Raw genomic sequence first — 57,671 nt, 5'->3', positions numbered from 1 at the left:
CCGCCCGTCCGGCCCCCGCCGCCGCTGTCGGAGCATCCCGCGGCCAGCAGCACGGCGAGCGAAGCGGTGAGGGCCACGGCGCGCAGTGCGGAAGAAGTGGTCGGCATCTCCCCATCGTGCGCCGAGGGCGCGCGCGGTGCCCGTGTGGAGGGCCATGCGAGTGCTTCGCCGCCCTCCGGCCCGCCCGGGGACCCCGCTGTGACCCAGGCCGTCTCTTACGGATCTTGCTGGGCTCGCGGGGCCTGGCACGCACGCTCCAGGCCCCGGCTCCCTGATCCAGCCAGATCCGTAAGAAACGACCTAGAGCGCGCCCTTGCGGGTCAGATGGTTGAAGACGAACCACCCGGGCAGCACCGGCAGCCAGAGCGTCAGCGTCCGGTACAGCAGCACCGCGGGGGTCGCGACCTCCTTGGGGACGCCCGCCGCGATCAGGCCGAGGATCAGCGCGCCCTCGACCGCGCCGACGCCGCCGGGGGTGGGCGCGGCCGAGCCCAGGGCGTTGCCCGCGAGGAAGACGACCGCGAGGCTCGCGTAGCTCAGCGGCTGGGTGCCGTCGCCGAAGGCGCGTACCGAGGCGTCCAGGCACATCACGAACACGCCGGTCAGCATCAGCATGCCGCCGATGCCGGTGAGCAGCTTCACCGGGCGCTGGAGCACATCGAGCATGCGCGGCACCACACCGGCGAACAGCGACCGCAGCCGGGTGACGACGAACTTGCGCAGGAACGGGATCGCGGTCACCACCAGCACCAGCACCGCGACCGTGAGCAGGCCCGCGATCACCGTCCTGGACGGGTTGAGCGACGGGGTCTTCTCGGTCCCGGTCAGATAGCCGAAGGTGAGCAGGAGCAGGATGTGCGCGCCGAGCCCGAAGAGCTGCGACGCGCCCACGCTCGCCACCGCGAGCCCCGGGCGCACTCCCGCGCGCTGGAGGAACCGGGTGTTCAGCGCGACTCCGCCGACCGCCGCCGGGGCGACGATCTTGACGAAGGAGCCGGCGACCTGGGCCGCGACGGTCCTCAGGAACGACACCCGCTCGGGCACGAAGCCCAGCAGGCTCATCGCCGCCGCCACATAGCTGAGCGCGGAGAAGGCGGCGGCGGCGGCCACCCAGCCCCAGTGGGCGTGGCTGAAGTCCGCGACGAAGTCGTTGCCCGCGATCGTCGTGAGCAGGAAGTACGCGGCGATCGCGCCCGCGATCAGACTGAAGAGGGTCTTGGGTCTGATGCGCTCCAGCCGGACCGGCTCCACCGGTGCCTGCGGCCGGATCAGCAGCACCTGATGGCGGATCTGGGAGAGCAGATCCTCCTCGCGCACCTCGTCCATGGCCTCGTCCATGGCGCGCTTGTCGGCCTGCTTCTCGGCGCGCTCCGACTTCCGTCCGGTCCTGCGGCCGTCGGCGGCCGTGTCCGCGCTCTCGCCCCGGGCGGCCTGGGCGGCGGCCTCGGCGCGGGCCCGCTTCGCCGCGGCGGCGGCTTCGAGCAGGGCCTCGCGCTCGCGGTGGGCGCGCTCGCGGGCGAGCTTGCGCAGGGTCGCGCGGGCCGACCGGGTGAGCGCGATCGGCTGGAGCAGTGGCAGACAGTCGGCGACCGTGTCCGGGCCGAGCACCTCGACGGCGGTGGCCACCGCGCGCTCCGCGCCCACCCGCAGTCCCACGGTGGTGAGCAGCTGGGCGATGTCCATGCGGAGCACCACATCGCCCGCGGCGATCTCGCCGCCGCGCAGATCGGTCAGGATGACCTCGCCGTCGCCGCCCACCAGGATCGCGTCGCCGTTGAGCCTGCGGTGCGCGATCCGGCGCGACTGGAGCGCCTTGACCTGCCGCCATGCCCCGTGGACGACCTCGTCGGTGATCTCCTCGTCGTCCATGGCGTCGAGCGAGCGGCCGCCCAGGTGCTCGTAGACCAGCATCACGGCGTCGGGGCCCAGCTCCGAGGTGGCGATCAGCTTGGGGGCGTTGGCCCCGGCGGCGATCGCCGCGTAGGCGAGCAGCGCCTCCTGTTCGAGCGCCTGGCGCAGCGACTGGAGCGAGCGGCGGGTGGTGATGGAGCGCAGCGTCAGCCGCCGCCAGACCCGGTAGAAGAATCCCTGCGCCTGCTGCTCCCGGTCGACGACGGTGACGTCGAGCGGTGGTCCGTCCTCCAGGGTGACCAGATAGCGCCGCCCCCGGTCGCCCTGTTCGGCGGTGCCGCGCTCGCCGCCGTCGGAGGCCTCGGGGGTGCCGAGCACGTCCTCGGCGCGCATCGCGGTGACCGGGTGGAAGCCGACGTGGCGCAGGCCCGCCAGCAGGGTCTGCCCGGTGGGGCGGACGTTGGGCGAGCCGACGGCGTACAGCGTTCCGTACGCGACGGTCCAGCCGAGGAGGACGGTGAGGATGATCGAGAACGGGGTGGTGTAACCCGCGACGAGCATCGCGAAGGCGTCGAGCAGCAGCACCACCCACAGGACCACGCGCCAGCGGGGTCTGCGGGCCATCCCGACGGCGGTCATATAGGCGATGACGGGTGCGAGATAGCCGTGCACGGGATCGGTCAGCTCGCCGTTGTGGTGCTGGGTGAGCGCGTCCTGGATGCTGCCCGGCGCGGCCTTGGCGACCCAGAGGTCGGTGGCGAGGGTGACGCCGTGGGCGAGCACGGCGGCGAGCACGCCGTCGGCGATGCGCAGCCCGTCCCGTTTGATCAGCCGTTCGATGGCGAAGGCGACCGGGACCAGCAGGACGGCGATGGAGGAGACCAGGCCGGCCAGTTTGACCAGCAGATCGGGGGCCTGGCCGGTGCCCTTGCTGATGTCCGACGCGAGGCCGGTGGCGGTGCCCTGGGCGAAGGCGGCGACGCCGAGCACCACGGCGATCGCGAGGATGCCGCCGAGGAGCCGCATCAGGTCGGAGGGGCGGTGGACACGGGCGGCGAGCAGGGGCTCGTCGCCCGAGACCCGGTCCGCGCCCGCCACGTCGGGGACGTCGGGACAGTGCTCAGGCTCGGGGCCGGTGCTCTCCGGGTCCGGGGTCCGCCGCTTCTTCCTCAGGGACGTCCTCCCGTCCCCGGGGCCGTCCTCCGGCCCGTCCGCGGATCCGTTCTCGGGACCGTTCTCGGGATCGTTCCCGGGGACGCCGGGCGGCTCCGGGTACGACTGCGGCTCAGGGGTGCTCGCCGCCCTGCCAGGCTGCACGCCCCGCTCCTTCGCCGTCTCGGTCTCTTCTTGATCTCGTATCACCAGTCACCGCCCGCACGATGGTGGCACGAGCGGGCGGCCGACGGGGGCCGGAGGGGGTGATGGGGGGATCCGAGCGGTGCGAAATACGCCACATCACCTGCTGCGTACCATTCTGCACCCCGGGTGACCGTCCCCGGGAGTCCGGTGCGTTGTCGGTGGCGTACGGCAGGATGGGCCGGGTGGAAGAGCTGCCGGAGTACGCGGAGCGGGTGCTCGAAGTCGCCGAGCTGATCCCGCCGGGCCGGGTGATGACCTACGGCGACATCGCCGAGTGGCTGGGAGAGGGCGGCCCGCGCCAGGTCGGCCGGGTCCTGGCGCTCTACGGCAACGCGGTGCCCTGGTGGCGCGTGGTGCGCGCGGACGGCACCCTGCTGCCCGGCCACGAGCCGAGTGCCCTCGCGGAGTACCGCGCGGAGGGCACACCGCTGCGCGAGGCGCCGCGGAGCGCCGAGGGGCATGTGCCCCGCCTCGACATGCGGCGGGCCCGCTGGGACGGTGAGGGCGCTCACATATGACAGCTTCAGCCCATCGAGTGCCCGGCGGGCGGCGGAAGGACCGTACGGAGTACGCGAGGGGCGCGACCGGAGCGCCGCATCCACCCCCCGCGCTGGCGTAGCGTCGTCGGCACGCGGCACGCGCCGCTCCCTCAGCACCAGCAGACCCACCAGGACCGGCGATCCACGTGAGCTCCTCCTCCACCACCGGACGTCCGCCGTACCAGCGACAGGTACGGCGGCGGACTCCGGGCGCGTACCGGCTGGTGCGCACACCTCCGGGAGCGGCCGCCCCTCCTCAGCTGGACGCGGCCCAGCGCGCCGTGGTTGAGCACGCCTCGGGACCGCTTCTCGTCCTCGCGGGACCCGGCACCGGCAAGACCACCACCCTGGTGGAGACGGTCGCCTCCCGCGTCGCCCGGGGGACCGACCCCACGCGGATCCTGGTGCTCACCTTCAGCCGCAAGGCCGCCGTGGAGCTGCGGGACCGGATGGCGCTGCGGCTCGGCGGCGCGCGCGGCCCGCAGGCGACCACCTTCCACTCGTTCTGTTACGCCCTGGTCCGCGCCCACCAGGACGCCGATCTCTTCGCCGAGCCGCTGCGGCTGCTCTCCGGACCCGAGCAGGACGTCACCGTACGAGAACTCCTCACCGGACAGATCGACCTGGAGGCGCACGGGCTCGCCCGCGAGCAGTGGCCCGACGAGCTGCGGGCGTGCCTCACCACACGGGGGTTCGCCGACGAGGTCCGCGCGGTGCTGGCCCGCAGCAGGGAGCTGGGGCTCGGCCCCGACTCGCTGCGCCGCTTCGCCGTCCGCACCGGGCGGCCGGACTGGAAGGCGGCCGCCGCCTTCCTCGCGGAGTACCTGGACGTTCTGGACATGCAGGGCGTGCTCGACTACGCGGAGCTGGTGCACCGGGCCGTGCTGCTGGCCGAGCGGACCGCGTCGCCGCGGACCTTCCCGTACGACCTGGTCCTGGTGGACGAGTACCAGGACACCGACCCCTCCCAGGTGCGGCTGCTCCAGGCGCTGGCGGGCGGCGGGCGGACCCTGGTCGCCTTCGGCGACCCCGACCAGTCGATCTACGCCTTCCGGGGCGCGGACGTGAACGGCATCCTCGACTTCCCCGACACCTTCCGGCACGCCGACGGCACCCCGTCGGCGGTGGCCGTCCTGACCGCCTCCCGGCGCAGCGGGAAGCAGCTCCTGGCGGCGACCCGGCTGCTCACCCGCCGGATGCCGCTGACCCGGCTGCCCTCCGACAAGGTCCGCGCCCACCGGGAGCTGGCGGCGGTCCGCGACGGCGGCAGGGTCGAGACCTACACCTTCCCCACGGCCTCCGCCGAACTCGACAACATCGCCGACATCGTGCGCCGCGCCCATCTGGAGGACGGCGTCCCCTGGCACGAGATGGCCGTCCTGGTGCGGGCCGGCAGCCGTACGATCCCCTCGATCCGCCGCGCCCTGACCTCCGCGGGCGTCCCCCTGGAGGTCGACGGCGCGGACGTCCCGCTCCGCCACGAGCCCGCGGTGTCCCCCCTGCTGACGGCCCTCCGCGCCGTCGCCTCGGCAGCCGCCGCCGCGCCGGGGCCGGCCGCCGAGCCGTCCTCCGGCACCGACCACCCCGTGCCCGGCAGCGCGGGCGCCACCCCCTGGCTCGACACCGAGACCGCGCTCACCCTGCTCGCCTCGCCCCTCGCCGGCATGGACAGCGCGGACCTCCGCCGGCTCGGCCGGGCCCTGCGCGACGAGGAGCGCGCGGCGGGCAATCGCGTACCGCCCCCCTCCGACCTGCTCATAGCCCGCGCCCTCGCCGAGCCCGCCCGGCTCGTCGCGCACGACCCCTCGTACGCCTTCGGCGCGCAGCGGCTCGGCAGACTGCTGGGCGCGGCCCGGGAACTCCTCGAAAGCGGCGGCACCGCCGAAGAGGCCCTCTGGGAGCTGTGGGACGGCACCGGCTGGCCGGGCAGGCTGGAGCGCGCCGCCCGGCGCGGCGGCGCGGCCGGGCGCAACGCCGACCGCGACCTCGACGCCGTGTGCGCGCTCTTCGACACCGCCGCCCGCGCCGAGGAGCGCACCGGCGGCCGGGGCGCGCTCAACTTCATCGAGGAGATCGAGGCGCAGGACATCGCCGCCGACACCCTCTCCACCCGGGAGACCCGCTCCGGCGCGGTCCGGCTGATGACCGCCCACCGCGCCAAGGGCCTGGAGTGGAGCCTCGTCGTCGTCGCCGGGGTCCAGGAGGGCCTCTGGCCCGATCTGCGCCGCCGGGGCTCCCTCCTGGAGGCCGACCGCATCGGGCGCGACGGCCTCGCCGAGCCGCTCACCCCCGGGGCCCTCCTCGCCGAGGAGCGCCGGCTCTTCTACGTCGCGGCCACCCGTGCCCGCGACCGCCTCGTCGTCACCGCGGTCAAGGCCCCCGCCGACGACGGCGACCAGCCCTCCCGCTTCCTCGCCGAACTGGGCGCGGAGCCCAAGGACGTCACCGGCCGCCCCCGCCGCCCCCTCGCCGTCCCCGCGCTCGTCGCCGAACTGCGCGCCACCACCGTCGACCCCGGGGCCACCCCCGCGCTCCGCGACGCCGCCGCCCGGCGGCTCGCCGCCCTCGCCGCCCTCCGCGACGACGAGGACATGCCCCTCGTGCCTGCCGCGCACCCCGACCGCTGGTGGGGCCTGCACGACCCCACCCGGGCCCCGGAGCCGCTGCGCGACCGCGACCAGCCCGTCGCGCTCTCCGGCAGCGCCCTGGACCAGCTCGCCAACGCCTGCGCCCTCCAGTGGTTCCTGGGCCGCGAGGTCAAGGCGGACGCCCCCGCCACCACCGCCCAGGGCTTCGGAAACGTCATCCACGTCCTCGCCGACGAGGTGGCCTCCGGCCGTACCCCCGCGGATCTGGCCGTCCTCATGGAGCGCCTCGACTCCGTCTGGGACGCCCTCGTCTTCGACGCGCCCTGGAAGTCGCGGCAGGAGAAGGAGCACGCCCGCGCCGCCCTGGAGCGCTTTCTGCGCTGGCACGTCATGGACCGCGGCGGCCGCACCCCCACCGCCACCGAGCACGGCTTCGACGTCACCCTGGAGGCCGGGGAGTACGCGGTACGGATCCGGGGCTCCATGGACCGCGTCGAGACGGACGCCGAGGGACGCGCCTACGTCGTGGACTTCAAGACCGGCAAACAGGCCCCCACCGGCCCCCAGGTCGCCCGCCACCCCCAGCTCGCCGTCTACCAGCTCGCCGTGCGCGAGGGAGCCCTCGACCAGGACCGCGACCCGGACCAGGTCCCGGACCAGGTCCCGGACCCGGACCGCGCCCCGGCCCCCGCCGCGCCGCGGCGTGAGTCCGGCGGCGCGGAACTCGTCCATCTGCGGCAGGGCGCGATCAAGAAGGAGGGCGGCGACGCCCTGCCCAAGGTGCAGACGCAGCCGCCGCTCGACGGGGAGTGGGTCTCGGAGCTGCTCGCCACCGCCGCCGGCCGCGTCCTGGACGAGCACTTCACCCCGTCCACCGGCGCGCACTGCTCGAACTGCGCCTTCCGCGCCTCGTGCAGCGCGCAGCCCGAGGGCCGCCACATCGTCGAATGAGCCCGCCCGGGCACGAGGCCGGACCGGCGCGGAGCCGGAGTGTCGGTGGCCGCCAGTAGCCTCTTTGATGTGACCGCTCGTATCAGCGACCCCGAGCAGCTCAAGGAGCTGCTCGGGATCCCCTTCACCCCGGAGCAGACGGCCTGCATCACCGCGCCGCCCGCCCCGCAGGTCATCGTGGCCGGAGCCGGCTCGGGGAAGACGACGGTCATGGCCGCCCGAGTGGTCTGGCTCGTCGGCACCGGGCAGGTCGCCCCCGAGCAGGTCCTCGGCCTCACCTTCACCAACAAGGCCGCGGGCGAGCTGTCCGAGCGGGTGCGCACCGCGCTCGTCCGCGCGGGCGTCACCGACCCCGATGCGATCGACCCGGACCACCCCCCGGGCGAGCCCCGCATCTCCACGTACCACGCCTTCGCCGGACAGCTCCTCGCCGATCACGGACTGCGCATAGGGCTGGAGCCGACCGCCCGGCTCCTCGCCGACGCCACCCGCTACCAGCTCGCCGCCCGGGTGCTGCGCGGGGCCCCCGGCCCGTATCCGGCGCTGACCCGGTCCTTCTCCACCCTGGTGAGCGATCTCCTGGCGCTCGACGGCGAGCTGTCCGAGCATCTGGTCCCGCCCGAGCGCCTCGGCTCCCACGACGCAGGCCTGCTGCACGCCCTGGACGGCGTCCGTCTCTCCAACGCCGAGCTGCGCGCCGTCCCCGAGACCGCCGCCGCCCGCCGCGAGCTGCTCGACCTCACCCTCCGCTACCGGGAGGCCAAGCGCGCCCGCGAGCTGCTCGACTTCGGCGACCAGATAGCCCTCTCCGCCGAGCTGGCGCTCACCCGGCCCGCCGTCGGGGCGATCCTCCGCGAGGAGTTCAAGGTCGTCCTCCTCGACGAGTACCAGGACACCTCGGTCGCCCAGCGGCTGCTGCTGTCCGGGCTCTTCGGCGACGGCAGCGGCCATGCCGTGACCGCCGTCGGCGACCCCTGCCAGGCCATCTACGGCTGGCGCGGAGCCTCCGTCGCCAACCTCGACGACTTCCCCGAGCACTTCGCCCACGCCGACGGCACCCCCGCCACCCGCTTCTCGCTCAGCGAGAACCGCCGCAGCGGCGGCCGGCTGCTCCACCTCGCCAACGGCCTCGCGGAGCCCCTGCGCGCCCGCCACGCGGGAGTCGAGGCACTGCGCCCCGCCCCGGGGGCCGAGCGCGACGGATCGGTGCGCATCGCCCTGCTGCCCTCGCACGCGGAGGAGATCGCCTGGCTCGCCGACTCCATCGCGCACCTGGTGCGCACCGGCAGGGAGCCCGGCGAGATCGCCGTGCTCTGCCGCACCGCCGGGGACTTCCCCGAGATCCAGGGCGCGCTGGTCGCCCGTGATGTCCCGGTCGAGGTCGTCGGCCTCTCCGGGCTGCTCCAGCTGCCCGAGGTCGCCGACCTCGTCGCGGTCTGCGAGGTCCTCCAGGACCCGGGGGCCAACGCCTCGCTGGTACGCCTGCTGACCGGCCCGCGCTGGCGGATCGGCCCGAGGGACCTCGCCCTGCTGGGCCGCCGCGCCCGGCTGCTGGTCCACCGCGCCCCCGCCGGCGAGGCCGACGCCGACGAGCGGCTCGCCGCCGCCGTGGAGGGCACCGACCCGGCCGAGGTCGTCTCGCTCGCCGACGCCCTGGACACCTTCCTCGAACAGGCCGACGCCGACGACGGCCTGCCGTTCTCCGCCGAGGCCCGGGTCCGCTTCGCCCATCTCGCCAGGGAGCTGCGCGATCTGCGCCGCTCGCTGTCCGACCCGCTGATGGACGTCCTGCACCGGGTGCTCTCCACCACCGGCCTCGACGTCGAGCTGTCGGCCTCCCCGCACGCCCTGGCCGCCCGCCGCCGCGAGACCCTCGGCAATTTCCTCGACACGGCCGCCGGATTCGCCGGCCTGGACGGCGAGGCCTCGCTCCTCGCCTTCCTCGCCTTCCTGCGGACGGCCGCGCAGTACGAGAAGGGCCTGGACAACGCCCTGCCCGGCGGCGAGAACACGGTCAAGGTGCTGACCGCGCACAAGTCCAAGGGCCTGGAGTGGGACGTGGTCGCCGTCCCCGGGCTGATCGCCAGACAGTTCCCGAGCGAGCGCCCGCGCGAGGGCTGGACCTCGAATCCCCAGATCCTGCCGCACTCCCTGCGCGGGGACGCGGCGACCCTCCCGGACATCGAGTCGTGGGACACCAAGGGCATGAAGGCGTTCAAGGACGCCATGAAGACCCACCAGCACACCGAGGAGCTGCGCCTCGGCTATGTCACCTTCACCCGGCCCCGCTCGCTGCTGCTGGGCTCCGGCCACTGGTGGGGCCCGACCCAGAAGGGCAGAAGAGGCCCCTCGTCCTTCCTGAAGGCGCTCCACGACCACTGCGCGGAGGGCTTCGGCGAGATCGAGGCCTGGGCGGACGAACCCGAGGAGGGCGCGGAGAACCCGCATCTGCTGGAGTCGTCCCCCGACCTGGCCTGGCCCCTCCCGCTGGACCCGCTCTCCCTCTCCCGCCGCCGCAGCGCCCGCGACACGGTGCTCGCCCACCTCGCCCGGGTACCGGCCCAGGGCGGCCCCGCGCCGCTCCCGCAGGGCCCGCCGCTCCCGAGGGACCCGGAGGCCGAGGCCGGACAGCTGTTCTGGGACGACCTGGAGGAGCCGGACGAGGCGTACGAGCCGGAAGCGCCCGGGGAAGGCGAGGGGTACGAGCCGCAGGAGCCCGGCCCCGGGGCCTTTGACCTCGTACCGGCCCCCAGGGACGCCGCCGAGGACCCGGCCGGGAGCGACCTCACCCCCGAGGAGGCGCGTGCCATCGCCTCCTGGGACCGCGATCTGCGCGCCCTCACCCGTGAACTCCGCCACACCCGCGCCGCCACCCACGACGTCCCGCTCCCGGCCTCCCTCACCGCCTCCCAGCTGATGCGTCTCGCCGCCGACCCGGACGGGTTCGCGGCGGAGCTGGCCCGGCCGATGCCCAGGCCCCCGGCCCCGGCGGCCCGCCGGGGCACCCGCTTCCACGCCTGGGTGGAGTCCCGCTTCGAGGAGCTGCCGCTGCCCATGCTCGGCCCCGACGAGCTGCCCGGCGGCGACACCTCCGGCCCCGACCGGGCCGAGATCGCCGACGAGCGCGATCTCGATCTGCTGAAGGAGGCCTTCGAGCGCACCCCGTACGCCCGCCGCACCCCCTACCGCGTCGAGACGCCCTTCCAGATCACCCTCGCCGGCCGGGTCGTCCGCGGCCGGATCGACGCCGTCTACCGCACCTCCGTGACCGGCGAGGACGGCACCGAGACGCACCGCTACGAGATCGTCGACTGGAAGACCGGACACGCCCTCGCCGCCGACCCCGTCCAGCTCGCCGTCTACCGGCTGGCCTGGGCCGAGCAGCACGGTCTGCGCCCGGAGGAGGTCGACGCCGCGTTCGTCTTCATACGCGGCGGCGAGGTCGTCCGACCCCGTTCCCTGCCCGGCCGGGCGGGCCTGGAGGACATCCTGCTGGGCGAGACGGCAGACGACGGGGTCACCGGCGCCCGTTAGGCTCAGACACATGAGCGACACCCCGGACAGCGCCGTCCGTACGTACATCCAGCAGCACCGCGCCGCCTTCCTCGACGACCTCGCGGAGTGGCTCCGCATCCCCTCCGTCTCGGCCCGGCCCGAGCACGCGGGGGACGTGGTGCGCAGCGCCGACTGGCTGGTGGCCAAGCTCAAGGAGACCGGCTTCCCGGTCGCCGAGGTGTGGCCGACGGCCGGTGCGCCCGCCGTCTTCGCCGAGTGGCCCGCGGAGGACCCGGAAGCGCCCACCGTGCTGGTCTACGGCCACCACGACGTGCAGCCCGCCGCCCGGGCGGACGGCTGGCACACGGACCCCTTCGAGCCGGTCCTCGCCGACGGCAGGCTCCACGCCCGGGGCGCCGCCGACGACAAGGGCCAGGTGTTCTTCCACACCCTGGGTGTACGGGCGCATCTCGCCGCCACCGGGCGCACCGCTCCCGCCGTCCGTCTGAAGCTGCTGATCGAGGGCGAGGAGGAGTCGGGCTCCCCGCACTTCCGCGCCCTGGTGGAGGCAGGCGCGGACCGGCTGGCGGCCGACGCCGTGATCGTCTCGGACACCGGCATGTGGTCCGAGACCACCCCCACCGTCTGTACCGGGATGCGCGGGCTCGCCGACTGCGAGATCGAGCTGTACGGCCCCGACCAGGACATCCACTCCGGCTCCTTCGGCGGCGCGGTGCCCAACCCGGCCACCGTCGCGGCCCGGCTGGTGGCCGCGCTCCACGACGCCGACGAGCGGGTCACCATCCCCGGTTTCTACGACGGGGTCGCCCCGCTGACCGACGCCGAGCGCGCGCTCTTCGCCGAGCTGCCCTTCGACGAGAAGGCCTGGCTGTCCACGGCGAAGTCGCACGGCACGCTCGGCGAGGAGGGCTACTCCACCCTGGAGCGGATCTGGACCCGCCCCACGGCCGAGGTCAATGGCATCGGCGGCGGCTACCAGGGCCCCGGCGGCAAGACGATCATTCCCTCGTCCGCGACGCTGAAGCTCTCGTTCCGGCTGGTCGCCGGGCAGGACCCGGATCTGATCGAGGTCGCGGTGAGCCAGTGGATCGCCCAGCGCGTTCCGGCGGGCATCCGCTACGACCTCGCCTTCGGGGCCTCCACCCGCCCCTGTCTGACGCCGCTGGACCACCCGGCGCTCCAGTCGGTGGCCCGGGCCATGAGCCGCGCCTTCGACGGGCAGAAGATCCTCTTCACCCGGGAGGGCGGCTCGGGACCGGCCGCCGACCTCCAGGACGTGCTGGGCGCGCCCGTGCTGTTCCTCGGGATCTCCGTACCGTCCGACGGCTGGCACGCGCCCAACGAGAAGGTCGAGGTCGAGCTGCTCCTCAAGGGCGTGGAGACCGCCGCGTACCTCTGGGACGACCTCGCCGCAGCCCTTAGCCGATCCGTCTGATGTCGACCCGATCCACCGGGGGAGTTGGAAGTACGTGAGTACCAACGGCCGTGTCACCGCGAGCCCAGCCACCGGCCTCACCGCACCGCCCGTCAGCCTGACCGTGCCCAGCGGGATCGACCGCGAGGCGCATCACCGGCTGGACGAGGCATGGCTCGCGGCCGCCTGGAGCCACCCCACGACCAGGGTCTTCGTGGTCTGCGGCGGGCAGGCGCTGATCGACGACACCCCTGACGGCCGCACCGAGCTGGTCATGACCCCGGCCTTCGAGGCCCCCGTCACCGAGACCCACCGCTACTTCCTGGGCACCGACGAGAAGGGCGTGCGCTACTTCGCGCTCCAGAAGGACAGCCTGCCGGGCCGGATGGACCAGTCGGCCCGCCCGGCCGGTCTTCGCGAGGCCGGGCTGCTGCTCTCCCCGAGGGACGCGGGGCTGCTGGTCCACGCGGTGGCGCTGGAGAACTGGCAGCGGCTGCACCGCTTCTGCTCGCGCTGCGGCGAGCGCACGGTGATCGCGGCGGCGGGCCATGTGCGCCGCTGCCAGGCGTGCGGGGCCGAGCACTACCCGCGCACCGATCCCGCTGTGATCATGCTGGTCACGGACGAGGAGGACCGCGCCCTGCTGGGCCGGCAGGTGCACTGGCCGGAGGGACGCTTCTCGACGCTCGCGGGCTTCGTGGAGCCGGGCGAGTCCATCGAGCAGTCGGTGCGCCGCGAGGTCTGGGAGGAGGCGGGGGTGACGGTCGGCGACGTCGAGTACATCGCCAGCCAGCCCTGGCCCTTCCCCTCCAGCCTCATGCTCGGCTTCACGGCCCGTGCCACCTCGTCCAGGATCACCGTCGACGGCGAGGAACTCCACGAGGCGCGCTGGTTTTCCCGGGACGATCTGCGCGCCGCCTTCGAGTCCGGGGAGGTCCTGCCCCCGTTCGGCATCTCGATCGCGGCCCGGCTGATCGAGCTCTGGTACGGGGAGCCCCTGCCCAGGCCCGGAAACCCGCTCTGACGGCCCCGCCCGACCGGCCCGCCCCCGACCGGGCGGCGGGCCGGGAACGCGGAGGGGCCCCCGCCGAGGCGGGGGCCCTCTCGGCGGAACGGGGTGGCGTCAGGCGCTCAGCGCCTGCTTGACCTGGGCGAGGCTCGGGTTCGTCATGACCGACTCGCTGCCGGCGGCGGAGACCACGAGGAGCGTCGGGACGGTCTGGTTCCCACCGTTGGCCTTCTCCACGAAGGCCGCGGAGTCCGGGTCCTGCTCGATGTTTATCTCGGTGTACGCGATGCCCTCGCGATCCATCTGGCTCTTCAGCCGACGGCAGTATCCGCACCAGGTGGTGCTGTACATCGTCACAGTGCCCGACATCTTCTTCCGGCTCCTTCGCTGGCCCGCTGAGTGTGCCATCGCCCACACGCGGTGATTCCGCGCACCGCATAGAACATACGTGGACCGTCCGCCATTCCCGCGCCGGGGCGGGCCGGGGCGGCATTGGTACGACCGGATTCGCCCCGCTGTGGACAACCGCCGCACCCGCCCCCCTGGACCTGGCAGCATGGCAGGGTGACAGCAGCAACGCACTCCTCGCTTTTCCCGCAGGTCCCCGAGTCGGCGGACGCGGTGCTCGACGGGCTCGACCCCGAGCAGCGCGAAGTCGCGACCGCCCTGCACGGCCCCGTGTGCGTGCTGGCGGGAGCCGGCACGGGCAAGACCCGCGCGATCACCCATCGCATCGCCTACGGCGTCCGCGCCGGGATACTCCCGCCCGCCAGTGTGCTGGCCGTCACCTTCACCAGCAGGGCGGCGGGCGAGATGCGGGGACGGCTGCGCCAGCTCGGCGCGGGCGGCGTCCAGGCGCGCACCTTCCACGCCGCCGCCCTCCGCCAGCTTCAGTACTTCTGGCCGAAAGCCGTCGGTGGAGAGCTGCCCAGGCTGCTGGAGCGCAAGATCCAGCTGGTCGCCGAGTCCGCGGCCCGCTGCCGGATCCGGCTCGACCGCAATGAACTGCGCGATGTGACAAGCGAGATCGAATGGGCGAAGGTCACCCAGACGGTGCCGGGCGACTATCCGGCGGCGGTCGCCAAGTCCCTCCGTGACGCCCCGCGCGACCCTGCTGAAATCAGCCAGATCTATGCGATGTACGAGCAGCTCAAGCGCGATCGCACGGTGATTGACTTCGAGGACGTCCTGCTGCTCACGGTCGGCATCCTCCAGGACCGGCACGACATCGCCGACCAGATCCGCGGCCAGTATCAGCACTTCGTCGTGGACGAGTACCAGGACGTCAGCCCGCTCCAGCAGCGGCTGCTCGATCTCTGGCTCGGCGACCGCGACAGCCTCTGCGTCGTCGGCGACGCCAGCCAGACGATCTACTCCTTCACCGGGGCCACCCCCGACCATCTGCTGAACTTCCGTACCCGCCATCCCTCCGCGACCATGGTCAAACTGGTCCGCGACTACCGCTCCACCCCCCAGGTGGTCCAGCTCGCCAACGGCCTCCTGAATCAGGCCCGGGGCCGGGCCGCCGAGCACCGGCTCGAACTGATCTCGCAGCGGGAAGCCGGCCCCGACCCCTCCTACGAGGAGTACGCGGACGAGCCCGCCGAGGCCGAGGGCACCGCCCGCCGGATCCGCGATCTGATCGACGCGGGCGTGCCCGCCGGGGAGATCGCCGTGCTCTACCGGATCAACGCCCAGTCGGAGGTCTACGAGCAGGCCCTCGCCGACGCCGGAGTCCCCTATCAGCTGCGCGGGGCGGAGCGCTTCTTCGAGCGCCAGGAGGTCCGGGAGGCGGGTGTCGCGCTGCGCGGGGCCGCGCGCGCCGGATCCAACGACTCCCTGCTCGACGACGCCGAGGATCTGCCCTCGCAGGTTCGCGCGGTGCTCTCCACCAAGGGCTGGACCAGCGAGCCGCCCGCCGGCTCGGGGGCGGTGCGCGACCGCTGGGAGTCCCTGGCCTCGCTGGTCCGTCTCGCGGAGGACTTCGTCCGGGTCAGGCCGGGGGCCACCCTCGCCGATCTGGTCGCCGAGCTGGACGAGCGGGCCGCCGCGCAGCACGCCCCCACCGTCCAGGGCGTCACCCTCGCCTCGCTGCACGCGGCGAAGGGCCTGGAGTGGGACGCGGTCTTCCTGGTCGGGCTCACCGAGGGCATGATGCCGATCACCTATGCCAAGACCGACGAGCAGGTCGAGGAGGAGCGCCGGCTGCTCTATGTGGGGGTCACCCGGGCCCGGTTCCATCTCTGTCTGTCCTGGGCGCTCTCCCGCTCCCCGGGCGGCCGTGCCTCCCGCCGCCCCACGCGCTTCCTGAGCGGGCTCCGCCCCGGCTCGGCCGCTCCCGGGGCCCGGGGCGCGGGGGCCGCGTCCGGCACCGAGCGCGCCGGCCGCCGCAAGCGGCGCGGCCCGGTGCTCTGCCGGGTCTGCGGCACGACGCTCACCGACGCGGGCGAGATGAAGCTGATGCGCTGCGAGGGCTGCCCCTCCGACATGGACGAGGCGCTCTACGAGCGCCTCCGTGACTGGCGCTCCGAGCAGGCGAAGCAGCTGGGCCAGCCCGCGTACTGCGTTTTCACCGACAAGACGCTGATGGCCATCGCCGAGACCGTCCCCGGGGACGAGGGGGAGCTGTCCCGCATCTCCGGCGTCGGAGGGCGGAAGCTGGAGCGTTTCGGGGCCGATGTGCTCGCCATCTGCACAGGTCAGGAGCTGGAGGAGGGCTCGGAGGGGGACGACTCCGAAGACTGAGCCAAACTCGTGGGAAAAATAGTTTGCGCCCGCCCCGACCGTCCCCATAGGTTCTTAACCACGGGAAACAGCGGCTTCTCCGAAGCCCTGTGTTCGTGTTGTACTTATCCGAATAGCAGTGACCGGCCCCGGCCGGTCCCGAGACGCCGAGAGGAGGCGAGCCCAGTGATCACGATCATCCAGACCAGCTCCATCAAGTGCACCCGAGTGACCGATCGCTCGATGGCCGCCTCCGTCTTCTCGCTTGGCTTCTCCGCGTCGCTCAACGGGACCGGTCTGTCCGCTGTCGTCCCGGGTGCCCTGGCAGAGATGTCCCGGCTGCTTCCTCCGAACGGCTTCCCCGTTCGGACGGGCGGCGAGCGACCGACCAAGGCACTGGGAGCAGGCGAAGCAGCGGCGGCAGAGGCCAGGACCTATGCCTTTGCGGCGGCCGGTGCCAAAAACCAGAAGCACAACCAGCACCACACGAAGTGGGCCTTCCGTGGGCTCGAACCCTGGAGCGATCCAGCCTGATCTGATCAGGCCGGCGCCTTCAGGGCCGCGGAACCCCACTCGGGATCCGCGGCCCTTCTGTTTTCCCTGAACCAGGGAGACCGGAGCGAAGGGGCCTCGGGACAGCAGCACCCCGGTACCAGCCCCCCGGCCCCGCCGGGGGACCCGCAACCGGCCGACCGGCCGGACCGACAAGACGAGGAACGACACCACCGTGCAACTCGAAGCGCACGCCCCGTCCGTACCGCATTCCGAGATCGTTCCGCCGCCCGCCCTCACGGAGGACTCCACCTTGACCCCGCTCACCCCGGTCGCCCCGCTCGCTCCACTCACCGCGTTGACCGCGCTCGACGACGCCATCGAGAACCTCGGTGTGCCCGTGCCCTGCCGCTCCAACGACCCGGAGGTCTTCTTCGCCGAGTCGCCCGCGGACGTGGAGTACGCCAAGTCCCTCTGCCGCACCTGCCCGCTGATGGAGGCATGCCTCGCGGGCGCTCAGGAGCGTCGCGAGCCGTGGGGTGTCTGGGGCGGAGAGCTCTTCGTCCAGGGCGTCGTCGTCGCCCGGAAGCGTCCGCGTGGCCGTCCGCGCAAGAACCCGGTCTCGGCATGAACGTCATCGGGACCATCGACCGCCCCTCCACGCACGATCCCAAGAAGCAGGCCCCCATGCCCACTTCCACGAGCGAGCCCTCCGGCTCCGCCACCCCAGTAGTCACCACCATCGGCGCGAACGCCTCGCGTCAGAACAGGACCCGTGAGATGCAACTCATCCCAGAAGCGCTCGCCCGTGCGCATATGCACGAGCGCATGCGGGAAGCCGACGCGGAACGCCGGGCCGTGCGCCTGGTCGCCGCCCGGCGCATGCAGCGCCGCGCGGAGCGTGTCTCCCTGCGCGCCCGTCGTGCGCTCGCCATGGCCGTCATGAACTGACGACGGCCCAGTACTCCCGCGGGGACCGGTCCGAACGGACCGGTCCCCGCGGTGCGTTGTCCCGGTCCCGGGACCGGGGCGGGGTTATCGTCACCGGGTGGACCAGCAGCAGAGCCCCCGCCCGGTGCGACCGGGCGCCGAGAGCACCGTGTGTTCCCACTGCGGCGAGGTCGCGGAAGGGGCCCGGCCCACCTGGACCTGCTCCGTGGAGAACCACACCCGTCACTACTTCTGCGAGGCCTGCGCCCGCGCCAACCTCCGCGCCATCGAGAGCCGCCTCGACTCCGCCTGGTGGTGACCCGCCCCCCAGGCGGCCCCGGCGGCCCGCCCCGATTACGCCGGGGCCTCGACCGCCGTCCCGTCGGGGTCCTCGGCCCCCGCAGCCTTCTCCGCCGGGCCCGGCTCCTCCGTCCCGTGCTCGGGGGCCGTCCCGTGCTCGGGAAGAAACCCGGGCAGCCACGACTCCAGCTCGTCCCGCAGCCGCACCGTGGCGTTCAGCTGGCAGAGCACCCCGATCGTGCTCAGCGTCACCCGGTGTATCAGCAGATAGGACGGAGGCAGATTGAGCTGCTTGCCCAGCTGGTGCGCGGGGGAGCGGATGTCGGCGATACGGGCGGCCTGCGCGCGCATCCAGCCCCGGGTGAAGGTGAACTCCTCGGCCTGGGCCGGCTCGATGATCGGCAGCAGATACTCCAGCACCGCGTCCGGGTCGAGCTCTATCTCCTCCTTGACGAAGCCCTCCTCGCACAGCAGCTCATACACCGTGTCGGCCTGACCCTCCAGCGTCATCCGCAGACAGTCGCCGATGGGCCGCGGCAGACCGCCGGGCAGCCGGTCCACCGTGCCGAAGTCCAGCACCCCGAGCCGCCAGCCCTCGCCGTCCTCCTCGGGAAGCAGCCGGAAGTTCCCCGGGTGCGGGTCCGCGTGCAGCAGCCCCGTGCGAGCGGGGCCCGAGAAGAGGAAGCGGGCCAGCAGCTGCCCCGCCCGGTCCCGCTGCTCCTCGGTGCCCTCGGAGATCACCTCGGCCAGCGGGATCCCGTCGATCCACTCGGTCACCAGCACCTGGTCCGACTGGAACACCACATCCGGCACCAGCACATCGGGGTCGTCCGCGAACTCGGCCGCGTGCTCGGCCTGGGCCCGGGCCTCCAGCGCGTAGTCCAGCTCCTCGGCCACCCGGTCGCGGAGTTCGTTGATCAGGGGCTTGATGTCCATGCCCGGGATCAGCGGCCCCAGCAGTTTGGCGAACCTGCTGAGCTGGGTCAGATCGGAGAGCAGCGCCTCGCCCGCCCCGGGGTACTGCACCTTCACCGCGACCTCGCGGCCGTCCTGCCACACCGCCCGGTGCACCTGCCCGATGGAGGCGGCGGCCGAGGGCTTGTCCTCGAAGGCCAGGAACAGCTCCCGCCACTCCTCGCCCAGCCGCTCGGCCATCACCGTGTGAAGTGTGCGCGTCGGCATCGGGGGCGCGGCGTCCTGAAGCTTGGTCAGGGCCGCGCGGTAGGGGCCCGCGACATCCTCCGGGAGCGCGGACTCGAAGACGGACATGGCCTGCCCGAACTTCATCGCCCCTCCCTTCAGCTCACCGAGGACCCGGAAGAGCTGGTCCGCCGTGCGCTGCTGGAGCTCGCGGGCGACCAGCTCGGCGGACTTGCCGCCGATCCGTTTGCCCAGCCCCCAGGTCGCCCGGCCGGCGAACCCCAATGGCAGTGCGGCCAACTTGGCGGTACGGGTGACCGCTTTCCGGGGAAGATCAGACATATACCCCTCCAAAAACCCAGCAGGCCCTGCCGTGTGCGCCGTACGGCCCGAGTCCGTCGACGGCGATTACCCGGCCATTGTCTCGTGAGGAGGGCCGAAGCCCGAGGTGTCCTGCCCCTCACTTTTCCCCCGCGAGCCGCAGACGCACTCCGGATGCGGTGTGATCCGCTCGGACCGCCAGTCGAGCAGCGGCAGTGAGGTCTCCCAGCGGGCCCCCGTGCTCGTCGGCAGCTCCCCGTCCAGGAAAGACAGCGCATGGGCCGCGGCGGTGCCCGCGACCGCGGTGGCGAGAGCGATGTCACAGGCCGGCACCGGATTCCGCCGCCGCCCCGAACGCCACTGGGCCAGCAGCCTCGGCCACCCCGGGTCCTCCCCGGTACGGTTCAGCTCCAGACAGCCCGCGCATCCGGTGCCGCCGGGCAGCACCAGCGGGCCGATCACGCCCGTCGCCTCGATGACCCCCGCGTAGAGATGAGGCGTCCCCGTGGCTATCCACTCCGCAGCCGCCGCCGGATCGGGAGCATAGGCCGCCAGCCCGTCCCGAGGGCAGACGACGATCAGCGACAGCCCTGCCTCGCCGTCCCGCCCGGCACCGGCCGAGCGCGGCTGCGGTATCGGCGCGGCCCGGCGGACCAGCCGCCGCGCCGCGGCCTCCCGCCGCTCGCCGACCGCCTCCTCCGGCAGCCCGCCGGGCGACACGTCCCAGGGCTCGGCGCTCCCGCCGTCCAGCACCTCGATCCGCCCCACCCCCGCGGCGGACAGCAGCCCCGCGACCGCCGCGCCCACCCTGCCCGCGCCCCGGACGCCGACCCGGACGGCCCGGCGCGCCGCCAGCCGGCGTATCGGCTCGCCCGGCTCGGGATGGATCACCGAGAGCGCGGCGAGATCGGGGCGCAGCCGGTCGAGGCCCGCCGCCCTGGCGCGCAGGGCGTCGACGGCCGGGCCGCCCGCCGTGGCGTCGTCCAGCAGCCCCGCGGCGGAGAACCGCCGCACCAGGGCGTCCAGGTGTCCTTCGGGCAGCCCCATCGCACGGGCCTCCTGGCGCAGCAGCGGCAGCCCCCTCGTCCCGTCGAGCAGTTCGATCAGTGTGCCGGTGGTGGTGTCGATCGGGCCGACCGTCACCGCGTGCGCCGGTGTCACCCCGAACTGAACACTCTGCCGTTCACGCCATGCCCGCCGCAGGGCGGGTTTCAGCATCGGATGCATTTCCGCTTCCCCCGTTTGTGCGTGTACAGAAGAACGCGCTCGGATCTCTCCGCGGATCCTTCGCGGTTCAGTTGCCAGAATGCCCGCCCGCGCCGATGCCCGTGAAAAGTTGTCCACAGGTCCGGGGTATTAGTCGTTCAAATGGTGCAGTCATGAAGTGGATCATGTCTGAACCCTTCCGGAGGCGGGACTTCCCCCATGGTCAGCGGGTAACGTCGGGGCGTGTCAGTCGACCCATCCCCCAGCGTCGCCGGGGAGACCCCGCCCCGTCCGTCCCGCGGATCGCGGACGAGCGCGGTCGAGGTCCGCAGAAGTGCGCGCCGCCGCCGCACGGTCTCCGCCTATCGGGAGGGCGATCGCACCATCGTCCTGATCCCCGCCCGGATGTCCGAGGCGGAGGAGCAGCGCTGGGTCGGTGTCATGCTCGACAAACTCGCGGCGCAGGAGAGCAAACGGACCCTCGGGGACGGCGAACTGGCCGAGCGGGCGGAGCGTCTGTCCGGCCAGTACTTCGACGGCCGGGCGAGGCCGGCGTCCGTCCGCTGGGTGACCAATCAGAACACCCGCTGGGGCTCCTGCACCCCCGCGGAGGGAAGCATCCGCCTCTCCCACCGTCTCCAGGGCATGCCGGAGTACGTCGTGGACTACGTACTCGTCCATGAGCTGGCGCATCTCCTGGTCCCCGGGCACGGACCGCGCTTCTGGCGGCTCCTGGAGGCCTATCCGCGCACCGAGCGGGCCCGTGGATATCTGGAGGGCATCGTGGCGGCCGACCGGCTGCGGCACTCCGCCCCCGACGGCGAGGACGAGGGCGAGGACCGCAGCGGCGACGGGGCGCGGGGGCCGGGAGCGGGCCGCTCGGAGAGCGAGCCGGTCGGAAGCGAACCGGACGGCCCCTGACCGGGGCGGCGCGTCCGCACCGTATCGAATGTGTCCCAGCCGCGACCGGCCCTGCCTCAATGCAGTGGACAACGGTTAGCCTGGCGCAACGCATTCATATTATTGGGACGGGGGACGGTCGTTACGTATGGCCAGGGAATTTCAACGCGGTCACAAGGCCAGGATCAGTGATCTCACAGCAGGAATCGATCTGTACGTGGGCGTCCGGATCACGGCTCCGGGGCTGACCTTCGACATCAGCTGTTTCGGTCTGGACGCCGATGAACAGCTTTCCGACGACCGCTACTTCATCTTCTTCAACCAGCCCAAGTCGCCGGAGGAGTCGATTCAGCTTCTTGGCGCGCAGGCCGGTGACACCGAGTCCTTCCGTGTCACGCTCGACCGCCTTCCCGCGCACATCCACAAGCTCTCCTTCACCGCCACCCTCGACGGCGCCGGTCAGATGTCGCAGATCGGCCCCGGTTACCTCCGTATCGTGGCCGGCGGACAGGAAGTCGCCCGCTACCCCTTCGACGGCTCGGAGTTCACCACCGAGCGCGCGGTGATGCTGGGCGATTTCTATCTGAAGGACGTCTGGCGTTTCGCCGCCATCGGACAGGGCTTCGACGGCGGCCTGGAGGCCCTGCTGAAGAACTTCGGCGGCGAGGTCGCCGACGAGGAACCGCCCGAGCAGCCCGCGCAGGGCGGAGTGCCGGCCTTCGCGCCTCCCTCCGACGCGCCCCCGGCATTCGGAGTCCCGGCGGCCCCGGCCGCTCCGCCGGCCCCCCAGCCACCGCCCGCGCCCGCTTTCGGCACGCCGGCCGCACCGGCCCCCATACCGGTACCGGCACCGGCACCGGCCCCCGCGCCGGCGCACAGCGCGCCCACCGTCATGGCCCCGATGCCCCCGCTCACCGGCACCGTGCCGCCGCCCCCGGCACCGGCACCGCCCCCGGCGCCGTTCCCGGCGCAGGCCGCGCCGCCGAGCGCGCCCGCGCCGTACGGGCAGCACACCCCGCCTCCGTACGCACAGCCCCCGGGGCTCCCGCAGGGTGTCCCCCAAGGGGTGCCGACGGCGGCGGGCCCCGGTCTCGAAGCCGCGCTTCAGCCGTACCGCGAGACGCCCGCGGGCCGTCGCTGGGCCGCGCAGAACGAGCAGCTCATGCGCGTCGAGCTGGATGGGGGCAGCTCGGCCGTCCTCGCCCGCCAGGGCAGCATGGTGATGTATCAGGGCAAGGTCGACTTCAGCCACAAGAGCGCGGGGTTCGCCGGCCGCGTGATCGGCGACGCCACCGGCCAGGAGATGCAGCTGATGCGCTGCTCCGGCCGGGGGCAGGTCTTCCTCGCCGAGAACGCCGCCCATCTGCACCCCATCGAGCTCCAGGGCGACGGCATCTGCGTCTCCGCCGAGAACGTCCTCGCCTTCGACGAGGAACTCCACTACGAGATCCGCCGTATCGAGGGCCACGGCATTCCCGGCGGCGCGCTGTTCACCATGCAGTTCACCGGCACCGGAACCGTCGTCGTCAAGACCCGGGGCACTCCCGTCGTGCTGCCCGTAACCCCGACCACCTTCGCCGACGCCAACGCGGTCGTCGCCTGGTCCGCCGCTTCGCAGGTGATCCTCTCCAGCCAGGTCAGGCTGCGTCGCAACGCCTATCCCGGGCACAGCGGCGAGGCGGTCAACCTCCAGTTCCGGGGCGCCCCCGGCAATTTCATCGTCGTTCAGCCCTACGAGGTCTGAGGGAGCCCGTTACATGAACCAGCAACTCGCGGGCCACGCCCCGACGCCCGTCACGGCCCGGATGGAGAACCACGGCCGCACCATGCTCAAGGTCGCCATGGCCACCGGCCAGGACCTGTTCGCACGCACCGGCTCGATCGTGGCGTACGAGGGCTTCATCCAGTACGAGCCGAATCCGCCCGCCGCCCGGCAGGCCGCCGCCCAGTGGATGACCGGCGAGGGCTCGCCCGTCATGAAGTGCTCCGGCGACGGACTGCTCTATCTCGCCGACTACGGCGCGGATGTGGTCGTCGTCAATCTCGACAACGACTCCATCTCGGTCAACGGCTCCAATCTGCTCGCCTTCGACGCCCATCTCCAGTGGCGCGTCGAGAGGGTCAAGGGCCTGGCCAAGCTCGCCGGCCAGGGCCTGTGGAACGTGGAGATCTCGGGCACCGGCTGGGTCGCGCTGACCTCGCGCGGCACCCCGATCGTCGTGGACTGCGGCAGGGGCGAGGACGAGACCTATGTCGACCCGGACGCCCTGGTCGCCTGGTCCCCGAAGCTCAAGGTCAAGGGCAAGCGCAGTTTCAAGGCGTCCTCCCTGATCGGGCGGGGCAGCGGCGAGGCCTTCCAGATGGCCTTCTCGGGCCAGGGAATCGTCGTCGTACAGCCGAGCGAGGACAGTTCCGACCGGCTGCGGATCCGGGGCTGAGGGAGCGAGAACACACCATGCAGAGTCCACTCTTCAACCACGCCGAGCGGCAGTCCCAGGACCGCTACACGGTGCAGAACCCGCAGCTGCTCAGGGTCTCCCTCACCGGCCACGACGATGTGCTCGCCCGCAAGGGCGCGATGGTCTCCTACCAGGGGCTGATCGACTTCGACGGCGAGTACGAGTCCGCCCACCACCGGGGAGCCCGGCGCAGCACCGGCGAGGGCCTGGATCTGATGCGCTGCTCGGGCCAGGGCACCGTCTACTTCGCCAACCTCGCGCAGTACATCCATGTCGTGGACGTGGACCACGAGGGCATCACGGTCGACAGCGACTACGTCCTGGCCCTGGACTCCACCCTGCACACCGAGGTCATCGCGGTGGACAGCCAGTACGGAATCTCCGGATCCGGCAAGTACCAGCTCAATGTCACCGGCCGGGGCAGGATCGCGCTGATGACCTCGGGACGGCCGCTCATGATGACGGTCACCCCGGAGAAGTACGTCAATGTCGACTCCGACGCGATCGTCGCCTGGTCCACCGCGCTGAGGGTGCAGATGCAGGCCCAGACGCACTCCTCCCACGTCATGCGCCGGCGGGGCAGCACCGGGGAGGGCTGGGAGCTGAACTTCCTCGGCCAGGGCTTCGCGCTGGTCCAGCCCAGCGAGGTCATGCCGCCCCAGGAGGCACGGATCGGCGAGGGGCTGCGCGGCCGGTACGGCAACGACGGGCAGAACCAGGGCAACGCCTGGAGCTGAGAACCGAGAGCATGCGTAAGGGGCGGTCTCCAGGGAGACCGCCCCTTACCGCGCCCATGCTCAGACCGGTCGACCGGCCCTCACAGCAGCGCGCGAGTACGCTCCAGCAGCTGTACGACTGAGACATCGGCCACATTCGCCACCTCGTCGTAGCCGAACCAGCGCAGGTCCAGCGACTCGTCGCTGATCTCCGCCACCGAGCCGGCCGGGGCGAGCGCCGCGTACTGCACATCCAGGTGCCAGTGGCACGGGGCCGGGATCGGATGCCGGTCCAGCCGCACCGGGGTTCCTCCCCGCAGCAGCGTCAGACCCGCCACGCCGGACTCCTCGGCGGCCTCGCGCAGCGCGGCGCGCGCCACCGTGGTGTCGCCGGGCTCGCAGTGGCCGCCCATCTGGAGCCACATCCCGAGCTTCTTGTGCAGGGTCAGCAGAACCTGCTCGCGCGCCGGATCGATCACCAGCGCGCTGGCCGTGAGATGCCCGGCCGTGCAGGCCTTCCACATCCCGTCGGGGTACGCGGAGAGGTGGTCCAGATAGAGCCCGCGCAGCTCCTCCTGGTCCCCGTCCGCGTACTCCTTCAGCGTCCGTACGGCGTCTTCGTGCAGACTCACCGGCCGGAACCGTCCTTGCCGCCCTGGCCGTCCTCGTCGTCCTCCGAACCGGAGCCCGGGTCGGAGTCCCGGTCCTTGGAGGCGGCCTCCCCGAGCATCTTGTCCAGCTCCGAGAAGTCGAGGTGCTCACGGTGGACAAAGCCGTCGGGGTCGTCCAGGTCGGTCGCCGTCGGCAGCATGTCCGGGTGCTCCCAGAGGGCGTCCCGGCCGTCCACCCCGCGGGCGTCCGTGAGCGAGGCCCACAGCCGCGAGGCGTCCCGCAGCCTGCGCGGACGCAGCTGGAGCCCGATCAGCGTCGCGAACGTCTGCTCGGCGGGACCGCCGGAGGCCCGCCGCCTGCGCAGCGTCTCCCGCAGCGCCCCGGCGGAGGTGAGGCGTGTCGAGGCGGCCTCGTGGACCACCGCGTCGACCCAGCCCTCGACCAGCGCGAGAGCCGTCTCCAGCCGCGCCAGGGCCGCCTTCTGCTCAGGGGTGTCCTCGGGCTGGAACATGCCCTGCTGAAGGGCTTCCTGAAGCTGCTCGGGGTGCGAGGGGTCGAACTGGCCGACCACGTCCTCCAGCTTGGTCGTGTCGACCTTGATGCCCCGGGCGTACCCCTCGACCGCGCCGAAGAGATGGGACCGCAGCCACGGCACATGGGCGAAGAGCCGCTGGTGGGCGGCCTCGCGCAGCGCCAGATAGAGGCGGACCTCCTCCTTCGCCACCCCGAGGTCCTTGCCGAGCGCCTCGATGTTCAGCGGAAGGAGGGCGGCCTTGCCGGCCGGGCCGAGCGGCAGACCGATGTCGGTCGAGCCGACCACCTCGCCCGCCAGCACGCCCACGGCCTGGCCGATCTGCTGGCCGAACATCGCGCCGCCCATGGAGCGCATCATGCCGATCAGCGGGCCCGCCATGGCCTGCATCTCCTCGGGCAGCACGCCGCCCATGGCCATGCCGACCCGCTCGGCGACCGGGTCGGCGAGCTGCTGCCACGCGGGCAGGGTCTGCTCGACCCACTCGGCGCGGCTCCAGGCCACGGCCGTGCTCGCGCCGGACGGCAGCGAGGTCACTCCGTCCAGCCAGAGATCGGCCAGCCGCAGGGCCTCCTCGACCGCCGTGCGCTCGGCGGGGCCCACGCTCTCGTCCTTGGTGCCGTCCGCCGTGCCCTGGGAGACCGTCTGGCGGGCGATCTGCTTGGCCATGTCCCAGTTCACCGGGCCGCCCTCGTAGCTCAGCATCTGGCCGAGCTGCTGGAAGGCGGCGCCCAGGTCATTGGGGTTCAGCGACCCGAACATGGCGGCGAAGGGATTGTCCCCGCCGTCTCCGCCGAAGCCGCCGAATCCGAAGGGGTTCCCCGGGGTGGGGCCACCGCCGGCGGGATCTTTCTTCTTGCCTTCGTCGCCGTTCTCCGGCTCCTCCGGCGGAAGGCCGAATCCGAATGGGGTGTCACTCACGGGTTTCCTCGGCTCGTAGGGCCGCCGGCTCCGGGCCGGCGGCGAATGCCCGACAACACTCCCAGCGTAGACACCCGAGCCCGCGGGCGGGCTCGGTGCTCCGTCGGCTCGTGGCCTGGGGCAGGATGGACGCCACCTGGTACGTACGCGTCATTCGCTAACGTACTGAAGACAACCGCTGGAGACGCCTGGTGAGTTCCCCAGATCCGCAGGTTCGCGGAGCGCGAAACCGCTCAACCCCGGCCATCGGCGACGGGCCCCCGAGCAGGGGGCCCGTTGTCGCGGTCACCGGAGCCGCCACCGGCATCGGCGAACTGCTCGCCCGACAGCTGGCCGCGTCCGACGAGGTCAAGCAGGTCATCGCGATCGACGAGCGCCGGGGCGAGGTCTCCGAGGCGCAGTGGCACATTCTCGACGTTCGCGACCCCGCGATCGCCGAGAAGCTGCGCGGCGTGGACGTGGTCGTGCACCTCGCGCTCGATCTCGACCTGGAGGCCGACGCCGCCGCCCGTACCGCGTACAACGTACGCGGTACGCAGACCGTGCTGACGGCCGCCGCGGCGGCCGGTGTGCACAGGGTGGTCCTGTGCACCTCGGCCATGGTCTACGGAGCGCTGCCGGACAATGATGTGCCGCTCTCCGAGGACGCCGAGCTGCGCGCCACCGCCGAGGCCACCGGCGTGGGCGATCTCCTGGAGATCGAGCGTCTGGGCCGGCGGGCCCCGCGCGCCCACCCCGGGCTGAATGTGACCGTGGTGCGGCCCACCGTCCTGGTGGGCGGCACCGACACGGCGCTGACCCGCTACTTCGAGTCACCCCGGCTGCTGGTGGTCGCGGGGTCGCGCCCGACCTGGCAGTTCTGCCATGTCGACGACCTGGTGAGCGCCCTGGAGTACGCGGCCCTGGAGAAGGTCGACGGAGAGTTCGCCGTCGGCTGCGAGGGTTGGCTCGAACAGGACCAGGTCGAGGAGCTCAGCGGCATCCGGCGGATGGAACTGCCCTCGGCCGTGGCGCTCGGCGCGGCCGCCCGGCTCCACCGCATCGGTCTGACCCCGTCCCCGGCCGGGGACCTCGCGTACACCATGCACCCCTGGGTGGTGAGCGTGAGCCGCCTCCACGACGCGGGCTGGCGTCCGCGCTGGACGAACGAGGAGGTCCTCGCCGCCCTGCTCGAAGAGGTGGAGGGCCGCCACACCCTCGCGGGCCGCCGTCTCGGCCGCAAGGACGCCACTGCGGCGGGCGCGGCCGGAGCCACCGTCGCGCTGCTCGGCACGGCCGCACTGGTACGCCGCGCCCGCAAGGCGAGGCGGCGGCTGTAGCGGCCCGGCCGGGCCCGCCGACGGGCCCGGCCCGGCCCGGGGCACCCGCCCGACCAGGGCGGTTTCCCGCTGTCAGTGGCGTACGGCACGATGGGGCACATGGGCAACAGGTACGACCATCCTGGTGAACAGTCGGGGCGGGACCCGGTCCGGCTGATCGCGATCCGTGACACCCCGCTCTCGCTCGACGAGGTCTTCGCCGCGGTCGGCGAGGACTCGGCCGGCGGCACCGCGCTCTTCGTCGGCACCGTCCGCGATCACGACGGCGGCGCGGACGTGGCGGCCCTCGGGTACTCCTGTCATCCGACGGCCGAGGCGGAGATACGCCGGACAGCCGAAGCGGTCGCCGAGAAGTTCCCGGTCCGGGCGCTGGCGGCGGTCCACCGAGTGGGGGATCTGAAGGTCGGGGATCTCGCGGTCGTGGTGGCGGTGGCGTGCGCCCATCGGGGTGACGCCTTCGAGGCCTGCCGCACCCTCATCGACGACCTCAAACGCGAGGCCCCCATCTGGAAACACCAGACCTTCTCGGACGGCACAGAGGAGTGGGTGGGCGCGTAGCGCCCTCATGCGGGGGTGGTGGCCGGGCGACGGGCGGGAGGGTGGGCGCGTAGCGCCCTCACGCGGGGGTGGTGGTGCCCTCTGCTGATCGGGGGACGGGAGGCGGCTGAAACCCTCAGAGTGCTCAAGCGCCCCGATTTGCGTAACCGCCCCCCTGCCACGAGCGTTGAACTGGCGGATGGCTAATCTGCTGATCATTCAGTCGAGTTCACCCATGGGGTAGGGAGGTCGCGATGGCAGCACTTGCCTGGTTGTTGATTCCGCTTTTCGCTGTTGTCGGTGCAGCGATATGGGGAGGCTGGGCCTCTCGGAACCGGACCACCGGAGACGTGGCCGAGCTGGCGGGCTACGCGCGTTTCCGTGACGCGATGGAGAAAGCGGGCTCCGCCGACAGGCCCGCCGAGTAGCGGTGCCGGCCGACTGGCCAGGCCTTTCGCGCCGCCCGCCGTACGCCGCCCCGCAGCGGCCCACGTACGGCCCGGCCCCGACAGTGCATTGACAGCAAGGTCCCGTACTGTCGTTCCATGCCACGCCGCACCGCGACGATGCTCGCCTCCACCTTGATCTTCATCGCGCTGCTCTGTGCCGGGGTGCTCATCCCCGTGCCGTACTCGGAGATGTCTCCCGGACCGACGGTCAACACGCTCGGCAACGCCGGCGGTGAACCGGTTCTGCGGATCTCCGGACGCAAGACCTACCCGACGACCGGTCATCTCAATATGACGACGGTCCGGGTCACGGGCGCGGACTACCGGCTGAACCTGGTGGAGACGATCTACGGTTGGCTGGCTCATGACAATGTCGTGGTGCCGCACGAGACGCTCTACCCGGACGGGAAGACCGAGGAGCAGTCGACGCAGGAGAACGCCGAGGAGTTCACCCAGTCGCAGGAGAGCGCGAAAGTCGCCGCGCTCAAGCAGCTGAAGATCCCGGTGCGGACGCAGACGGTGGTTTCCACGGTCGTCAAGGACACCCCCGCCGAGGACAGGCTCCACGCGGGCGATGTGATCCTGGCCGTGGACGGCGAGCGGGTCAAGGCACCGGCCGATGTCGCCAAGCTGGTCACCCGGCACAAGCCGGGCCAGGACGTCGTCTTCACCATCGTCCCGGCCAAGGAGGCCGCCGCCGCGGAGAAGGCCGGCAAGGAACCGCGGACGAGCGAGAAGGTGACGATCACCACCGCGAAGTCGGAGACCGGCGACCGGGCGATCGTCGGCATCCAGGCCGGGACCGACCACGCGTTCCCGTTCACCATCGATATCAATCTCGCCGATGTGGGCGGCCCGAGCGCCGGTCTGATGTTCGCGCTGGGCCTGGTCGACAAGCTGACCCCGGGCGATCTGACCGGCGGGGAGTTCGTGGCGGGCACCGGGACGATCGACGACGCGGGCGAGGTCGGCCCGATCGGCGGCATCCAGATGAAGCTGGTCGGAGCCCGCGAGGCCGGGGCGAAGTACTTTCTGACGCCGAGCGACAACTGCGCCACGGCGGTCTCGGACATTCCCGACGGACTGACCCTGGTGAAGGTGGAGAACATCGCCGACGCGACGGAATCGCTGAAGAAGATCAAATCCGGGGACACGGCGAAGCTGCCGAGCTGCTCCGCCCGCTGACCCCGTACCGCCCCGTACCGCCCCGCCCCGTACCGCCCCGGCCCGTGCGGGCCGGGGCGGTACGGGTACGGGCGGGCTATCCCTCGAACGTCGCCGAGAGCGCGTCCGCCAGCCCGGGCACCAGGTCGGAGCCGGTCAGAACCTCCTTCGGGGAGTCCTTCTCGCGCAGCCGCAGCGCGGACTCACGAGCGCCGTCGCGGAGCACCGCCACCGTCATCCGGACCTCCTGACGGTCCGGGTGAGCGGCCACCCACTTCCTCAGCGAGGCATCGTCGAGCCCCTTGGGAACGGCGGCCTCCGCCGTCGAGGGCAGCATGTGGCGCTCCACCGTCAGCGCGCAGCCGACGATCGCGTCCGGCCAGGCGATCCGGCCGAGGAACTCGTCGAGCGCGGTGCCCGGCGGGATCTCGTCCTGCTCGATCGGGGTCAGCGGCGAGGCCGCCTCGTCCCCGTCGAGACCGAGCTGGGCCGCGAGGCCCGGCTCCTGGGTGCGCAGCTTCGCGGTGTCGACCAGGGCGAAGAGCCTGGCGGGCTGGTCCCAGCCGAGCCCCGAGGCGTACTCGTCGATCTCCAGTACGGCACGGGTGAGCGGGCTGGCGGCGATGGGACCCGGCGCGGAAGGCGTCTGGCCGGGGCCCCCGGAAGAGGGGGTGGAAGGGGAAACATTGGACATGCCCAATATCCTGCCTCCTTCCGGCCCCGATATGGGAACTAGGTAAAGCCTCGGTAAGTTGCATCAGTGGGGCTCTAGGATCGCGGGGCCCGTACGACAGACCGCGAATATCTACACAACCGCGAACTTCGAGGTGCGCACGTTGGCTTTCCAGATGCCGGACCGCGGCGGAGGCCCCCCGACCGGGCCACGGATCAGAGTGGGCCGGCCGTCTCGGCGTGTCCGCACCCTGCTGATGACTTTGGGCGTGCTGGCGGTCCTGGCCATGGCGTTCGTCATGTTCGCCGGGTTCTGGACCGACTGGCTCTGGTACCGCTCCGTCGATTACTCATCGGTGTTCACCACCACCCTGTGGACCAAGATCGGCCTGTTCGCCGTCTTCGGTCTGCTGATGGCGACGGCCGTCGGGGTGAACATCTGGCTCGCGCACCGGCTGCGCCCGCCGCTCAGCGCCATGTCGCTGGAGCAGCAGAGCCTGGACCGCTACCGGATGGGTATCGCCCCGTTCAAGAAGTGGGTGCTCCTCGCGATCACCGCCCTCGTCGGGCTGATCGCCGGAGCCTCCGCCACCGGACAGTGGCGCACCTGGCTGATGTGGGTCAACGGGGTGGCCTTCGGCCAGAAGGACCCCCAGTTCGGCATGGACGTGTCGTTCTACGCGTTCGACCTGCCCTGGTACCGGTTCCTGCTCGGCTTCGGCTTCGCCACGGCGGTGCTCTCGCTGATCGCCGCCGCGCTCACCCACTATCTGTACGGCGGGCTGCGCATCACCAGCCCCGGCGCGCGCGCCACGGCCGCGGCCACCGGACATCTGTCGGTCCTTCTCGGCCTCTTCGTCTCGCTGAAGGCGGTGGCGTACTGGCTGGACCGGTACGGCCTCGCGGTGAAGTCCAGCGACTTCAAGGCCACCGGCAACTGGACGGGTCTTCGGTACGTCGACGCCAACGCCTATCTCCCGGCGAAGACGATCCTCTTCTGCATCGCCGTCATCTGCGCCGTGCTCTTCTTCGCGACGCTCTGGCGGCGCACCTGGCAGCTGCCGGTGATCGGCTTCGGTCTGATGGTGCTGTCGGCGATCCTCATCGGCGGCCTGTACCCGGCCATCGTGCAGAAGTTCCAGGTCCAGCCGAATGAGCAGGCCAAGGAGAGCCCGTACATCCAGAAGAACATCGATGCCACCCGCAAGGCGTACGGCATCGACGGGGCCAAACCCGAGGACTACGAGGGCAAGGGCGACCCCAACCGGAAGGCTCAGCAGCGGGACGAGGCCACCTCGGCCGCCAGCTACCGGGTGGTCGACTCGAATGTCGTCTCCCCGGCCTTCCAGCAGCTCCAGCAGGAGCGCAAGTACTACCAGTTCCCCGAGACGCTGGACGTCGACCGGTACACCGGCCCCGACGGGAAGCCGCAGGACACCGTCATCGGCCTGCGTGAGCTGGACATCACCGGTATCCCGAAGCGGAACTGGATCAACGATCACTTCACCTACACCCACGGCTACGGCGCGATCGCGGCCAAGGGCACCAGTGCGATCACCGATCCGACCGAGGGCACGGTGGGCTCGCCGGACTTCACCGAGTCCGGAATGCCCACCACCGGTCAGCTGAGCGACGACAACAAGAACAAGAAGTACGAGCAGCGGATCTACTACGGCGAGAAGACCCAGCAGTACTCGATCGTCGGTGGTCCGCAGAAGGAGCTCGACTACGAGGCCAGCACCGGCCCCACGAAGTACACCAGCTACCAGGGCAAGAGCGGCGTCAGCATCTCCAACACGCTGAACCGCGCCGCGTACGCGGTGGCCTTCGGCGAGCCGCAGATCCTGTACTCGGGAGCCGTCGGCGAGGGCTCGCGGATTCTCTACAACCGCACGCCCAAGGAGCGCCTGGAGGCGGTGGCCCCCTGGCTCACCATCGACGGCGACGCCTACCCCGCGGTGGTCGACGGCCGTATCCAGTGGATCGTGGACGCCTACACCACGACCAACGGCTACCCCTACGCCTCGCGGACCACGCTGGGAGACACCACCGCCGACTCGCTGACCACCAACCAGCGCGCGGTCGTCGCCCAGCAGAACCAGGTCAACTACATCCGCAACTCGGTGAAGGCCACCGTCGACGCCTACGACGGCTCGGTGAAGCTCTACCAGTGGGACACCCAGGACCCCGTCCTGAAGACCTGGATGAAGGCGTTCCCCGGCACGGTCAAGGCCAAGAGCGAGATCTCCGACGAGCTCCGCTCCCACCTCCGCTACCCGCAGGACATGTTCAAGGTCCAGCGCGAGCTGCTCACCCGGTACCACGTGACCGAGCCCGAGCAGTTCTACAGCGGCAGTGACGCCTGGCAGGTGCCGGACGACCCGACGAACAAGAAGGACACCAGCGCGGTTCCGCCGTACTACCTGAGCCTGAAGATGCCCGGCGAGAGTGAGCAGAAGTTCTCGCTGACGACCACCTTCACTCCGGCCGGCCGGCCGAATCTGGGTGCCTTCATGGCGGTCGACGCCGACGCCAACAGCAAGGACTACGGAACGATAAGGCTGCTGAGAGTCACCAAGACCGTGCAGGGCCCGTCCCAGGTGCAGTCCGAGCTGAACGGTGTGCCGGAGGTCGCCACCTTCGTGCGCGACCTGAGGGGCACCGACTCGGACATCGAGTACGGAAACCTGCTGACGATCCCCCTGGACGGCGGGTTCCTCTACGTCGAGCCGGTCTACGCCCGGGGTGGCAGCGCCAACTATCCGCTGCTCAAGAAGGTCGCCGTCGCCTACGGCGGTGGCAAGCCGGTCTTCAAGGACAGCCTGACGGAGGCGCTCGACGCGGTCTTCGAGCAGAAGGGCAGCACCGAGCCGCCGGGCGACGGCACCACCACGCCGCCGGCCACCGGGGGCGACTCGCTGGAGAAGGCGATCGCCGACGTTCTGAAGGCCCACACGGACGCCGACGCGGCGCTCTCGAAGGACCCGAAGGACTGGGGCGCGTACGGCAGGGCCCAGGAGGATCTCGACGCGGCCCTGGAGCGGCTGTCGGCGGCCGAGGGCAAGAAGAGCCCGGCGCCGTCAAAGTCGCCCTAGCGGACGCATAGCCCTTTCGGGGGCTGCCGCGGGGGCCGTCGAGGCCCCCGCGGCAACGCCTGTGAGCAGGCAACATCTCGCGCCGTGATAGTGTGTGAACACAACGACGCGGGGTGGAGCAGCTCGGTAGCTCGCTGGGCTCATAACCCAGAGGTCGCAGGTTCAAATCCTGTCCCCGCTACTGAAATCGAAGAGGGCCCGGATCCTTTGAGGATCCGGGCCCTCTTCATGCGTATGTGCTCATGAAGACCGTCGGGAACCGGACACGGTGCGCGGCGAGTTGACACGGTGAGCGTTTTGACTTGTCTCCCTGTGGGCATGTCGACAAAACGCTGAAGTGACCTTCCCGGTTGCGGTATACCGGGTGTGAGCGGGTTGCGGGTGGTGCGACGATGGAATATATGGGGGACAGGGCAACTCTGTTGGAGACAGGGCGGTTTGTGCAGCGGGACGCCGGAGGAGCAGCGGACGGGATCGATCCCGCTTCGGACGGCACCACCGGCACTACTGTGCGCGAGGGCTCCGACACGGACTCGACCGACGTCGAAACGGCCGACGGGGCCATCGCCGACACCCTGGAGAGCGCCGGCGCCGAGGAGCGGCACCGCCGCGCGGCCGACGCCGGAGACACCGCCTCGATGAGCATGCTCGGCGCACTCCTGCTGCGCCGGGGCGACCTCGACGGCGCCGAGTCCTATCTGCGCGGCGCGACCGCCGAGGGCGACCGCGCCGCCGCCAACAACCTGGGCGTACTGCTCCACCAGCGCGGCTACCCCGACGAGGCGGCGGGCTGGTGGCGGATCGCCGCCGTCGCGGGCTCCGCCGCCGCGGCCCACGCCCTGGGACGGCACTTCCGCGAGCGCGGCGACGAGCCGGCCGCCGAGTACTGGCTGCGCCAGTCCGCCGAGCAGGGCCACGCGCTGGGGGCGTACGCCCTCGCCGACCTGCTGGAGCACCGGGGCGACGCCGGGGCCGAGCGCTGGCTGCGCGCGGCGGCCGAGCAGGGGCACCGCGAGGCCGCGTACCGCCTCGCCCGCACGCTGGAGCTGCGCGCGGCCGACGAGACCCGCCCGGCCGCGCGGCCGGGCATGCTCGCGAGCGCCGTCGGCCCGGTGCTGCGGCCCCAGGCCCCCGGCGCGCCGCCGCCCGGGACGGGCGCACGCCCCCAGACCCCCGGGGCGGGCCTCTCCGGGCCCGCACCGGGCCCGGTGGACACCGCGACCCGGCTCCGGCTCTCCACCCTCGACGAGGCCGCCCAGTGGTATCAGCAGGCCGCCGCCCGGGGGCACCGCCGTGCCGCCCTGCACCTCGGCTCGATCCTGGAGAAGCGCGGCGAGCTCAAGGAGGCCGGCCGCTGGTACCTCACCGCGGCCAAGGACGGCGAGACCCGCGCCGCCTGCGCGCTCGGCTTCCTGCTGCGCGACGCGGGCGACGAGGAGAGCGCCGCGATCTGGTGGCTGCGCGCCGCCCAGGAGGGCGACGGCAACGCCGCCAACGCCCTGGGCGCGCTGCACGCGGCCCGGGGCCAGCAGCAGACCGCCGAGCGCTGGTACCGCGCCGCCATGACCGCGGGCGATGTGAACGGCGCGTACAACCTCGGGCTGCTCTGCGCCTCCCAGGACCGCACCCAGCAGGCCGAGCAGTGGTACCGCCAGGCCGCCTACACCGGCCACCGGGAGGCCTCCAACGCGCTGGCGGTCCTCCTCCTCCAGGCCGGCGACGCCATCGGGGCCGAGCCGTGGTTCTCCAAGGCGGCCGAGGCCGGAAGCGTGGACGCCGCGTTCAACCTGGGCATCCTCCACGCCGGCCGGGACGACGACCGTACGGCCCTGGTCTGGTACGAGCGGGCCGCGGCGGCCGGGCACACGGAGGCCGCGCTCCAGGTGGGCATCGCCCGGCTGCGGGACGGCGACGACCTCAGCGCCGAGCGCCATCTGCGCTGCGCGGCGGGGGGCGGCAGCACGGAGGCCGCGTTCCGGCTCGCCTCGCTGCTGGACGCGCGCCAGCCGCCGCCGGGCTCGCCGGTGCTCGGCGAGCCGATGGCGGAGAAGACGGAGTGCGAGGAGTGGTACGCGCGCGCCGCCGAGCAGGGGCACCGCCGGGCCCAGGTCCGGGTGGGGATGCTCGCCGCGTCCCGGGGCGACATGACGGACGCGGCCCGCTGGTACCGGGAGGCCGCCGAGGCGGGCAGCCGCAACGGCGCGTTCAACCTCGGGCTGCTGCTCGCGCGCGAGGGCAATGAGCGCGAGGCCGCGCTGTGGTGGAGCCGGGCCGCCCGGGCGGGGCACGGCAGGGCCGCGCTCCGGCTGGCGCTGCTCGCCGCGCGGCGGGGCGAGCTGACCGAGGGGCAGCGCTGGTGCGCCCGCGCGGTCGAGCTGGGCCCGGCCGAGGTGGCCGAGCGGGCGGCCCGGCTGCGGGAGGCCCTGCACCAGGAGCTGACCGCGTGAGCGGGGCTCCCGGGCCCGGCCCCGGAGCCCGCCCCGGGCCTCTGGATCATGAATTTGCACCGGTCGGTCGGTTCCCGTAGAGTTGGGTTCAACGACGCGGGGTGGAGCAGCTCGGTAGCTCGCTGGGCTCATAACCCAGAGGTCGCAGGTTCAAATCCTGTCCCCGCTACTGAAGACGAAGGCCCGGATCCATCAGGATCCGGGCCTTCGTCATGTTTCAGGCCTGGGGTTTCAGGACCGCGAGGCCGCCAAGGGCGTGAGGCCCCGGGCGGGGCCGGCGCGGAAGAGGGGCCTACGCGCCGGCGCAGGACGGACAGAGGCCCCGGTACGTCACTTCGACGTCGGAGATCGTGAAGCCGAACCGCTCCGAGTCCGGCAGATTCGCCAGCGGGTTCCCCGAGGGGCGGACGTCGCGGATCGCGCCGCACTGCCCGCAGACCAGGTGCTGATGGGGGCGGTGGGCGTTCGGGTCGTAGCGCTTGGCGCGGCGGTCGGTCGCGACCTCCAGCACCTCGCCCAGCGAGACCATCTCGCCGAGCGTGTTGTAGACGGTCGCACGGGAGATCTCCGGCAGTCGCTCCACCGCGCGCGAATGCACCTCGTCGGCCGTCAGGTGAACATGCTCGCCGTCGAGGACCTCGGCCACGACACGCCTCTGGGCGGTCATCCGCCAGCCGCGTCCGCGAAGTCGTTCCAACAGGTCACTCATAAGGACCAGCCTAACAGCGGGGGGACCGTGATCCCGAACGGGTGTGACTTTGGATGTTCACTTGACTTAGACAAAGTCCATCGTAGGATCGGATCGGCACAAGGGCCAGGACTAAGGATCACGCAGGAGGCGTACGTGACGCAGGGACCGCTCACCACGGAGGCCGGAGCTCCGGTCGCCGACAATCAGAACAGCGAGACCGCGGGCGTCGGCGGCCCGGTCCTGGTGCAGGACCAGCTGCTGATGGAGAAGCTCGCGCACTTCAACCGCGAGCGCATCCCGGAGCGGGTGGTCCACGCACGGGGCGCGGGCGCCTACGGCACCTTCACCGTCACCGCCGATGTCACGGCGTACACCCGTGCCTCGTTCCTCTCCGAGGTCGGCAAGCAGACCGAGACGTTTCTGCGCTTCTCCACCGTGGCCGGCAACCTGGGCTCCGCCGACGCGGTGCGCGACCCCCGGGGCTTCGCGCTGAAGTTCTACACCGAGGACGGCAACTACGACCTCGTCGGCAACAACACCCCGGTGTTCTTCATCAAGGACGCCATCAAGTTCCCGGACTTCATCCACACCCAGAAGCGCGACCCGTACACGGGCTCCCAGGAGGCCGACAACGTATGGGACTTCTGGGGCCTGTCGCCCGAGTCCACGCACCAGGTGACCTGGCTCTTCGGTGACCGGGGCATCCCGGCCACGCTGCGCCACATGAACGGCTACGGCTCGCACACCTTCCAGTGGAACAACGCCGCGGGCGAGGTCTTCTGGGTGAAGTACCACTTCAAGACCGACCAGGGCATCAAGAACCTCACCCAGGCGGAGGCCGACAAGCTGGCCGGCACGGACCCCGACAGCCACCAGCGCGATCTGCGGGAGTCCATCGAGCGCGGGGAGTACCCGAGCTGGACGGTGCAGGTCCAGATCATGCCGGCGGCCGATGCGGCGACCTACCGCTTCAACCCGTTCGACCTCACCAAGGTGTGGCCGCACGAGGACTACCCGCCGGTCGAGATCGGGAAGCTGGAGCTGAACCGCAACCCGGAGAACGTCTTCGCCGAGGTCGAGCAGTCCATCTTCTCGCCCGCGCACTTCGTCCCGGGCATCGGCCCTTCGCCGGACAAGATGCTCCAGGGCCGTCTCTTCGCGTACGGCGACGCCCACCGCTACCGTGTCGGCATCAACGCCGACCATCTGCCGGTGAACCGTCCGCACGCCACCGAGGCGCGGACCAACAGCCGGGACGGCTTCCTCTACGACGGCCGCCACAAGGGCGCGAAGAACTACGAGCCGAACAGCTTCGGCGGCCCCTTCCAGACCGACCGTCCGCTGTGGTCCGGGGAGGCCGTCACGGGCGCCACCGGCAACCACGCGGCCCCGAGCCACGCCGAGGACACCGACTTCGTGCAGGCGGGCAACCTCTACCGGCTGATGTCGGAGGACGAGCGGGCCCGGCTGATCGAGAACCTGTCCGGTTTCATCGCCAAGGTCTCGCGCGACGACATCGCCGAGCGCGCGATCAACAACTTCCGCCAGGCGGACGGAGACTTCGGCAAGCGGCTCGACGCCGCGGTCCAGGCCCTGCGGGGCTGACGGACGACGACTGCCGATGATGCTGAGGGCCGGATCCTTGTCCAGGGGAGTCCGGCCCTCTCGGCGTGTCCGCGTGTCCGCGTGTCCGCCGTACGGCGGCGGGCCGGGGCCCGGCCCGCACGGCGGGCGGTCAGCCGACCAGCGTTCTCCGCTCGCGGCGCACCGGGGCCCAGCAGCGGATGATGTCGCGCACGGAGACGATGCCGACGGGCCCCTGGCCGTCCATGACGATCAGATGCCGGAAGCCGCCGTGGGCCATCGCCTCCGCGGCCTCCTCCAGGGTCCAGGCCGGGGCGGCGAAGACGACGTCGGTGGTGGTGTGGGCCCCCGCGGTCTCCCGGTCGGGGTCCTGCCCCGTGCCGACGGACGTGAGGATGTCGCGCTCGGTCAGAATGCCCATGCCCTCGGCGTCGCAGTCGAGGACGACGGCCGCGCCGACCCGGCGGGCGGACATCAGCCGGGCTGCCTGGCGGAGGGTGTGGGCGGGTCCGATGGTGAGGACCACCGTGCTCATGGCGTCACGGACGAGCATGGATGGAGCCACCTCCTTGGGAGTCCTTGGGAGTCCTTGGGGTTCCTTGAAGGGGGAACGGCTCTTTCGAGAACCGATTCACAAGTTCACAAGTGGGGGGACTCTCAGAGTCGCAGCCCTGGCGGGGCAGGGCAAGGGGGTGGCGTGACGGGTTCCGGTTCGCCGCCCCGGAACCCGTGCCCGGCGCGTTCGCGGGCCAGGGCCGCGGGGGTCAGGGGCGCGGGGCGAGGTGGCCCAGCATCTCCTCGTGGAGCAGACCGTTCGACGCGGCGGCGTTCCCGCTGTGCGGACCCGGGGTCCCGTCGAGGCCGGTGAAGGAGCCGCCCGCCTCCTGGACCACGATGGCGTTCGCGGCCATGTCCCACAGCGACAGCTCCGGCTCGGCGCAGATGTCGATCGAACCCTCGGCCACCATCATGTATGGCCAGAAGTCGCCATATCCGCGTGTGCGCCAGCAGGCGCGGGTAAGGTCCAGGAAGCCGCCCAGTCGCCCCTGCTCCTCCCACCCCGTCAGTGAGGAGTACGCGAAGGAGGCGTCCTGGATCCTGCTCACCGAGGAGACCCGAAGCCTGGTCGCGGAGGCCGGCGAGCGCCCCGTGTACGCGCCCCCGCCCTCCGAGGCCCACCAGCGCCGGCCCAGCGCCGGGGCCGAGACCACGCCCACCACGGGCCGATAGCCGTCCGCACCCTCCGCCATCAGCGAGATCAGCGTCGCCCAGACCGGCACGCCACGCACATAGTTCTTGGTCCCGTCGATCGGGTCGACGACCCACCGCCGGGGGCCCGTGCCCTTGAGGCCGTACTCCTCGCCCAGGATCGCGTCACGCGGGCGCTCCCGCTGGAGATGGCCGCGGATCAGCTCCTCCGCCGCCTTGTCGGCCTCGCTCACCGGAGTCATGTCCGGCTTGGTCTCGACCTTGAGGTCCAGAGCCTTGAAGCGGTCCATGGTGGCGGCGTCGGCGGCGTCCGCGAGGACATGGGCGAGACGCAGATCGTCGTCGTAGTCGGGCATGACCATCACTCTATCGAGGAGCGGGACATGGACCGGAAAACGCCAACCGGGCGAGTGCTCCGGCCTCCGGACGCCGCATCCCTTGACACCTGTGGACGCCGCGTCAACTCTGTGCGAAACGCCGTACGGCGGGTGGGCAGCGGGCCCGGGGAGCCGTGCGGAGTGGGAGGCGACGATGCCTACGGCCCGTGAGTCCCTGTTGAGCGCCGCACATGCGGCACTCGCCGAAACACCCTGGTCAGGCGTGCGGATGGTCGATGTCGCGGCTGCCGCCGGCCTGTCCCGACAGACGCTGTACAACGAGTTCGGCAGCAAGGACGGGCTGGCCAGAGCCCTGGTGCGCTGCGAGGCCGACGCCTATCTCCAGGGGGTGGACCGGCTGCTGGACCAGTGGAGCGGGACGGTCGATCCACTGGTCGCCGTCGCCGAGTGGACCGTCGGCGAGGCGGCGGCGAAACCGCTGCTGAAGGCGCTGCTCACCGGCTGCTGGGGCGAGCGGCTGCCGGCCCCCAAACCGGTGCTGAGCGGTACGCCGCCGGCCGGGGTCCCCGACCAGCGCCGGGCGGACGCCGGGCTGCCCGTGCCGGCGGAGGTGATCGCCCTGGTGCGGGACCGCTCCGTCGCCGCACTGGAACAGGGCCGGTGCGCGGGCGGCGATTCGGGTGACCCGGGCGAACCGGTTGAACCGGGTGGCCCGGCAGACCCCGGGGAGCGGTCGCCGGATCTCGCCCACCGCTGTGAGCTGGTGGTGCGGCTCGCCCTCTCCTGTGTGGTCGCCCCGGCGGGCCACGGGGTCGGACCGCTGGTCCGCACGGTCGTCGGCGATCTGCGGCTCAGTGGGCCGACCCCGACAGCTGAAGACCGATGACACCGAGGATCACCAGCGAAATCGACACGATCTTGAGAGTGGAGACCAGATCCCCGAGGAAGACCATCCCGTAGATCGCGGTGCCGGCCGCCCCGATCCCGGTCCACACCGCGTAGGCGGGCCCCACGTCCAGTTTCTTCAGCGCCAGGGTCAGCAGCCCGAAGCTGCCGAGGGCGAAGGCGGCGAAGGCGACCGTCGGCCAGAGCCGGGTGAATCCGTGCGACAGCTTCAGACAGACGGCGAATCCCGTCTCCAGGATCCCGGCGACCACCACCAGCAGCCACGCCATGGACAGCCTCCCCGTCAGTCGGTGACTGCTTCGTCGGACTTGGTGCGATTATGCACTCGCCGACCCCGGAAAGGCCGCAGACGCCGCAAACGCAGACGAACCAATCGCCCTCGCGCCGCTTGCCCCGTGTCAGTCGCCCTCGCGCCGCTCACGGGTCGCGAGCAGCCGCCGCAGCGAGTTCAGCCGGGCCGGATCGGCGTGTCCGTCGGCCACCCACGCGTCCAGCGCGCACTCGGGCTCGTCGTGGCTGCAGCCACGGGGACAGTCCTCCGTGCCCGGTACGAGATCGGGGAAGGCGAGGATCACCCGGGAGGGGTCCACATGGTTCAGCCCGAAGGACCGCACCCCGGGGGTGTCGATCACCCATCCGCCCCTGGCGTCGGCGAGCGGGAGGGCGAGCGCCGAGGTGGTGGTGTGCCGGCCGCGTCCGGTGACCGCGTTGACATGTCCGGTGGTGCGCCGCCGGTCCTCCGGGACCAGCGCGTTGACCAGGGTGGTCTTGCCGACGCCCGAATGGCCGACGAACGCGGTGGTCCGGCCCGACAGATGCTCGTGCACCCGGTCGGCGGCCACCCCGTCCACGAACTCCTCGCGGGTGGTCACGACATGGGGGACGCCCAGCGCCCCGTACATCTCCAGCAGCTCGTCCGGCGGGGCGAGGTCCGACTTGGTCAGCACGAGCAGCGGGGTGAGACCTCCGTCGTACGCCGCCACCAGACAGCGGTCGATCATGCGCGGGCGCGGTTCGGGGTCGGCCAGGGCCGTGACGATGGCGAGCTGGTCCGCGTTGGCGACGACGACCCGCTCGAAGGGGTCGTCGTCGTCGGCGGTGCGGCGGAGCACGGAGGCGCGCGGTTCGATGCGCACGATCCGGGCCAGGGTGTCCTTCGCGCCGGAGAGATCTCCGACGATGGACACCCGGTCGCCGACGACGGCGGCCTTGCGGCCCAGCTCGCGCGCCTTCATCGCCATGACGACACGATCCTCGACGAGGCAGGTCAGCCGTCCCCGGTCGACGGTGAGGACCATGCCCTCCGCCGCGTCCTCGTGCTTGGGGCGGATGCTGGTCCGCGGTCGGTTGCCCTTGCGGTTCGGGCGTACGCGGATGTCGTCCTCGTCGGGGTTCTTGCCGTAGCGACGCATGTCAGATCCCGCTCAGTTTCCCGCTCCGAGCATGGCTGTCCACATCCGCGGAAAGTCAGGCAGGGTCTTCGCGGTGGTGGCCACATTCTCGATCTCGACGCCCTCGACCGCGAGGCCGATGATCGATCCGGCGGTCGCCATCCGGTGGTCGTCGTAGGTGTGGAAGATCCCGCCGCGCAGCGGGCGCGGCCGGATGTGCAGACCGTCCTCGGTCTCGGTCACATCGCCGCCCAGTTCGTTGATCTCCTTGGTGAGCGCGGCCAGCCGGTCCGTCTCGTGGAGTCGCAGATGGGCCACGCCGCGCAGTGTCGAGGGGGAGTCGGCGAGGGCCGCGACGGCCGCGATGCCCGGCGTCAGCTCGCCGACCTCGCCGAGGTCGACGTCGATGCCGTGGATCTTGCCGGTGCCGGTGAAGACCAGGCCCTCGTCGGTCAGCTCGCAGGAGCCGCCCATCTCGGTGAAGATCTCGCGCAGGGCGTCACCGGGCTGGGTGGTGCGGCTCGGCCAGTCCGGGATGACGACCCTGCCGCCGGTGATCAGCGCGGCGGCGAGGAAGGGCTGGGCGTTGGAGAGGTCGGGCTCGATGGTGACGTCGCGGCCGAGCACGGCGGAGGGGGAGACCCGCCAGACATTGGGCTCGCCCCCGGTCTCCGGCTCGTCCACCTGCGCGCCGACGGCGCGCAGCATGTCCACGGTCATCCGGATGTGCGGCATGGAGGGGAGCCGTCCGCCGATGTGCCGGACCTCCACCCCCTGGTTGAAGCGGGGCGCGGAGAGCAGCAGCGCGGAGACGAACTGGGAGGACGAGGAGGCGTCTATCTCCACCGCGCCGCCGTCGAGCGCGCCGCCGCCGTGCACGGTCATCGGGAGCGCGCCGCGCCCGTCGTCGTCGATCCGGGCCCCGAGGGCGCGCAGCGCGTCGATCACTCCGTGCAGCGGGCGCTCGTAGGAGCGGGGGTCGCCGTCGAAGCGGACCGGGCCGTCGGCCAGCGCGGCGACGGGCGGCAGGAAGCGCATCACGGTGCCGGCGTTGCCGACGTCGACGGTGGCGGGGCCGTGCAGGCCGGCCGGGATGATCCGCCAGGCCTCGCCCTCGGACTCGGGGCCGCCGGCGATGGAGGAGCTGGAGGAGACGGTCTCCTCGATGCCGACGCCGAGGGCGCGCAGCGCCTCGGCCATCAGCAGGCTGTCACGGGAGCGCAGCGGGCGGCGCAGCCAGCCGGGCTCGGCGGCGAGGGAGGCCAGCACCAGGGCTCGGTTGGTGACCGATTTCGAACCGGGCACGGTCACCGTCGCGTCGACGGCTCCGGTCGCGAAGGGGGCGGGCCAGAGGGCAGGGTGCGCGGGGGCTTCGGTCATGTCCCTCACTTTAGTGGCTCTCCGAACACCCGTATCTTGATCAAATGCTCTGAAACAGCGGTGTAACCCTTGAGTGATAAAAGGCCGGATCTCATCCGTGCCCGGACCCGGCCCCCCGCCCCCGCACCTGCCGGGGACCGCTGCCGTCAGCGGTCCAGGAGCCAGCGTCCGCCGCCGATCAGCGCGCAGATCGACACCGCGTGGAAGAGAAAGAGCCACATGGCGGGCGGCACATGGGTGAGCCGGGAGAGCTGGTCGGCGTCCGAGTCGGGCGCTCCGCCGTGCCGGCGCTTGCTCTGGAGCTCGAAGACCGGCCGTACGCCCCCGAGCAGCAGGAACCAGACGGCGGTGTAGGCGAAGGCGGCCTGTACCTCGGGCTCCGCGAGCCAGGAGACCAGCAGGAAGGCCGCGCCGGTGAGGATCACCGTGAGCGCTCCGTACGCGTTGCGGATCATCACCAGCATCCCCAGGAGCAGGGCGGTGGCCAGCCACAGCAGCAGGGTGACATGGCCGGAGCCGAGCAGGGCGGCCCCGCCGAGGCCGAGCAGGGAGGGCGCGGGGTAGCCGGCGGCGGCGGTGAGCACCATCCCCGGGCCGGTCGGTCTGCCCCGGCTGACGGTCAGCCCGCTGGTGTCGGAGTGCAGCCGTATGCCTTGCAGGCTGCGGCCGGTGAGCAGGGCGAGCAGCCCGTGGCCGCCCTCGTGGGCGATGGTGACGGCGTTGCGGGAGAGCCGCCAGAGCGGCCGGGGCACGGTGATCGCGAGGGCGAGCACACCGGTGGCGATGACGAGCCAGGCCTCGGGGGCGGGCTGGGTGCCGAGCACACGGTCCCAGAGGCCGCTCGCGGCGGAAGCGGAATAGGTGCTTTCCATTTCTGGGGCGGCTCCTTCTGCGGCGGGACGGGATGGCAGTCTGGCAGTCATGTGTGGCAGGTATGCGGTGAGCCGTCGGCCCGAGGATCTGGTGGGGATCTTCGGGGTCCAGAAGTGGGAGCCGGCCGAGACGCTGGCCCCCGACTGGAACGTGGCCCCCACCAAAGGGGTCCACGCGATTCTCGAACGCCCCTTGAAAGACGCGGAAGACCCTCGTCCGGTTCGCCAGCTGAGAACCCTGAAATGGGGGCTCGTACCGTCCTGGGCGAACTCCCCCGAGGGCGCGGCCCGGATGATCAACGCCCGGTCCGAGACCGTGCACGAGAAGCCCTCCTTCCGGCGGGCCTTCGCCTCCCGGCGCTGTGTGCTCCCCGCCGACGGCTACTACGAGTGGGTCACCGGCGAGACGGAGCGCGAGCTGGAGGAGCGGGGCCGGCGCAAGCGCGCCCGTAAACAGCCGTACTTCGTGACCCCGGCCGACGGGTCGGTCTTCGCGATGGCGGGGCTGTACGAGTTCTGGCGCGACCGGACGCTGCCCGACGACCATCCCTCGGCCTGGTGGGTGACGTGCGCGATCCTCACCGCCGAGGCGGAGCGGGCACCGCTCGGAGTGGCCCCCGCCGAAGGCCCGCGCTCGCTCGCCGACATCCACCCCCGGATGCCGCTGATGCTGACGCCGGACCGCTGGGACGCCTGGCTCGACCCCGGGCACACGGACCCGGCGTCGCTCAGGGCGCTGCTGGAGCCGCCGCCCGAGGGGCTGATGAGGGCGTACGCGGTGGGCACGGCGGTCAGTAATGTCCGCAACAACGGGCCGGAGCTGCTGACGGAGTGGGAGGGGCCGGAGGAGGCCACCCTCTTCTGATCCCCGACGGCCCCCCGGACGCCCCCCCGCGGCCCCGGCCTCACCCGTACGGCCCCGTCACCGCGCACCGGCCCCCGCACCCCCGCCCGGCAGGATGAACCCCGTGAGTCCCGTGAACCCCGAACCCCCCGAGGTCGTCGACACCCCCGCGGGCCCCGCGCGCATCACCTGGCACCCGGCCCCCGGCGGCGCGCGGCTCGTCCTCGCGCTCGGCCACGGCGCGGGCGGCGGAATCGAGGCCCGCGATCTGCGCGCACTCGCCGAGGCGCTGCCCGCCGACGGGATCGCCGTCGCCCTGGTGGAGCAGCCCTGGCGGGTCGCCGGAAAGAAGGTCGCCCCCGCCCCCGGGACCCTCGACACCGCCTGGCGCGCGCTGTGGCCGGCGCTGGAGCGCCCCGGCGTCCCCGTCGTCGCCGGAGGCCGCAGCGCCGGGGCCCGGGTCGCCTGCCGCACCGGCCGCGAGCTGGGGGCCGCCGCCGTGCTCGCGCTCTCCTTCCCCCTCCACCCGCCCGGCCGGCCAGGCAGCTCCCGCGCCGCCGAACTGCTCGGCACGGACCTGCCCACCCTCGTCGTCCAGGGCACGAGCGACCCCTTCGGCAAGCCCGCCGAGTTCCCCGAAGGGACGTACGGCCTGGTGGAAGTCCCCTTCGCCGACCACGGCTTCGCCGTCCCCAAGCGCGCCCCCGTCACCGAGGAGCGGACCGTGAAAACCATCACAGAGGCGGTCCGCGGATGGGCCCTGCCCCTGCGGGAATGACCAGCCGCCCGGCTCTGTTGCAGCGGATGTCAGGACGTAGGCAACAGAGCATGGAGTAGGGAGTCCCAAGCATGGGTCCGACCGTCTGCCCCCGCCGCACGCACCCCGCTGACCTGGAGTGGACCGTGCTCACGGCGGCCAAGACCGCCCCGGTCCTGGCCCAGGGCGGCACCGGTCGGCAAGAGCCGTCGGGCGAAGGTCGACTATTCTCCGATTCGAGCGGGTCCGCACTTGGGCCCGTCACAGCGTTGGAGGAGGTGGGTCCGGTCACTGGGACCGACGCAGGGGCCGACGACGGCCGGGCGGCACCGGGACAGGGACAGCCGGAAGCCCCGGCGGACAGTGCCGCGCAGCCCGCGCGCGCCGCCGCCGAGACGACCGCCGAGCGCAATGCCCGCTTCGAGCGGGACGCCCTCGGCTTCCTCGACCAGATGTACTCGGCCGCGCTCCGCATGACGCGCAACCCCGCCGACGCCGAGGACCTCGTGCAGGAGACCTACGCCAAGGCGTACGGCTCCTTCCACCAGTTCCGCGAGGGCACCAACCTCAAGGCGTGGCTCTACCGCATCCTCACCAACACCTTCATCAACTCCTACCGCAAGAAGCAGCGGGAACCTCAGCGCAGCGCCGCCGAGGAGATCGAGGACTGGCAGCTCGCCCGCGCCGAGTCGCACATGTCCACCGGACTGCGCTCGGCCGAGTCCCAGGCCCTCGACCACCTGCCGGACTCCGATGTGAAGTCCGCGCTCCAGGCCATCCCGGAAGAGTTCCGTATCGCCGTCTATCTCGCTGACGTAGAGGGCTTTGCGTACAAGGAGATCGCGGACATCATGGGTACACCCATCGGGACGGTGATGTCCCGCCTGCACCGGGGCCGTCGCCAGCTGCGCGGCATGCTGGAGGACTACGCCCGTGAGCGCGGGCTCGTCCCGGCCGGTGCGGGGGAGTCGAACGAAGCGAAAGGCTCGGGCTCATGAGCTGCGAAGAGCCGCACGAGACGGACTGCTCGGAGGTGCTCGACCACCTCTATGAGTTCCTCGACCGTGAGATGCCCGACAGCGACTGCACCAAATTCGAGGTGCACTTCGGGGAATGCTCCCCCTGCCTGGAGAAGTACGGGCTGGAGCAGGCCGTGAAGAAGCTGGTCAAGCGGTGCTGCGGACACGACGACGTCCCCACCGACCTGAGAGCCAAGGTCATGGGCCGGATCGATCTGATCCGCTCCGGCGAGACGGTGCCCACCGAGGACATCAGCATCGCCCGCGCACAGGCCCCCCGGGCCGAGTGACCGTACCCGCATGACCCAGGTGTACGAAGAGGGCGCGCCGTGAATCCCGCGGCGCGCCCTCTTCGTACGCACCGCTGTCACTCGTCTGTGCGAACAAACCGTCGCCGCACCCGCACCCCCCTCCTCAACTCGCTACCGTGACGCGCCAGACGCGAAGGGGGCGGGACAGTGAGGTCCGTACCGGCGACGGCACGCGCGTACATTCTCGGTGCCGTGCTCTGCGCAGCGGCATGCCTGCTGCCCTTGTTCGGGCAGCGGACCACCGTCGGCTGGAGCGCCGTGGCGCTGCTCGCCGCGCTCTACGCGGGATGTGAGCTGCCCCCGCGCTGCCGCCATCTGCGCAAGGCGCTCCCGATCAGCGCGGCCTCCTTCTTCCCGGTCCTGCTCACCGCCGCCTTCCTGCTCCCGGCCGCCGCCGCCATGCTCGTCGCCGTCCCCGGCTCACTCCTCGGAAGGGTCGAGCGCGGACCCGCCGCGCCGCGCAGGATCTGGCGCGCCGCCCAGCTCGCCCTCGCCACCTGGAGCGCGGCCAGCACCCACACCCTGCTCGGCGGCGGGCGCACCCTCGGCGAACCCGACTTCCCGCGCGCCCTCGCGCCCGCCGCCGCCGCGGCCGTCGTCTTCTGCCTGGTGCTGACCCTCCTCGAAGCGGGCATCCTCGCCACCGCCGAACGGCAGCCGGCGGGCGTCGCCTGGCGCGGTCTGGTGCTCCACTCCCTGGTGCCGCACCTCGTCCACGGACTGGCGGGGCTGATGATGGCGGTGCTGTGGACCAGCCCCTACGGGCCGGTCTCCGCGCTCCTGGTCCTGCTGCCCATGTACATCTCCTGCTGGCTCTTCGCGCAGTACCACCGCGAACGCACCGCCCACCAGGCCACCATCCGCGCCCTCGTCCAGGCGGTCGACCTCAAGGACCGCTACACCCGGGGCCACAGCGAGAGAGTGGGCCGCGCTTCGGTGCTCATCGCCCGCGAACTGGACATGGACGAGGAACGAATCGAAATCATTCGGTTCGCAGGCATCCTCCACGACGTGGGCAAGCTCGGAGTGCCCACCCGGATCCTCCGCAAGGACGGCCCGCTCACCCCCGAGGAGCGACGGGTGATCCAGCTCCACCCCGAGTACGGCCATGAGATCGTCCGGGGCATCGGCTTCCTCGGCGAGGCGAGGGGCGCGATCCTGCACCACCACGAACGCATGGACGGCACCGGCTACCCCTGCGGGCTGGCCGGCGAGCGGATCCCGGAATTCGCCCGGGTGGTCGCCGTCGCGGACGCCTTCGACGCCATGACCTCCACCCGCTCCTACTCACGGGCCCGCCCGGTCCCCGTCGCCCTCGCCGAACTGGAGCGGTGCGCGGGCGCGCACTTCGACCCCCGCATGGTCGAGGCGCTGGTCAAAGCCCTGGACCGGCACGGCTGGGAGACCGAGGTCACCTCCACCGAGGCCAACTGCACCGAGATCGCCTCCGGCGAGCCGTCCGCCGCCGCGAGTCCGTCCGACGTCCGGGGCATCCCGCCCCAGCCCGTCCGCGTCGCCGACCGCACCCCGGGCGGCCCGGCGTGAGAGAGGGCGACGAACCGTACCCGCCGCTCCGGGGAAGCGTCCCCGGCCCCCGCACCGCCGCCCGGCCCGACAGCGCCCTCAGCGTCGCCGTCCTCGCCCTCGTCCAGACCGCCGCCGCCCTCCTCGTCTGCGCCGCGCTCTCCGTCACCCTCTGGCACGGCCTCCACGAACCCGCCTACGCCCTCGCCTTCGGCGCCCTCGTCGCCATCGGCGAGACCGTCCGCTGGGGCGCCGCGCCCCGCGAACGCGAACCCGCCCCCCTCGGGGCCGCCGGAGCCCTCGCCTACGCCCTCCTCGGCGAGTGCGGCGGCCGTCCCACCACCCACGGCGTCCTCCAGGTCGTCGCCGTCGTCTTCGCCGGCACCCTCGCCGGAGCCGTCCCCCAGCTGGCCAGGGGCCAGCGGACCGCGCTCGACCACGTCGTACGCCGGGTGCTGAGCGTCGCCTTCGCCGCCGTCTGCTTCCAGCCGCTCTACAACTCCGGCGCGCTCCAGGAGTGGGGCAAGGGCGCCCCGTACGCCCTCTTCCTCATGGTCCTGATGGCGCTCACCGCACTCTGCGACGCGGTGCTCGCCGCGCTGATGCTGCGCGTCCGCAGCGGATTCCCCTACGGCCCGCTGCTCCGCGAGGAGCTGCGGGCGCTGCCCGGCATCGGCTCCGCCGTCTGCGCCACCGGGGCCGTCATCGCGCTCGCCGTCGCCGTCGCCGGACTGTGGGCGCTGCCCGTCTTCTGCGCCCCCCTCCTCCTCGCCCAGCTCTCCTTCCGGCGGTACGAGGCGATCCGGACCACCTACCGGCAGACCATCGCCTCCCTCGCCCGCTCGACCGAGATCGCCGGTTACACCCCGCCCGGCCACGCCCGCAGGGTCGCCGAGCTGAGCTGCGCCGTCGGCCGGGAGATGGGGCTGACCGGAAACCGGCTGACCGTGCTGGAGTACGCGGCGCTGATGCACGACATCGGCCAGCTCTCCCTGGTGGACCCCGTGCCCGGCGGCGCGACCGCGCCGCTCCCGGCCGACCGGCAGCGCCGGATCGCCCTGCTCGGCGGGGCCGTCGTCCGGCAGACGGGGGTGCCCGCCGAGGTCGCCGTCGTGGTCGAGCGGCAGGCCGACCCCTACCGGGACCAGCCGCTGCCCGCCCGGATCGTCCGGGCCGTCAACGCGTACGACGACCTGACCGGGGGAGACCCCGCGCACACCCCCCGCGCGCTGGAGCGGCTGCGGCTCGGCACCGGCCAGGACTACCACCCCGAGGTGATCGAGGCCCTGGCGAAGGTGCTGGGCCGCAGCACCGCCCCGGCCGCCCCCGCCGCCCCGGTTCCCCGCGAACCGGACCCCGCCGCCCGGGACCGGGCCCGCGAGACCTTGGGCGACGAGACCGGGCCCGCCGCCCCCGCCACCGGGGCACACCCCGCCTGACCTGTGGATACGGCCCTTTTTCCGGCCGGTGAGCCCCGGGGGTCTGACCCCGGGGCCGAAGGGGTAACCCATGGGTAATGAGCCACCCCTTTGCCGGGCATGGTTGGATGCGAAAGAGGAGAGACAACCAGCGTCAAGCAGACACACGAAGCAGCATCGGGAATCACACCAACAGCGTCCGGGGCGGTGACCCGAACGACCGGCAGGCGGGAATCGTGAGGATCTTCGGGAAGGTACGGCATCGGCCCTCAGCCTCGTGGCGGCAGGCCACCGACCGCGCGTTCACGCTGATCGGCGACGGCCGGTACGAGGACGCCGGCGCGCTGCTGACACGGGCGGCCGACCTTGAGCCCTGGCTCTCCGAGTCCTGGTTCAATCTGGCGCTCCTGCACAAATTCCGGCACGACTGGGAGCAGGCGCGGGCCGCCGGGCTGCGCGCCGTGGCCCTGCTGGACAAGGAGGCGGGCGCCCCCGACTGGTGGAACGTCGGCATCGCCGCGACCGCCCTCCAGGACTGGCCGCTGGCCCGCCGCGCCTGGCAGGCCTACGGGCTCAAGGTGCCCGGGGTGCCCACCCGCACCGGCGGGGTGGGGGCCGGGCCCGGCGGCGAGCCGCTCGCCATGGACCTCGGCAGCGCCGCCGTGCGGCTCTCGCCCGAGGGCGAGGCCGAGGTGGTCTGGGGCCGCAGACTGGATCCGGCCCGGATGGAGGTGCTGTCGATCCCGCTGCCGTCCTCCGGCCGCCGCTGGGGCGAGGTCGTCCTCCACGACGGCGTGCCCAACGGGGAGCGGACCACCGCCGCCGGCCCGTCCTACCCCGTCTTCGACGAGATCGAGCTGTGGGCCCCCTCACCCGTCCCCACCTGGGTGGTGCTGCTGGAGGCCGACACCGAGGCCGACCGGGACGCCCTGGAGCAGCTGGCCTCCGACGCGGGATACGCCGCCGAGGACTGGTCCTCCTCCGTCCGGCTGCTCTGCCGCTCCTGCTCCGAGAGCCGGATGCCGAGCGCCGAGGGCGAGGGCGAGCACCTCGACCCCCACGACCACAGCGAACCGGGCCACCCGGGACCGCTCGGCCACCGCACCGCCGGGGAGCTGTGGTCGCCCGAGCGCGAATGCGGCATCGCGGCCCCCGCCGGTCTGGTGCGCGGACTCCTGGACGGCTGGGTCGCGGACAGCCCCGACAGCCGCGAGTGGCGAGATCTTGAGGAAGTCTGCTGACCCCTGCCCTTAGGCTGTACGGACACAGTGGCCCCCCACGGGGCGGGCCGCGAGGGACCGAGGAAGGCGTACGGCTGACATGGCGTCGCAGCAGGAGACGGACCAGCAGGTCAACGAGGGTCCCGTCGTGGACGACGAGGGATACGTCGTGGACACGGAGGACTGCGAGGCACGTGAGCTCGCCCACCGGGAGCGCGGCACCTCGCGCCCGATCACGGTCGTCGGCAATCCCGTGCTCCACAAGGAGTGCGCGGACGTCACCGAGTTCGACGACGCGCTCGCGTCGCTGATCGACGACATGTTCGCCAGTCAGCGCACCGCCGAGGGCGTGGGCCTGGCCGCCAACCAGATCGGCGTCGACCTCAAGGTCTTCGTCTACGACTGCCCGGACGACGACGGAAACCGGCACACCGGGTACATCTGCAACCCGGTCCTGGAGGAGCTGCCGTCCGAGCTGCGGGTGCTCGACGACTCCAACGAGGGCTGCCTCTCCGTGCCGACCGCCTACGCGGAGCTGGCCCGCCCCGACTACGCGGTGGTGCGCGGCCAGGACAGGTTCGGCAACCCGGTCAAGATCCGGGGCAACGGCTACTTCGCGCGCTGCCTCCAGCACGAGACCGACCATCTCTACGGGTACCTCTACATCGACCGCCTCTCCAAGCGCGACCGCAAGGACGCGCTGAAGCAGATGGCGGAGGGCACCCCGCGCTACCCGGTCGTCCCCAACGACTGACCCGCACCGCTGGTCAGGGCCTGCTCACACCGGTGAGCGGGCCCTGACCCGTCTCCAGCGGGACCGCCAGGCGGACCGGGCCCCGGAAGGTTCTGCGGTAGATGTTCGGCGTCGTCCCGAGCGTACGGAGGAAGTGGTGGCGCAGCGCCGCCGCGTTGCCGAATCCGGAGCGGGCCGCGATCGCCTCGACCGTCTCGTCCGTGGACTCCAGCAGTTCCTGCGCGAGCAGCACCCGCTGCCGCAGCAGCCAGCGGTACGGGGTGGTCCCCGTCTCCTGGTGGAAGCGGCGGGCGAAGGTGCGCGGCGACATGTGCGCCCGCGCGGCCAGCTGCTCGACCGTCGTCTCCCGGTCCAGATGCCGTTCCATCCAGGCCAGCACGGCGCCCACGGTGTCGTACCGGGCGCGCGGCAGCGGCCGTTCGATGTACTGCGCCTGGCCGCCGTCGCGGTGCGGCGGCACCACCATCCGGCGGGCGATGTGGTTGGCGACCTCGGGGCCGTGCTCCTGGCGGAGCAGATGCATACAGGCGTCGATCGCGGCGGCGGTGCCGGCGGAGGTGATGACCGGCCCCTCGTCCACGTACAGCACATCGGGGTCGACGACGGCCCGCGGACACCGCTCGGCCAGGGCCCGGGCATGCCGCCAGTGGGTGGTGCAGCGGCGGCCGTCGAGCAGTCCCGCCGCGCCCAGGACGAAGGCCCCGCTGCACACGCCCAGCACTCTCGCGCCCCGGTCCACGGCGCGGCGCAGCGCTTCGAGCAGCTCGCCGGGGAACTCCCGGGTGGGGTAGGCGTCCCCGGTGGGCACGGCGACCAGGTCCGCCTCCTCCAGCCGTTCGAGGCCGTGGGGCGTGGTGATGCCGAATCCGGCGTCGGTCGCCAGCGCGGGACCGGCGGCCGAGACCACCGCGAAGTCGTAGAGCGGCAGCCCGTCCGCGCTGCGGTCATGGCCGAAGACCTCGCAGAGCACCCCCAGTTCGAAAGGGTGGACGCCTTCGAGGAGGACCGCGGCGACGTTTCTCAGCATGGGGGAAGTGTGGCAGCAATTCGACGTTCCATGACAGTGCTGCCACTGATGAATCACCCGGCCGGGTAAGACAGTTGACGGCATGGAAACACTTCTCGGCCTGCTCGCCGTCCTCGTTCTGATCGCCCTGGTCCTCCTTCCCTCGCTGTTCGGACATGTCCGCGAACGGAGGATCGACCGGCAGCTCGGAGCGGTCCGGGAACGCGGCGGGGCCGCGGACCGGTCCACGGTCCGCGGCCCCGCGCGGGGTGCTGAGGCGTCAGCGCCGGTCCGGACTCAGAAGTCCTCGCCCAGGTCGACGGAGCCCTCGACCGCGACCTGATAGGCGGAGGGGCGGCGCTCGAAGAAGTTCGTCAGCTCCTGGACGCCCTGGAGCTCCATGAAGGAGAACGGGTTCTCCGAGCCGTACACCGGGGCGAAGCCCAGCCGGGTCAGCCGCTGGTCGGCGACGCACTGGAGGTACTCGCGCATCGACTCGGTGTTCATGCCCGGGAGGCCGTCGCCGCACAGGTCCTGACCGAACTGCAGCTCGGCCTCGACGGCCTCCTTCAGCATGTCGGTGACCTGCTGCTGGAGGGCGTCGTCGAAGAGGTCCGGCTCCTCCTTGCGGACCGTGTCCACGACCTCGAAGGCGAAGTTCATGTGCATGGTCTCGTCACGGAAGACCCAGTTGGTGCCGGTGGCCAGGCCGTGCAGCAGGCCGCGCGAGCGGAACCAGTACACATAGGCGAACGCGCCGTAGAAGAACAGCCCCTCGATGCAGGCCGCGAAGCAGATCAGGTTCAGCAGGAAGCGCCGGCGGTCGGCCTTGCTCTCCAGCTGGTCGATCTTCTCGACCGAGTCCATCCACTTGAAGCAGAACTGCGCCTTCTCGCGGATCGACGGGATGTTCTCCACCGCCGCGAAGGCCGCCGTACGGTCCTCGGGGTCGGGCAGATAGGTGTCCAGCAGCGTCAGATAGAACTGGACGTGCACGGCCTCCTCGAAGAGCTGGCGGCTCAGATAGAGACGCGCCTCCGGGGAGTTGATGTGCTTGTAGAGCGTCAGCACCAGGTTGTTGGCGACGATCGAGTCACCGGTGGCGAAGAAGGCCACGAGCCGGCCGATCAGATGCTGCTCGGCGGGGGTCATCTTGGCGAGGTCGGCGACGTCGGAGTGGAGGTCGACCTCCTCCACCGTCCAGGTGTTCTTGATCGCGTCCCGGTAGCGCTCGTAGAAGTCGGGGTAGCGCATCGGACGCAGGGTCAGTTCGAAGCCCGGGTCGAGCAGGTTCTTCTGGGGGGTGGCGGACATTACTGGCAGGCCTCGCAGGACTCGGGGTTTTCCAGGGAGCAGGCGAGCGCGTCGTCGTCGGCGGCCTGCACGGGTACGGGGACGGGGGCGGCGGCCGGAGCGGCGGCGGCGGACGCGGCGCGGGCGATCCGGGTGGCCGGGCGGGAGCGCAGGTAGTACGTCGTCTTCAGCCCCTGCTTCCAGGCGTACGCGTACATCGAGCTGAGCTTGCCGATGGTCGGCGTCTCCAGGAACAGGTTCAGCGACTGCGACTGGTCCAGGAAGGGGGTGCGGGCCGCGGCCATGTCGATCAGACCGCGCTGCGGGATCTCCCACGCCGTGCGGTACAGCTCGCGGACGTCGGCCGGGACCCAGGTGAAGTCCTGGATCGAGCCGCTGGAGTCGCGCAGCGCCTCACGGGTCTGGGCGTCCCAGACGCCGAGCTTCTTCAACTCGGCCACCAGGTAGGAGTTGACCTGGAGGAACTCGCCGGAGAGGGTCTCGCGCTTGAAGAGGTTGGAGACCTGCGGCTCGATGCACTCGTACACGCCCGCGATGGAGGCGATGGTAGCCGTCGGGGCGATGGCGAGGAGCAGCGAGTTGCGCATCCCGGTGGTGGCGATGCGCTCGCGCAGCGCGGCCCAGCGCTCCGGCCAGTTCAGCTCGACGCCGTAGTGGTCCGGGTGCAGCACGCCGCGCGCGGTGCGGGTCTTCTCCCAGGCGGGGAGCGGGCCGTTGCGCTCGGCGAGGTCGGCGGAGGCCTCGTAGGCGACGAGCATGATCCGCTCGGCGATCCGGGTGGACAGCGCGCGGGCGGCGGGGGAGTCGAAGGGCAGCTTCAGCTGGAAGAAGACGTCCTGGAGGCCCATCGCGCCCAGGCCCACCGGACGCCACCGGTTGTTGGAGCGGCCGGCCTGCTCGGTCGGGTAGAAGTTGATGTCGACCACGCGGTCGAGGAAGGTGACCGCGGTGCGGACGGTCTCGTCCAGCCGCTCCCAGTCGATGCCGTCGCCGACGACGAAGGCGCCGAGGTTGACCGAGCCCAGGTTGCAGACCGCGGTCTCGCCGTCGTCGGTGACCTCCAGGATCTCGGTGCAGAGATTCGAGGAGTGGACGGTGTGGCCGGGCTCGGCGGTCTGGTTGGCGGTCCGGTTGGAGGCGTCCTTGAAGGTCATCCAGCCGTTGCCGGTCTGGGCGAGGGTACGCATCATCCGGCCGTACAGCTCACGCGCGGGCATCGTCTTGCGGGCCAGGCCCGCCGCCTCGGCCCGGCGGTAGGCGGCGTCGAACTCGTCGCCCCACAGGTCGACCAGCTCGGGCACGTCGGCCGGGGAGAAGAGCGACCACTCGGTGTCGGCCTGCACCCGGCGCATGAACTCGTCGGGGATCCAGTGCGCGAGGTTGAGGTTGTGGGTGCGCCGGGCGTCCTCGCCGGTGTTGTCGCGCAGCTCCAGGAACTCCTCGATGTCCGCGTGCCAGGTCTCCAGGTAGACGGCGGCGGCGCCCTTGCGCCGGCCGCCCTGGTTCACCGCGGCGACCGAGGCGTCGAGGGTCTTCAGGAACGGCACGATGCCGTTGGAGTGGCCGTTGGTGCCGCGGATCAGCGAGCCGCGGGCGCGGACGCGGGAGTACGAGAGACCGATGCCGCCGGCGTGCTTGGAGAGCCGGGCGACCTGGTGGTAGCGGTCGTAGATGGAGTCCAGCTCGTCCTGCGGGGAGTCCAGCAGATAGCAGGAGGACATCTGCGGGTGGCGGGTGCCGGAGTTGAAGAGCGTGGGGGAGGAGGGCAGATAGTCCAGCCGGCTCATCAGCCGGTAGAGCGCCGCGACCTCGTCCAGCGCGCGGGTGGAGTCGTCCTCGGCGAGGCCGCAGGCGACCCGGAGCATGAAGTGCTGCGGGGTCTCGATCACCTGGCGGGTGATCGGGTGGCGCAGCAGATAGCGGCTGTAGAGGGTGCGCAGACCGAAGTAGCCGAAGCGGTCGTCGGCGCTCTGGTCGATCAGCTCGTCCAGGGCGGCGGCGTGGAGCGTGACGAAATCGGCGGTGCGGTCGGCGATCAGACCCTCGGCGTGGCCGACGGCGACCGACGCGGAGAAGGCGACCGAGCCCTGGGAGGCGGCCTCGTCCGCGATGGTGCGGGTGAGCAGCCGGGCGGCGAGCCGCGAGTAGGCCGGGTCCTCGGAGATGAGGCCCGCGGCGGCGTCGGTGGCGAGCCCGCGCAGCTCGGCCGCGTCCGACTCGGCGTTGCGGCCGCGCAGCGCGGCTGCGGCGACCTTGCCCGGGTCGGTGTCCGGCAGATCGGCGGTGAGGTCGGTCAGGGTCCGCAGCAGAGCGGTCCCCGGTCCGTCCCCGGGCTTCCCGGAGACGGGTGCGGGCACCCGTCCGGGAAGCTGTTCCGACACCTTCTCGGCGCTCTGCCCGAAGGCGTTCGCGGAGGTGCCTGAAGCCGGATCGGCTGGCGCGATGGTCACGTGGTGCTCTCCACTCGCTCGGCTCACGGGCCGGCGGGAGGGAGGCACGCCGCGGGGCGCGCGTACCCGTTTCGGGGCAGCACTCCGCACGGCGTCCGCCGACCCAACCGCGAGGCCCGGACGTCTCGGCACCCGGGTCGGTCGAGCCGGGTGCGCTGTCGGCAGACGCCCGGACTCGCGGGTACGACAAAGCGCACCACAGCACACCGTTGCGGGACAGTTCCGGATTCACACCGGATTCCTCTGCGGCGACAGCGAGACGAGCATACATGTGGGGGCGGGGGGTGGTGGCACCCACCAGATGTTGTGTCGCGGGGGTGTCGGAGGCCCTACGGAAGGTCACTCCTCCGAAGGGTTCGCGGGGTCGCCCCGAGGGCTTCGCGGGGCCTTTCCCGAGCCCTGCCGGGGCCCTGGGGCCGCTTCGGGAGGCGGTTCGGGAGCGGATCGGGAGGTGCTTCGGAGGGGGCCGGAGGGGGCCCGGGAGAGATCCGGGGGCGCTTGGGCCCGTCGCCGGGTCCCG

Annotated in this window: 48 protein-coding genes, 2 tRNA genes and 1 riboswitch (1 of these 51 only partly in view); of the genes, 32 read left to right on the top strand and 18 right to left on the bottom strand. The window is 72.0% G+C overall.

From position 1 onward, the window contains the following. Positions 1-107, bottom strand: partial view of an alpha/beta hydrolase gene (locus tag ABD371_RS14515; protein WP_344476749.1) — the 5' end (the start) only. 1,480 nt of this gene lie to the left of the window's left edge; only the first 107 of its 1,587 coding nucleotides appear in the window; its start codon is at positions 105-107; its stop codon lies off the left edge, out of view. Between the two features lie 193 nt (positions 108-300). Then, entirely contained in the window at positions 301-3,168 is a 2,868-nt protein-coding gene (locus tag ABD371_RS14510) for a lysylphosphatidylglycerol synthase domain-containing protein (protein WP_344476747.1), read from the bottom strand. 215 nt (positions 3,169-3,383) lie between these two features. Between ABD371_RS14510 and ABD371_RS14505 the strand changes: the two genes are divergently transcribed. The 5 genes from ABD371_RS14505 (at position 3,384) to nudC (ending at position 13,242) form a co-directional block, all read left to right on the top strand. Next, positions 3,384-3,728, top strand: a complete 345-nt coding sequence (locus tag ABD371_RS14505; protein ID WP_344477230.1) for an MGMT family protein — start codon at positions 3,384-3,386, stop codon at positions 3,726-3,728. A gap of 167 nt (positions 3,729-3,895) precedes the next feature. Next, complete coding sequence (locus tag ABD371_RS14500) at positions 3,896-7,288, top strand: ATP-dependent helicase (RefSeq protein ID WP_344476745.1); 3,393 nt, start codon at positions 3,896-3,898, stop codon at positions 7,286-7,288. Positions 7,289-7,357: 69 nt separating this feature from the next. Further along, positions 7,358-10,822: an ATP-dependent helicase gene (locus ABD371_RS14495; RefSeq protein WP_344476743.1), complete on the top strand. Its 3,465-nt coding sequence runs from the start codon at positions 7,358-7,360 to the stop codon at positions 10,820-10,822. 10 nt (positions 10,823-10,832) lie between these two features. Beyond that, positions 10,833-12,239 (top strand): dipeptidase, encoded by a 1,407-nt coding sequence (locus tag ABD371_RS14490; RefSeq protein ID WP_344476741.1) that lies wholly within the window; start codon positions 10,833-10,835, stop codon positions 12,237-12,239. 34 nt (positions 12,240-12,273) lie between these two features. Beyond that, positions 12,274-13,242, top strand: a complete 969-nt coding sequence (gene nudC / locus ABD371_RS14485; protein WP_344476738.1) for an NAD(+) diphosphatase — start codon at positions 12,274-12,276, stop codon at positions 13,240-13,242. Between the two features lie 99 nt (positions 13,243-13,341). On the opposite strand, the gene ABD371_RS14480 is transcribed toward nudC, so the two are convergent. Further along, positions 13,342-13,596, bottom strand: coding sequence for a mycoredoxin (locus ABD371_RS14480; RefSeq protein WP_344476736.1), 255 nt, complete (start codon positions 13,594-13,596; stop codon positions 13,342-13,344). Positions 13,597-13,791: 195 nt separating this feature from the next. Between ABD371_RS14480 and ABD371_RS14475 the strand changes: the two genes are divergently transcribed. The 5 genes from ABD371_RS14475 (at position 13,792) to ABD371_RS14455 (ending at position 17,692) form a co-directional block, all read left to right on the top strand. Beyond that, positions 13,792-15,972 (top strand): ATP-dependent DNA helicase UvrD2, encoded by a 2,181-nt coding sequence (locus tag ABD371_RS14475; protein ID WP_344476734.1) that lies wholly within the window; start codon positions 13,792-13,794, stop codon positions 15,970-15,972. A gap of 168 nt (positions 15,973-16,140) precedes the next feature. Next, positions 16,141-16,485 carry a hypothetical protein gene (locus ABD371_RS14470; protein ID WP_344477228.1) on the top strand — a complete coding sequence of 115 codons (345 nt, stop codon included), beginning with the start codon at positions 16,141-16,143 and terminating at the stop codon, positions 16,483-16,485. 193 nt (positions 16,486-16,678) lie between these two features. Continuing rightward, positions 16,679-17,074: a WhiB family transcriptional regulator gene (locus tag ABD371_RS14465; protein ID WP_344476732.1), complete on the top strand. Its 396-nt coding sequence runs from the start codon at positions 16,679-16,681 to the stop codon at positions 17,072-17,074. Continuing rightward, on the top strand, positions 17,071-17,394 hold the full coding sequence (locus ABD371_RS14460) for a hypothetical protein (protein WP_344476731.1): 324 nt from the start codon (positions 17,071-17,073) through the stop codon (positions 17,392-17,394). The genes ABD371_RS14465 and ABD371_RS14460 overlap by 4 nt, the downstream gene beginning before the upstream one ends. Positions 17,395-17,491: 97 nt before the next feature. Continuing rightward, a complete protein-coding gene (locus tag ABD371_RS14455) occupies positions 17,492-17,692 on the top strand; it encodes a hypothetical protein (protein ID WP_344476730.1) in 201 nt (66 codons plus the stop codon). A gap of 35 nt (positions 17,693-17,727) precedes the next feature. On the opposite strand, the gene ABD371_RS14450 is transcribed toward ABD371_RS14455, so the two are convergent. Together ABD371_RS14450 and ABD371_RS14445 are read right to left on the bottom strand one after the other, a co-directional pair. Then, positions 17,728-19,155, bottom strand: coding sequence for an ABC1 kinase family protein (locus ABD371_RS14450; protein ID WP_344476729.1), 1,428 nt, complete (start codon positions 19,153-19,155; stop codon positions 17,728-17,730). A 66-nt stretch (positions 19,156-19,221) separates the two neighbouring features. Further along, positions 19,222-20,361 (bottom strand): TOMM precursor leader peptide-binding protein, encoded by a 1,140-nt coding sequence (locus ABD371_RS14445; RefSeq protein ID WP_344476727.1) that lies wholly within the window; start codon positions 20,359-20,361, stop codon positions 19,222-19,224. Positions 20,362-20,583: 222 nt separating this feature from the next. Between ABD371_RS14445 and ABD371_RS14440 the strand changes: the two genes are divergently transcribed. From ABD371_RS14440 to ABD371_RS14425, 4 genes are all read left to right on the top strand, one after another. Beyond that, a complete protein-coding gene (locus ABD371_RS14440) occupies positions 20,584-21,261 on the top strand; it encodes a M48 metallopeptidase family protein (RefSeq protein ID WP_344476725.1) in 678 nt (225 codons plus the stop codon). A gap of 127 nt (positions 21,262-21,388) precedes the next feature. Continuing rightward, positions 21,389-22,984: a TerD family protein gene (locus ABD371_RS14435; RefSeq protein ID WP_344476724.1), complete on the top strand. Its 1,596-nt coding sequence runs from the start codon at positions 21,389-21,391 to the stop codon at positions 22,982-22,984. 13 nt (positions 22,985-22,997) lie between these two features. Further along, a complete protein-coding gene (locus ABD371_RS14430; RefSeq protein ID WP_190124644.1) occupies positions 22,998-23,678 on the top strand; it encodes an AIM24 family protein in 681 nt (226 codons plus the stop codon). Between the two features lie 17 nt (positions 23,679-23,695). Continuing rightward, the gene (locus ABD371_RS14425; protein ID WP_344476721.1) at positions 23,696-24,436 is read left to right on the top strand and encodes an AIM24 family protein; all 741 of its coding nucleotides are present in this window, start codon (positions 23,696-23,698) and stop codon (positions 24,434-24,436) included. 80 nt (positions 24,437-24,516) lie between these two features. Here the strand turns inward: ABD371_RS14425 and ABD371_RS14420 are convergent, their stop codons facing one another. Both ABD371_RS14420 and ABD371_RS14415 read right to left on the bottom strand, forming a co-directional pair. Continuing rightward, on the bottom strand, positions 24,517-25,047 hold the full coding sequence (locus ABD371_RS14420; RefSeq protein WP_344476719.1) for an NUDIX hydrolase: 531 nt from the start codon (positions 25,045-25,047) through the stop codon (positions 24,517-24,519). Then, positions 25,044-26,480 carry a zinc-dependent metalloprotease gene (locus ABD371_RS14415; RefSeq protein WP_344476717.1) on the bottom strand — a complete coding sequence of 479 codons (1,437 nt, stop codon included), beginning with the start codon at positions 26,478-26,480 and terminating at the stop codon, positions 25,044-25,046. Before ABD371_RS14415 ends, ABD371_RS14420 begins: the two co-directional genes overlap by 4 nt. Before the next feature lie 191 nt (positions 26,481-26,671). Here ABD371_RS14415 and ABD371_RS14410 point away from each other — a divergent pair, with 191 nt between their 5' ends. The 3 genes from ABD371_RS14410 (at position 26,672) to ABD371_RS14400 (ending at position 29,970) form a co-directional block, all read left to right on the top strand. After that, positions 26,672-27,799, top strand: a complete 1,128-nt coding sequence (locus ABD371_RS14410; protein ID WP_344476715.1) for an SDR family oxidoreductase — start codon at positions 26,672-26,674, stop codon at positions 27,797-27,799. Positions 27,800-27,898: 99 nt separating this feature from the next. Next, on the top strand, positions 27,899-28,357 hold the full coding sequence (locus tag ABD371_RS14405; protein WP_344476713.1) for a molybdenum cofactor biosynthesis protein MoaE: 459 nt from the start codon (positions 27,899-27,901) through the stop codon (positions 28,355-28,357). A 524-nt stretch (positions 28,358-28,881) separates the two neighbouring features. Further along, positions 28,882-29,970 (top strand): YlbL family protein, encoded by a 1,089-nt coding sequence (locus ABD371_RS14400; RefSeq protein WP_344476711.1) that lies wholly within the window; start codon positions 28,882-28,884, stop codon positions 29,968-29,970. 76 nt (positions 29,971-30,046) lie between these two features. On the opposite strand, the gene ABD371_RS14395 is transcribed toward ABD371_RS14400, so the two are convergent. Continuing rightward, positions 30,047-30,643 carry a PPA1309 family protein gene (locus ABD371_RS14395; RefSeq protein ID WP_190124650.1) on the bottom strand — a complete coding sequence of 199 codons (597 nt, stop codon included), beginning with the start codon at positions 30,641-30,643 and terminating at the stop codon, positions 30,047-30,049. A gap of 154 nt (positions 30,644-30,797) precedes the next feature. On the opposite strand from ABD371_RS14395, the gene ABD371_RS14390 reads away from it, so the two are divergent. From ABD371_RS14390 to ABD371_RS14375, 4 genes are all read left to right on the top strand, one after another. Further along, positions 30,798-33,716: a UPF0182 family membrane protein gene (locus ABD371_RS14390; protein ID WP_344477226.1), complete on the top strand. Its 2,919-nt coding sequence runs from the start codon at positions 30,798-30,800 to the stop codon at positions 33,714-33,716. Positions 33,717-33,823: 107 nt separating this feature from the next. Then, a tRNA-Met gene (locus tag ABD371_RS14385) sits at positions 33,824-33,897 on the top strand. Positions 33,898-34,108: 211 nt separating this feature from the next. Continuing rightward, on the top strand, positions 34,109-36,163 hold the full coding sequence (locus tag ABD371_RS14380; protein WP_344476709.1) for a tetratricopeptide repeat protein: 2,055 nt from the start codon (positions 34,109-34,111) through the stop codon (positions 36,161-36,163). Between the two features lie 95 nt (positions 36,164-36,258). After that, positions 36,259-36,332: transfer RNA gene (locus ABD371_RS14375), tRNA-Met, on the top strand. 123 nt (positions 36,333-36,455) lie between these two features. Here the strand turns inward: ABD371_RS14375 and ABD371_RS14370 are convergent. Beyond that, complete coding sequence (locus ABD371_RS14370) at positions 36,456-36,872, bottom strand: Fur family transcriptional regulator (protein ID WP_344476707.1); 417 nt, start codon at positions 36,870-36,872, stop codon at positions 36,456-36,458. A 117-nt stretch (positions 36,873-36,989) separates the two neighbouring features. Here ABD371_RS14370 and ABD371_RS14365 point away from each other — a divergent pair, with 117 nt between their 5' ends. Continuing rightward, complete coding sequence (locus tag ABD371_RS14365) at positions 36,990-38,459, top strand: catalase (RefSeq protein WP_344477224.1); 1,470 nt, start codon at positions 36,990-36,992, stop codon at positions 38,457-38,459. 130 nt (positions 38,460-38,589) lie between these two features. Here ABD371_RS14365 and ABD371_RS14360 read toward each other — a convergent pair whose 3' ends face one another. Beyond that, complete coding sequence (locus tag ABD371_RS14360) at positions 38,590-38,991, bottom strand: CBS domain-containing protein (protein ID WP_344476705.1); 402 nt, start codon at positions 38,989-38,991, stop codon at positions 38,590-38,592. 211 nt (positions 38,992-39,202) lie between these two features. Then, entirely contained in the window at positions 39,203-40,003 is an 801-nt protein-coding gene (gene hisN / locus ABD371_RS14355; protein ID WP_344476703.1) for a histidinol-phosphatase, read from the bottom strand. Positions 40,004-40,178: 175 nt separating this feature from the next. On the opposite strand from hisN, the gene ABD371_RS14350 reads away from it, so the two are divergent. Next, a complete protein-coding gene (locus ABD371_RS14350) occupies positions 40,179-40,871 on the top strand; it encodes a TetR/AcrR family transcriptional regulator (protein ID WP_344476701.1) in 693 nt (230 codons plus the stop codon). On the opposite strand, the gene ABD371_RS14345 is transcribed toward ABD371_RS14350, so the two are convergent. The 4 genes from ABD371_RS14345 to ABD371_RS14330 all read right to left on the bottom strand — a co-directional run bounded on the left by ABD371_RS14345 (position 40,837) and on the right by ABD371_RS14330 (position 44,534). After that, on the bottom strand, positions 40,837-41,160 hold the full coding sequence (locus tag ABD371_RS14345; RefSeq protein ID WP_190124656.1) for a DMT family transporter: 324 nt from the start codon (positions 41,158-41,160) through the stop codon (positions 40,837-40,839). The two genes, ABD371_RS14350 and ABD371_RS14345, sit on opposite strands and share 35 nt — an antisense overlap. A gap of 129 nt (positions 41,161-41,289) precedes the next feature. Then, positions 41,290-42,303, bottom strand: a complete 1,014-nt coding sequence (gene rsgA, locus ABD371_RS14340) for a ribosome small subunit-dependent GTPase A (RefSeq protein WP_190124657.1) — start codon at positions 42,301-42,303, stop codon at positions 41,290-41,292. A 12-nt stretch (positions 42,304-42,315) separates the two neighbouring features. Beyond that, positions 42,316-43,662: a 3-phosphoshikimate 1-carboxyvinyltransferase gene (gene aroA / locus ABD371_RS14335; RefSeq protein WP_344476696.1), complete on the bottom strand. Its 1,347-nt coding sequence runs from the start codon at positions 43,660-43,662 to the stop codon at positions 42,316-42,318. A gap of 146 nt (positions 43,663-43,808) precedes the next feature. Further along, a complete protein-coding gene (locus ABD371_RS14330) occupies positions 43,809-44,534 on the bottom strand; it encodes a M50 family metallopeptidase (protein WP_344476694.1) in 726 nt (241 codons plus the stop codon). Positions 44,535-44,583: 49 nt separating this feature from the next. Here ABD371_RS14330 and ABD371_RS14325 point away from each other — a divergent pair, with 49 nt between their 5' ends. The 8 genes from ABD371_RS14325 (at position 44,584) to def (ending at position 52,381) form a co-directional block, all read left to right on the top strand. Next, a complete protein-coding gene (locus tag ABD371_RS14325; RefSeq protein WP_344476692.1) occupies positions 44,584-45,399 on the top strand; it encodes an SOS response-associated peptidase in 816 nt (271 codons plus the stop codon). A gap of 94 nt (positions 45,400-45,493) precedes the next feature. Continuing rightward, on the top strand, positions 45,494-46,156 hold the full coding sequence (locus ABD371_RS14320; RefSeq protein ID WP_344476690.1) for an alpha/beta hydrolase family protein: 663 nt from the start codon (positions 45,494-45,496) through the stop codon (positions 46,154-46,156). Positions 46,157-46,413: 257 nt separating this feature from the next. Next, the gene (locus ABD371_RS14315; RefSeq protein WP_190124662.1) at positions 46,414-47,133 is read left to right on the top strand and encodes a sigma-70 family RNA polymerase sigma factor; all 720 of its coding nucleotides are present in this window, start codon (positions 46,414-46,416) and stop codon (positions 47,131-47,133) included. Further along, positions 47,130-47,444: a mycothiol system anti-sigma-R factor gene (rsrA, locus tag ABD371_RS14310; protein ID WP_190124663.1), complete on the top strand. Its 315-nt coding sequence runs from the start codon at positions 47,130-47,132 to the stop codon at positions 47,442-47,444. Before ABD371_RS14315 ends, rsrA begins: the two co-directional genes overlap by 4 nt. A gap of 168 nt (positions 47,445-47,612) precedes the next feature. Then, entirely contained in the window at positions 47,613-49,010 is a 1,398-nt protein-coding gene (locus ABD371_RS14305; RefSeq protein WP_344476686.1) for an HD-GYP domain-containing protein, read from the top strand. Then, complete coding sequence (locus tag ABD371_RS14300) at positions 49,007-50,428, top strand: HD-GYP domain-containing protein (RefSeq protein WP_344476684.1); 1,422 nt, start codon at positions 49,007-49,009, stop codon at positions 50,426-50,428. Before ABD371_RS14305 ends, ABD371_RS14300 begins: the two co-directional genes overlap by 4 nt. A 215-nt stretch (positions 50,429-50,643) precedes the next feature. Continuing rightward, positions 50,644-51,648: a tetratricopeptide repeat protein gene (locus ABD371_RS14295; protein WP_190124665.1), complete on the top strand. Its 1,005-nt coding sequence runs from the start codon at positions 50,644-50,646 to the stop codon at positions 51,646-51,648. Positions 51,649-51,727: 79 nt separating this feature from the next. Next, entirely contained in the window at positions 51,728-52,381 is a 654-nt protein-coding gene (def, locus tag ABD371_RS14290; RefSeq protein ID WP_190124666.1) for a peptide deformylase, read from the top strand. A 13-nt stretch (positions 52,382-52,394) separates the two neighbouring features. On the opposite strand, the gene ABD371_RS14285 is transcribed toward def, so the two are convergent. Beyond that, the gene (locus tag ABD371_RS14285; RefSeq protein ID WP_344476680.1) at positions 52,395-53,408 is read right to left on the bottom strand and encodes a GlxA family transcriptional regulator; all 1,014 of its coding nucleotides are present in this window, start codon (positions 53,406-53,408) and stop codon (positions 52,395-52,397) included. Positions 53,409-53,490: 82 nt separating this feature from the next. On the opposite strand from ABD371_RS14285, the gene ABD371_RS14280 reads away from it, so the two are divergent. Next, complete coding sequence (locus ABD371_RS14280) at positions 53,491-53,730, top strand: hypothetical protein (RefSeq protein WP_344476678.1); 240 nt, start codon at positions 53,491-53,493, stop codon at positions 53,728-53,730. Here the strand turns inward: ABD371_RS14280 and ABD371_RS14275 are convergent. Beyond that, entirely contained in the window at positions 53,685-54,701 is a 1,017-nt protein-coding gene (locus ABD371_RS14275; RefSeq protein WP_344476676.1) for a ribonucleotide-diphosphate reductase subunit beta, read from the bottom strand. The two genes, ABD371_RS14280 and ABD371_RS14275, sit on opposite strands and share 46 nt — an antisense overlap. Next, positions 54,701-57,151, bottom strand: a complete 2,451-nt coding sequence (locus ABD371_RS14270) for a ribonucleoside-diphosphate reductase subunit alpha (RefSeq protein ID WP_381732986.1) — start codon at positions 57,149-57,151, stop codon at positions 54,701-54,703. Before ABD371_RS14270 ends, ABD371_RS14275 begins: the two co-directional genes overlap by 1 nt. Positions 57,152-57,294: 143 nt before the next feature. Next, a riboswitch (cobalamin riboswitch) is annotated at positions 57,295-57,419 on the bottom strand. Between the last annotated feature and the right edge of the window lie 252 nt (positions 57,420-57,671).

It is taken from the genome of Streptomyces amakusaensis (genome assembly GCF_039532665.1).
Classification (GTDB): domain Bacteria; phylum Actinomycetota; class Actinomycetes; order Streptomycetales; family Streptomycetaceae; genus Streptomyces; species Streptomyces amakusaensis.
The sequence above is the reverse complement of the archived record's forward strand: the minus strand, read 5'-3'. Positions and strand labels throughout refer to the sequence as shown.

Excerpts from the sequence above, each read along its gene's own strand:
- ABD371_RS14390 (WP_344477226.1), top strand. The coding sequence starts at position 30,798 with ATGCCGGACCGCGGCGGAGGCCCCCCGACCGGGCCACGGATCAGAGTG.
- ABD371_RS14490 (WP_344476741.1), top strand. The coding sequence starts at position 10,833 with ATGAGCGACACCCCGGACAGCGCCGTCCGTACGTACATCCAGCAGCAC.
- ABD371_RS14350 (WP_344476701.1), top strand. The coding sequence starts at position 40,179 with ATGCCTACGGCCCGTGAGTCCCTGTTGAGCGCCGCACATGCGGCACTC.
- ABD371_RS14360 (WP_344476705.1), bottom strand. The coding sequence starts at position 38,991 with ATGCTCGTCCGTGACGCCATGAGCACGGTGGTCCTCACCATCGGACCC.
- ABD371_RS14325 (WP_344476692.1), top strand. The coding sequence starts at position 44,584 with ATGTGTGGCAGGTATGCGGTGAGCCGTCGGCCCGAGGATCTGGTGGGG.
- ABD371_RS14480 (WP_344476736.1), bottom strand. The coding sequence starts at position 13,596 with ATGTCGGGCACTGTGACGATGTACAGCACCACCTGGTGCGGATACTGC.
- ABD371_RS14380 (WP_344476709.1), top strand. The coding sequence starts at position 34,109 with ATGGAATATATGGGGGACAGGGCAACTCTGTTGGAGACAGGGCGGTTT.
- ABD371_RS14370 (WP_344476707.1), bottom strand. The coding sequence starts at position 36,872 with ATGAGTGACCTGTTGGAACGACTTCGCGGACGCGGCTGGCGGATGACC.
- ABD371_RS14450 (WP_344476729.1), bottom strand. The coding sequence starts at position 19,155 with ATGTCTGATCTTCCCCGGAAAGCGGTCACCCGTACCGCCAAGTTGGCC.
- ABD371_RS14285 (WP_344476680.1), bottom strand. The coding sequence starts at position 53,408 with ATGCTGAGAAACGTCGCCGCGGTCCTCCTCGAAGGCGTCCACCCTTTC.
- ABD371_RS14460 (WP_344476731.1), top strand. The coding sequence starts at position 17,071 with ATGAACGTCATCGGGACCATCGACCGCCCCTCCACGCACGATCCCAAG.
- ABD371_RS14435 (WP_344476724.1), top strand. The coding sequence starts at position 21,389 with ATGGCCAGGGAATTTCAACGCGGTCACAAGGCCAGGATCAGTGATCTC.
- ABD371_RS14330 (WP_344476694.1), bottom strand. The coding sequence starts at position 44,534 with ATGGAAAGCACCTATTCCGCTTCCGCCGCGAGCGGCCTCTGGGACCGT.
- rsgA (WP_190124657.1), bottom strand. The coding sequence starts at position 42,303 with ATGCGTCGCTACGGCAAGAACCCCGACGAGGACGACATCCGCGTACGC.
- ABD371_RS14395 (WP_190124650.1), bottom strand. The coding sequence starts at position 30,643 with ATGTCCAATGTTTCCCCTTCCACCCCCTCTTCCGGGGGCCCCGGCCAG.
- ABD371_RS14400 (WP_344476711.1), top strand. The coding sequence starts at position 28,882 with ATGCCACGCCGCACCGCGACGATGCTCGCCTCCACCTTGATCTTCATC.
- ABD371_RS14280 (WP_344476678.1), top strand. The coding sequence starts at position 53,491 with ATGGAAACACTTCTCGGCCTGCTCGCCGTCCTCGTTCTGATCGCCCTG.
- ABD371_RS14275 (WP_344476676.1), bottom strand. The coding sequence starts at position 54,701 with ATGTCCGCCACCCCCCAGAAGAACCTGCTCGACCCGGGCTTCGAACTG.
- ABD371_RS14405 (WP_344476713.1), top strand. The coding sequence starts at position 27,899 with ATGGGCAACAGGTACGACCATCCTGGTGAACAGTCGGGGCGGGACCCG.
- ABD371_RS14320 (WP_344476690.1), top strand. The coding sequence starts at position 45,494 with ATGAACCCCGTGAGTCCCGTGAACCCCGAACCCCCCGAGGTCGTCGAC.
- ABD371_RS14345 (WP_190124656.1), bottom strand. The coding sequence starts at position 41,160 with ATGGCGTGGCTGCTGGTGGTGGTCGCCGGGATCCTGGAGACGGGATTC.
- ABD371_RS14425 (WP_344476721.1), top strand. The coding sequence starts at position 23,696 with ATGCAGAGTCCACTCTTCAACCACGCCGAGCGGCAGTCCCAGGACCGC.
- hisN (WP_344476703.1), bottom strand. The coding sequence starts at position 40,003 with ATGCCCGACTACGACGACGATCTGCGTCTCGCCCATGTCCTCGCGGAC.
- rsrA (WP_190124663.1), top strand. The coding sequence starts at position 47,130 with ATGAGCTGCGAAGAGCCGCACGAGACGGACTGCTCGGAGGTGCTCGAC.
- def (WP_190124666.1), top strand. The coding sequence starts at position 51,728 with ATGGCGTCGCAGCAGGAGACGGACCAGCAGGTCAACGAGGGTCCCGTC.
- ABD371_RS14505 (WP_344477230.1), top strand. The coding sequence starts at position 3,384 with ATGGGCCGGGTGGAAGAGCTGCCGGAGTACGCGGAGCGGGTGCTCGAA.
- ABD371_RS14445 (WP_344476727.1), bottom strand. The coding sequence starts at position 20,361 with ATGCATCCGATGCTGAAACCCGCCCTGCGGCGGGCATGGCGTGAACGG.
- aroA (WP_344476696.1), bottom strand. The coding sequence starts at position 43,662 with ATGACCGAAGCCCCCGCGCACCCTGCCCTCTGGCCCGCCCCCTTCGCG.
- ABD371_RS14430 (WP_190124644.1), top strand. The coding sequence starts at position 22,998 with ATGAACCAGCAACTCGCGGGCCACGCCCCGACGCCCGTCACGGCCCGG.